Source organism: Blautia sp. MB18-30 (assembly GCF_023669475.1).
GTDB lineage: Bacteria > Bacillota > Clostridia > Lachnospirales > Lachnospiraceae > Blautia_A > Blautia_A fusiformis.
In genome coordinates, this window is sequence record NZ_JAMOYY010000007.1 from 1 (window position 1) to 57,671 (window position 57,671).

At 46.7% G+C, this 57,671-nt stretch carries 51 protein-coding genes and 1 pseudogene (1 of these 52 running past the window's edge); 7 read left to right on the forward strand and 45 right to left on the reverse strand.

Features of this window, described 5'->3' with window-relative positions:
* The 5 genes and pseudogenes from NCY57_RS04690 to pcrA form a co-directional block, all read right to left on the reverse strand.
* Positions 1-96 (reverse strand): transposase (locus NCY57_RS04690; protein WP_250789533.1); only part of this gene is annotated, 96 nt, incomplete at its 3' end.
* Between the two features lie 128 nt (positions 97-224).
* A pseudogene (locus NCY57_RS04695) lies at positions 225-686 on the reverse strand (virulence RhuM family protein); the annotation flags it as partial.
* Between the two features lie 87 nt (positions 687-773).
* On the reverse strand, positions 774-2,267 hold the full coding sequence (gene rlmD / locus NCY57_RS04700) for a 23S rRNA (uracil(1939)-C(5))-methyltransferase RlmD (protein WP_173739723.1): 1,494 nt from the start codon (positions 2,265-2,267) through the stop codon (positions 774-776).
* Between the two features lie 210 nt (positions 2,268-2,477).
* On the reverse strand, positions 2,478-2,708 hold the full coding sequence (locus tag NCY57_RS04705) for a hypothetical protein (RefSeq protein WP_015526073.1): 231 nt from the start codon (positions 2,706-2,708) through the stop codon (positions 2,478-2,480).
* 233 nt (positions 2,709-2,941) lie between these two features.
* The gene (gene pcrA / locus NCY57_RS04710) at positions 2,942-5,185 is read right to left on the reverse strand and encodes a DNA helicase PcrA (protein WP_173739761.1); all 2,244 of its coding nucleotides are present in this window, start codon (positions 5,183-5,185) and stop codon (positions 2,942-2,944) included.
* A 145-nt stretch (positions 5,186-5,330) separates the two neighbouring features.
* On the opposite strand from pcrA, the gene NCY57_RS04715 reads away from it, so the two are divergent.
* Positions 5,331-5,951, forward strand: a complete 621-nt coding sequence (locus NCY57_RS04715) for a DUF1836 domain-containing protein (protein ID WP_021651658.1) — start codon at positions 5,331-5,333, stop codon at positions 5,949-5,951.
* Between the two features lie 129 nt (positions 5,952-6,080).
* Here the strand turns inward: NCY57_RS04715 and NCY57_RS04720 are convergent, their stop codons facing one another.
* On the reverse strand, positions 6,081-6,398 hold the full coding sequence (locus NCY57_RS04720; RefSeq protein WP_015526079.1) for a YerC/YecD family TrpR-related protein: 318 nt from the start codon (positions 6,396-6,398) through the stop codon (positions 6,081-6,083).
* A 239-nt stretch (positions 6,399-6,637) separates the two neighbouring features.
* Between NCY57_RS04720 and NCY57_RS04725 the strand changes: the two genes are divergently transcribed.
* The 3 genes from NCY57_RS04725 to NCY57_RS04735 are packed head-to-tail and all read left to right on the forward strand — an operon-like array spanning position 6,638 to position 8,795.
* Complete coding sequence (locus NCY57_RS04725; RefSeq protein ID WP_021651657.1) at positions 6,638-7,327, forward strand: YesL family protein; 690 nt, start codon at positions 6,638-6,640, stop codon at positions 7,325-7,327.
* On the forward strand, positions 7,327-8,268 hold the full coding sequence (locus tag NCY57_RS04730; RefSeq protein WP_178818053.1) for a TIGR01212 family radical SAM protein: 942 nt from the start codon (positions 7,327-7,329) through the stop codon (positions 8,266-8,268). The genes NCY57_RS04725 and NCY57_RS04730 overlap by 1 nt, the downstream gene beginning before the upstream one ends.
* A gap of 14 nt (positions 8,269-8,282) precedes the next feature.
* On the forward strand, positions 8,283-8,795 hold the full coding sequence (locus tag NCY57_RS04735; RefSeq protein WP_021651655.1) for a DUF4364 family protein: 513 nt from the start codon (positions 8,283-8,285) through the stop codon (positions 8,793-8,795).
* Between the two features lie 28 nt (positions 8,796-8,823).
* On the opposite strand, the gene NCY57_RS04740 is transcribed toward NCY57_RS04735, so the two are convergent.
* From NCY57_RS04740 to infC, 11 genes are all read right to left on the reverse strand, one after another.
* A complete protein-coding gene (locus tag NCY57_RS04740) occupies positions 8,824-10,146 on the reverse strand; it encodes a replication-associated recombination protein A (protein ID WP_118752759.1) in 1,323 nt (440 codons plus the stop codon).
* 182 nt (positions 10,147-10,328) lie between these two features.
* Positions 10,329-11,093 carry a polysaccharide deacetylase family protein gene (locus tag NCY57_RS04745; protein ID WP_250789523.1) on the reverse strand — a complete coding sequence of 255 codons (765 nt, stop codon included), beginning with the start codon at positions 11,091-11,093 and terminating at the stop codon, positions 10,329-10,331.
* 102 nt (positions 11,094-11,195) lie between these two features.
* The gene (locus NCY57_RS04750) at positions 11,196-11,816 is read right to left on the reverse strand and encodes a cytidylate kinase-like family protein (protein ID WP_110102931.1); all 621 of its coding nucleotides are present in this window, start codon (positions 11,814-11,816) and stop codon (positions 11,196-11,198) included.
* 10 nt (positions 11,817-11,826) lie between these two features.
* On the reverse strand, positions 11,827-12,537 hold the full coding sequence (locus NCY57_RS04755) for an ABC transporter ATP-binding protein (RefSeq protein WP_015526086.1): 711 nt from the start codon (positions 12,535-12,537) through the stop codon (positions 11,827-11,829).
* 14 nt (positions 12,538-12,551) lie between these two features.
* Positions 12,552-13,310 carry an ABC transporter ATP-binding protein gene (locus NCY57_RS04760; RefSeq protein ID WP_147603281.1) on the reverse strand — a complete coding sequence of 253 codons (759 nt, stop codon included), beginning with the start codon at positions 13,308-13,310 and terminating at the stop codon, positions 12,552-12,554.
* A gap of 2 nt (positions 13,311-13,312) precedes the next feature.
* Positions 13,313-14,386, reverse strand: coding sequence for a branched-chain amino acid ABC transporter permease (locus tag NCY57_RS04765; protein WP_022426434.1), 1,074 nt, complete (start codon positions 14,384-14,386; stop codon positions 13,313-13,315).
* A 10-nt stretch (positions 14,387-14,396) separates the two neighbouring features.
* Complete coding sequence (locus tag NCY57_RS04770; RefSeq protein WP_015526088.1) at positions 14,397-15,281, reverse strand: branched-chain amino acid ABC transporter permease; 885 nt, start codon at positions 15,279-15,281, stop codon at positions 14,397-14,399.
* 96 nt (positions 15,282-15,377) lie between these two features.
* Positions 15,378-16,538, reverse strand: coding sequence for an ABC transporter substrate-binding protein (locus NCY57_RS04775; RefSeq protein ID WP_021651647.1), 1,161 nt, complete (start codon positions 16,536-16,538; stop codon positions 15,378-15,380).
* 236 nt (positions 16,539-16,774) lie between these two features.
* On the reverse strand, positions 16,775-17,131 hold the full coding sequence (gene rplT / locus NCY57_RS04780) for a 50S ribosomal protein L20 (RefSeq protein ID WP_015526090.1): 357 nt from the start codon (positions 17,129-17,131) through the stop codon (positions 16,775-16,777).
* 33 nt (positions 17,132-17,164) lie between these two features.
* Positions 17,165-17,362, reverse strand: coding sequence for a 50S ribosomal protein L35 (rpmI, locus tag NCY57_RS04785; RefSeq protein ID WP_021651646.1), 198 nt, complete (start codon positions 17,360-17,362; stop codon positions 17,165-17,167).
* A gap of 83 nt (positions 17,363-17,445) precedes the next feature.
* Complete coding sequence (gene infC / locus NCY57_RS04790; protein ID WP_015526092.1) at positions 17,446-17,940, reverse strand: translation initiation factor IF-3; 495 nt, start codon at positions 17,938-17,940, stop codon at positions 17,446-17,448.
* Positions 17,941-18,380: 440 nt separating this feature from the next.
* Between infC and NCY57_RS04795 the strand changes: the two genes are divergently transcribed.
* Positions 18,381-18,704 carry a DUF1540 domain-containing protein gene (locus NCY57_RS04795; RefSeq protein ID WP_015526093.1) on the forward strand — a complete coding sequence of 108 codons (324 nt, stop codon included), beginning with the start codon at positions 18,381-18,383 and terminating at the stop codon, positions 18,702-18,704.
* 123 nt (positions 18,705-18,827) lie between these two features.
* Here NCY57_RS04795 and ftsZ read toward each other — a convergent pair whose 3' ends face one another.
* From ftsZ to NCY57_RS04855, 12 genes are all read right to left on the reverse strand, one after another.
* Entirely contained in the window at positions 18,828-19,979 is a 1,152-nt protein-coding gene (gene ftsZ, locus NCY57_RS04800) for a cell division protein FtsZ (protein ID WP_015526094.1), read from the reverse strand.
* Positions 19,980-20,230: 251 nt separating this feature from the next.
* The gene (locus tag NCY57_RS04805) at positions 20,231-21,514 is read right to left on the reverse strand and encodes a cell division protein FtsQ/DivIB (protein ID WP_173722502.1); all 1,284 of its coding nucleotides are present in this window, start codon (positions 21,512-21,514) and stop codon (positions 20,231-20,233) included.
* A complete protein-coding gene (murA, locus tag NCY57_RS04810; protein WP_250789524.1) occupies positions 21,511-22,791 on the reverse strand; it encodes a UDP-N-acetylglucosamine 1-carboxyvinyltransferase in 1,281 nt (426 codons plus the stop codon). Before murA ends, NCY57_RS04805 begins: the two co-directional genes overlap by 4 nt.
* 27 nt (positions 22,792-22,818) lie before the next feature.
* Positions 22,819-23,919, reverse strand: coding sequence for an FtsW/RodA/SpoVE family cell cycle protein (locus tag NCY57_RS04815; protein WP_015526098.1), 1,101 nt, complete (start codon positions 23,917-23,919; stop codon positions 22,819-22,821).
* Positions 23,920-23,973: 54 nt separating this feature from the next.
* Complete coding sequence (murD, locus tag NCY57_RS04820; protein ID WP_173739726.1) at positions 23,974-25,329, reverse strand: UDP-N-acetylmuramoyl-L-alanine--D-glutamate ligase; 1,356 nt, start codon at positions 25,327-25,329, stop codon at positions 23,974-23,976.
* Positions 25,330-25,343: 14 nt separating this feature from the next.
* Complete coding sequence (gene mraY / locus NCY57_RS04825) at positions 25,344-26,300, reverse strand: phospho-N-acetylmuramoyl-pentapeptide-transferase (protein WP_015526100.1); 957 nt, start codon at positions 26,298-26,300, stop codon at positions 25,344-25,346.
* Between the two features lie 63 nt (positions 26,301-26,363).
* Positions 26,364-28,130, reverse strand: coding sequence for a peptidoglycan D,D-transpeptidase FtsI family protein (locus NCY57_RS04830; protein ID WP_173739727.1), 1,767 nt, complete (start codon positions 28,128-28,130; stop codon positions 26,364-26,366).
* 67 nt (positions 28,131-28,197) lie between these two features.
* Positions 28,198-30,267: a peptidoglycan D,D-transpeptidase FtsI family protein gene (locus NCY57_RS04835; protein ID WP_227588587.1), complete on the reverse strand. Its 2,070-nt coding sequence runs from the start codon at positions 30,265-30,267 to the stop codon at positions 28,198-28,200.
* Between the two features lie 30 nt (positions 30,268-30,297).
* A complete protein-coding gene (locus NCY57_RS04840; protein WP_015526105.1) occupies positions 30,298-30,867 on the reverse strand; it encodes a hypothetical protein in 570 nt (189 codons plus the stop codon).
* 22 nt (positions 30,868-30,889) lie between these two features.
* The gene (rsmH, locus tag NCY57_RS04845) at positions 30,890-31,825 is read right to left on the reverse strand and encodes a 16S rRNA (cytosine(1402)-N(4))-methyltransferase RsmH (RefSeq protein ID WP_015526106.1); all 936 of its coding nucleotides are present in this window, start codon (positions 31,823-31,825) and stop codon (positions 30,890-30,892) included.
* A gap of 35 nt (positions 31,826-31,860) precedes the next feature.
* A complete protein-coding gene (gene mraZ, locus NCY57_RS04850; protein ID WP_021651636.1) occupies positions 31,861-32,292 on the reverse strand; it encodes a division/cell wall cluster transcriptional repressor MraZ in 432 nt (143 codons plus the stop codon).
* Positions 32,293-32,595: 303 nt separating this feature from the next.
* A complete protein-coding gene (locus NCY57_RS04855; RefSeq protein ID WP_173739728.1) occupies positions 32,596-35,640 on the reverse strand; it encodes a glycoside hydrolase family 2 TIM barrel-domain containing protein in 3,045 nt (1,014 codons plus the stop codon).
* A gap of 139 nt (positions 35,641-35,779) precedes the next feature.
* Between NCY57_RS04855 and NCY57_RS04860 the strand changes: the two genes are divergently transcribed.
* The gene (locus NCY57_RS04860; protein WP_015526109.1) at positions 35,780-36,586 is read left to right on the forward strand and encodes a helix-turn-helix domain-containing protein; all 807 of its coding nucleotides are present in this window, start codon (positions 35,780-35,782) and stop codon (positions 36,584-36,586) included.
* Between the two features lie 189 nt (positions 36,587-36,775).
* Here NCY57_RS04860 and lgt read toward each other — a convergent pair whose 3' ends face one another.
* The 15 genes from lgt to NCY57_RS04935 form a co-directional block, all read right to left on the reverse strand.
* Positions 36,776-37,894 carry a prolipoprotein diacylglyceryl transferase gene (lgt, locus tag NCY57_RS04865; RefSeq protein ID WP_173739729.1) on the reverse strand — a complete coding sequence of 373 codons (1,119 nt, stop codon included), beginning with the start codon at positions 37,892-37,894 and terminating at the stop codon, positions 36,776-36,778.
* Between the two features lie 56 nt (positions 37,895-37,950).
* Positions 37,951-39,048: a redox-regulated ATPase YchF gene (gene ychF, locus NCY57_RS04870; protein ID WP_173739730.1), complete on the reverse strand. Its 1,098-nt coding sequence runs from the start codon at positions 39,046-39,048 to the stop codon at positions 37,951-37,953.
* 145 nt (positions 39,049-39,193) lie between these two features.
* Positions 39,194-39,868: a thiamine diphosphokinase gene (locus tag NCY57_RS04875; protein WP_021651620.1), complete on the reverse strand. Its 675-nt coding sequence runs from the start codon at positions 39,866-39,868 to the stop codon at positions 39,194-39,196.
* Positions 39,869-39,870: 2 nt separating this feature from the next.
* A complete protein-coding gene (rpe, locus tag NCY57_RS04880) occupies positions 39,871-40,545 on the reverse strand; it encodes a ribulose-phosphate 3-epimerase (protein WP_015526113.1) in 675 nt (224 codons plus the stop codon).
* 3 nt (positions 40,546-40,548) lie between these two features.
* A complete protein-coding gene (rsgA, locus tag NCY57_RS04885; RefSeq protein ID WP_173733433.1) occupies positions 40,549-41,427 on the reverse strand; it encodes a ribosome small subunit-dependent GTPase A in 879 nt (292 codons plus the stop codon).
* A gap of 2 nt (positions 41,428-41,429) precedes the next feature.
* Positions 41,430-43,655, reverse strand: coding sequence for a Stk1 family PASTA domain-containing Ser/Thr kinase (pknB, locus tag NCY57_RS04890; RefSeq protein WP_173739731.1), 2,226 nt, complete (start codon positions 43,653-43,655; stop codon positions 41,430-41,432).
* Positions 43,649-44,395 carry a Stp1/IreP family PP2C-type Ser/Thr phosphatase gene (locus tag NCY57_RS04895; protein ID WP_021651617.1) on the reverse strand — a complete coding sequence of 249 codons (747 nt, stop codon included), beginning with the start codon at positions 44,393-44,395 and terminating at the stop codon, positions 43,649-43,651. The genes pknB and NCY57_RS04895 overlap by 7 nt, the downstream gene beginning before the upstream one ends.
* Position 44,396: 1 nt before the next feature.
* Positions 44,397-45,437: a 23S rRNA (adenine(2503)-C(2))-methyltransferase RlmN gene (rlmN, locus tag NCY57_RS04900; RefSeq protein ID WP_015526117.1), complete on the reverse strand. Its 1,041-nt coding sequence runs from the start codon at positions 45,435-45,437 to the stop codon at positions 44,397-44,399.
* A 6-nt stretch (positions 45,438-45,443) separates the two neighbouring features.
* Positions 45,444-46,796, reverse strand: coding sequence for a 16S rRNA (cytosine(967)-C(5))-methyltransferase RsmB (rsmB, locus tag NCY57_RS04905; protein ID WP_044961572.1), 1,353 nt, complete (start codon positions 46,794-46,796; stop codon positions 45,444-45,446).
* Entirely contained in the window at positions 46,792-47,499 is a 708-nt protein-coding gene (locus tag NCY57_RS04910; protein ID WP_015526118.1) for a zinc metallopeptidase, read from the reverse strand. The genes rsmB and NCY57_RS04910 overlap by 5 nt, the downstream gene beginning before the upstream one ends.
* 6 nt (positions 47,500-47,505) lie before the next feature.
* Positions 47,506-48,450, reverse strand: a complete 945-nt coding sequence (fmt, locus tag NCY57_RS04915) for a methionyl-tRNA formyltransferase (RefSeq protein ID WP_178687457.1) — start codon at positions 48,448-48,450, stop codon at positions 47,506-47,508.
* Between the two features lie 12 nt (positions 48,451-48,462).
* Positions 48,463-48,936, reverse strand: coding sequence for a peptide deformylase (gene def / locus NCY57_RS04920; RefSeq protein WP_021651614.1), 474 nt, complete (start codon positions 48,934-48,936; stop codon positions 48,463-48,465).
* A gap of 12 nt (positions 48,937-48,948) precedes the next feature.
* Positions 48,949-51,168 carry a replication restart helicase PriA gene (gene priA, locus NCY57_RS04925; protein ID WP_250789525.1) on the reverse strand — a complete coding sequence of 740 codons (2,220 nt, stop codon included), beginning with the start codon at positions 51,166-51,168 and terminating at the stop codon, positions 48,949-48,951.
* A gap of 4 nt (positions 51,169-51,172) precedes the next feature.
* Positions 51,173-52,639 carry a UDP-N-acetylmuramoyl-L-alanyl-D-glutamate--2,6-diaminopimelate ligase gene (locus NCY57_RS04930; RefSeq protein WP_022426879.1) on the reverse strand — a complete coding sequence of 489 codons (1,467 nt, stop codon included), beginning with the start codon at positions 52,637-52,639 and terminating at the stop codon, positions 51,173-51,175.
* Between the two features lie 187 nt (positions 52,640-52,826).
* Positions 52,827-54,803 carry a hypothetical protein gene (locus tag NCY57_RS04935; protein ID WP_250789526.1) on the reverse strand — a complete coding sequence of 659 codons (1,977 nt, stop codon included), beginning with the start codon at positions 54,801-54,803 and terminating at the stop codon, positions 52,827-52,829.
* A gap of 565 nt (positions 54,804-55,368) precedes the next feature.
* Here NCY57_RS04935 and arcC point away from each other — a divergent pair.
* Complete coding sequence (gene arcC / locus NCY57_RS04940) at positions 55,369-56,301, forward strand: carbamate kinase (protein ID WP_015526125.1); 933 nt, start codon at positions 55,369-55,371, stop codon at positions 56,299-56,301.
* A 158-nt stretch (positions 56,302-56,459) separates the two neighbouring features.
* On the opposite strand, the gene nrdD is transcribed toward arcC, so the two are convergent.
* Positions 56,460-57,671, reverse strand: partial view of an anaerobic ribonucleoside-triphosphate reductase gene (gene nrdD, locus NCY57_RS04945; RefSeq protein ID WP_250789527.1) — the 3' portion only. It continues 924 nt past the right edge of the window; 1,212 of the gene's 2,136 nt are visible here — the last part of the coding sequence; the start codon falls outside the window, past its right edge; it ends in the stop codon at positions 56,460-56,462.

A 57,671-nucleotide genomic window follows, 5' to 3' on the forward strand; every position in this document is an offset into this window, starting at 1 on the left:
GTTAATTAATACTTTTCGTCTATACTTTGGACACCATACTACATGGTATTTACAGGAATAGACGACATTGTTGTTTGATTTATATGTTGTGTTCATATTTGTATTATACTATGGTTTATTAGTTAATACAATTACTATTTTGTCCATCTTCAATTACTTGCATAAATTCGATGGACGCGTCTTATATCCCCATAGCGGAAGCAAGGAGTTTTACGACGCATTGGATAAAACACTTTCTCGGATGCACGAATATCACGGATTCTCTCCAACAATTCCTTGAAATATCCACCGCCACCTAGATTTTTCAAACGATCATCATCTAAAGCAAAACCTTTTCTCATGTATTCTTTTAAAATCCCAGTTGCCCAAATTCTGAACTGTGTTCCCTGTTTTGATTTTACACGATAGCCAACAGAAATAATAACATCAAGATTGTAATAGTCTACATTGTAAACTTTTCCATCAGAAGCAGTTGTTGCAAATTTTGCAACAACTGAATCCCGCTGTAATTCACCTTCTATAAATATATTTTTAATATGTCTGGAAATGATTGATTTATCTCTCTGAAACAATTCTGCCATCTGATCAATGGACAACCAGACGGTATCACCATCAAAAGTAGTTTCAACTTTCGTCAGACCATCCTCTGTCGTATAAATAATCATATCTGCTTTTTCTTTGTCCATAAATTAATTTTCCTCCAAAATCAGATACATTATCAATGTGAACAATTTAAAAAATAGAAATTCAACACAGCCACTATGACAAAATCATTATTCTGCATCTTTACCATTTATAATACGGTAGTAATCATCCATATCCACGCTGAGTTTTACCGTAGTATCTGGTTTTCGGTTGCTCAAGAGGCACACGGTCTCAACATGAACGCCCTGGCAGAACTGATCCACTGCACAGGCGTGGGTCATCTCATATCCTGCCTCATAAAATGCCGGGAGGTCTCTCACAAGACTTGTAACCTTGCAGGAAATGTATACGATCTGGTCTACACCGTAAGCCAGGATCTTTGGAAGGGCTTTGGGGTGAACGCCATCTCTGGGAGGATCAAGGATGATCATATCCGGTTTCTCCGGCACCTCGTCCAGAACCTTCAGCACGTCTCCGGCAATAAAACGACAGTTATTGATGCCGTTAAGTGCAGCGTTTTCTCTGGCGGCTTTTACCGCGTCTTCCACGATCTCCACGCCGATCACCTCGCTGGCAACGGACGCCGCAAGCTGGGCAATGGTGCCGGTTCCGCTGTAAAGGTCAAACACCACCTTGTCTCTGGTATCTCCTACATATTCCCGCACCTTGGAATACAGGATCTCTGCAGCCAGGGAATTTGGCTGGAAAAAGGAAAAGGTGCTGATCTTAAATTTCAGTCCAAGAAGTTCTTCATAGAAATAATCCTTTCCATAAAGGATCTTCGTCTCGTCGCTCTGTACCACGTCGGATAAAGAATCATTTAAAATGTGCATGATCCCCACGATCTTCCCTTCCAGCGGAAGTGCAAGAAGCTGTTCTTTCAGAGGCTCCAGATCATATTCTTCCTGGGTGGTGGTTACCACATGGACCAGGATCTCACCACTTGTGACGCCTCTTCGAAGAAGAAGATGTCGAAGATACCCCACATGCTGCAGCTTTTTATAGAAGCTGGCATTACGCTCCAGGAAAAACTCCCGCACACAGACCAGGATCTTCGTCATATCCGGATGGACCAGCTTACAATCATCCGTATTCAGGATATCGTAAGTGCTTCCCTTCTTGTGAAGTCCAAGGGACAGCGGCCCATCCTTATACTCATCCCCAAAGGAAAACTCCATCTTATTGCGGTACCCGAACTCAATAGGACTGCCGTAGATCCCATCCCAGTGATATAAACGATCTGCAGCCTCAGCTTCTTCTGTCCCATCACCGTTCTTCCCGATCTTAGCCAGGCTCTCTCTTACTGCCCCATCCAGAAGTTCCCTCACCTGATGTTCCTTCATATCCTTCTGTGCCTCATAGCTCATGGTCTGGTACATGCAGCCGCCACATGCCGGAAACTCCTGACAGGCAGGTTCTCTTGTCTCCAGCGGAGATTTCTCCAGGACCTCCAGAAGACGTCCTTCCGCCCGGCCGGAACGTTTCTTATTGATCATAAACCGGACTTTCTGTCCCGGAATTCCGTTTTTTACAATTACTTTCTGGTCATCGACCCAAACAAAACCCTTGTTTGGAAATTCCACTTTTTCTATAATACCTTCGTAAATTTCACCTTTTTTCATAAATCCTCTTTCTGTTTTATAACCAGCAGACAATAGTTCGAACATTCAGGATCCTCTTTACTGTCTGCTCATGAACGCCAGCGTTTCACGGTCCGTCTTCAAAAATCAAGCCCCGGTATCGCGCCGGGGCTTCAATTATCCGCTTCTCATATTCATACATAACAGACAGCCATTCTGATCTGTTCAAAACAGCCTCTGCAGTGAAAGTTCTTACTCTTCCTCATCCTCGAAATAATCATCGAAGTCATCATCAAAATCTTCTTCAAAATCTTCCAGGTAATCCGGAGCGAAGAAACGATATACTGCAAATGCGATTCCTGCAACAGCTGCAACTGCGCCGATGATCGCCAGTACCCAAAGGACTGTGTTCTTATCTTTCTCTTCTTCTTTTTTCTTCAGTGTTGCAAGCAGTTCTTCAAGCTTTGTTGTATTTAAATTCATAACACTGCACCATCCTTTCTTTCTGTTCGGCTGTACTGTCTGACAGTAAACCGGCAGCACAGCAAAAATATTCTATCACTGTACCGACCTTTCCTAAGTGTTCTTATTATACCACCATATGTCTGATTTTACCATAACTTACGCAAATTTTAACAGGAACATTCCGGAATAATGTTATTTGCAGCTGCTTCGAAATATTTTCACAAAATATATGCAAAACGGCCATTTCATTTTCAGATCTTCTTCAGTTTGGCAAAACCTGCGAACATTTTTTTCACACCGACTTTGTCAAAATCTACCGTTACCTCGTAATCCCGGCCGCCTTCTACAATATTCTTCACGATACCAACTCCGAATTTCACATGGCGCACGGTATCACCGACTCCGTAATCCAGCTTCGCTGCCTTGGTAACGGTGAAATCCTTCTTCTGAAGGCTTGTTTTTGCCTGGAAATTCATTTTCATCTGGGCATAGGCGCTTTTCGGAGATACGATATCATCTACCCTGGGCTTTTTCTCCTGAATGGTATGTCCAAGATCTACCAGCTCCCGTGGAACCTCCCTTACAAAACGTGACACGCGGTTATACTGAGTCTCCCCACGGATCATCCGCTGTTTTGCACAGGTTAAGGTCAGTTCCTTCATGGCACGGGTGATCCCCACATAACAGAGCCTTCTCTCCTCCTCGATATCCGACGGATCACCGGACCAGATGGAAGCATACCCCGGAAAAACACCGTCCTCCATTCCCACGATAAATACATTTGGGAATTCCAGTCCCTTGGCACTGTGAAGGGTCATCAGCAGCACATAATCCTGATCCGGATCAACAGAATCGATATCTGCCACCAGTGCGATCTCCTCCAGAAATGCAGAAAGTGTTGCCGGCTGTCCGGCCTCCTCCATGGCTTCCTGGAAGGATTCTGTCTTGGAGATCAGCTCATCGATATTTTCGATCCTCGCCTGGGCCTCCTCCGTTTTCTCTGCCTCCAGTTCCTTCACATAACCGGTAAGCTCAATGACCTCTTCCAGGGTTTCACGGACTGTATAGGCCTCTGCCTTACTTTTCAGTCCCTGGATAAAGGATACAAAATCATTGATCTTTCCTGCTGCCCTGCCAATGGACGGTACTTCCTCCACCACGCGGAGCGCATCGTAAAAGCTCAGGTTCATCATATCCGCATAGTCCTGGACACGGCCGATGCTGGTGAGTCCGATCCCTCTTTTTGGCACATTTAAGATCCTGCGCACAGCCAGATCATCACTGGCATTGTCAATGGTCTTCAGATAGCTTAACAGATCCTTGATCTCTTTGCGGGCATAAAAATTCACACCGCCGACAATCTTATAAGGAACATTTGCCAGGAGAAATTTCTCCTCAAAGAGACGGGACTGGGCATTGGTCCGATAAAGTACTGCACAGTCCTTGTACTGGAATTTCCCGTTGCGGCGCCCCTGAATGATCTCTCCTGCAACATACTCCGCTTCCTCAAATCCGTTGTTGAACTGACGGAAATGTACTTTATCTCCCTCTTCGTTCTCTGTCCAGAGGCGTTTTTCCTTACGCTCTGTGTTGTTGACGATCACCTCATTGGCTGCATTGAGGATGTTCTGGGTAGAACGGTAATTCTGTTCCAGGCGCACCACCTTAGCCTCAGGAAAAACCTTCTCAAATCCTAAGATATTCCCGATATTTGCTCCACGAAAACGATAGATGGACTGATCATCATCACCAACCACACAGAGATTCTTGTATTTCTCAGCAAGAAGACTTACAAATTTAAACTGGGCAGTATTGGTATCCTGATACTCATCCACCATAATACATTTGAAACGTTCCTGATAATAGTCCAGGATATCCGGATTATGCTGAAAAAGCTCCACCGTCTTCACGATCAGGTCATCAAAATCCAGCGCATTGTTTCCCCGGAGGATAGACTGATATTCCTTATACATACCGGCAATCTTCCGTGCATCCGGATCGCCGCCTGCATTCAGCTCCATCTCTTCCGGTGTGATCAGTTCATCCTTGGCATGGGAAATCTCAGCAAGAACGCCTCGTTCCTTGTAGATCTTGGTATTGATATCAAACTTCCGGAAGATTTCCTTCATGACTGTTTTCTGGTCGTCGGCATCATAAATGGTAAAATTACTGCCAAAGCCCAGCACCTCAATATGTCTGCGCAGGATCCTCACGCAGGCGGAATGGAAGGTGGAGACCCATACGCTCTCCGCACCCATTCCCGCAATTTTATTCACACGTTCCCGCATCTCACTGGCGGCCTTGTTGGTAAAGGTGATCGCCAGGATATTCCATGGGTTTACACCCTTTTCTTCCATTAAATAGGCGATCCTGTGGGTCAGCACTCTTGTTTTTCCGGAACCGGCTCCTGCGAGGATCAGAAGTGGTCCCTCTGTATGTACGGCAGCTTCCCGCTGCATAGGATTCAATGTGTCCAAAGCATCATGTATACTCATTTTGATCTCCATTTCTTTTTCCATATGAACAGTATCTTTATATACTATCATGACTTTACTTTCCGGTAAACCCACCTCTCTGAAAAAAAGTTTCTTTACAAGTAGTATTTAAAACTATATAATAGGGAGCAGAGGTGATAATGCGATGACAGAAAACGAAAAAGAAATGATGAACAGCATTTTTGCAAAAATTGCTGAGCTTGATTATATAAAACCCGATGAAATTCCCAATATTGCTCTTTACATGGATCAGGTCACAACCTTTATGGAAGATAATCTCGCTTCCACCAAGCGTCATGATGATGACAAGATCCTGACCAAGACCATGATCAACAATTACGCAAAGAACAAGCTCCTTCCCCCGCCGGAAAAAAAGCGGTATTCCCGGGAGCATCTGCTGATGCTGATCTTTATCTACTATTTTAAGAATATCCTCTCCATCAGTGATATCCAGACCCTTCTGGGACCGATCACCGAGAAATACTTCAAGTCCGTTACAGAAAAGGACATGACTTACATCTACCAGGAAGTTTTCAGTATGGAGCAGTCACAGATCCGTTACCTGGAAAAGGATCTTATGCGCCGTTTCAAAAGTGCCGGAGAAATTTTTGAGGACGCCGACCCGGAGGATAAGGAATTCCTTCACCAGTTTTCCTTTATCTGTCTTCTTAGCTTCGACGTATACATGAAAAAAATGATCATCGAAAACATGATCGACCACATGAATTCCTCAAAAGATACGGATTCCTCAAAAAAAGACAAATAATATCCGGAGCTCACATCCGGTCATAAACGTGCGTCGCCGGGCGCACCGAAAAAAAGAGACAGACGCACGATCGCCTGTCTCTTTTTCGTTACAGCATTATCCGTTATCATCACGGTATGGACGTAAGCCTTATTCTGCTTCGCCGCCCTGCTCCCCGTTATCCTTCTTCATACGTGCAAATACCATCTCATAACCATCATTTCCATAGTTCAGGGAACGGTTCACACGGCTGATCGTAGCTGTGGAAGCTCCTGTTTTCTCGGAAATATCAAGGTATGTACGCTTATCAGTAAGCATCTTGGCTACCTCGAAGCGCTGAGATAAAGAAAGCAGCTCATTGATGGTGCACACATCCTCAAAAAATGTATAACACTCTTCCTTGTCCTTCAGGCACAGGATCGCTTCAAAAAGATGATCCACAGCCTCCGTCCTGATTTTTTTGCTCATTGTTACGCTCCTTTAAAATACATAAATTTCGTCTAATACAATACTGATATTTTAACACTCTAAATCGTGATAAGCAAGCCTTTTAGGGAAATTTAATAAACTATTTCTCTTTTTTGTCTTTCTATGGCGGACACATGATTTTCCCATTTCCACTGCCCCGGAAAACATTTGGGATTTGCTTTTTCTGCTGTGATTGGGTATACTTAAAATAATATCCAAAAGAAAAGGAGACTTATCAAATGAATCGTTTTTTCAACATGGACAACAAATTCTTCGTGTTCATGGGACGCGTAGCAGACCTGCTTCTTCTGAATTTTCTGTGCATCCTCTGCTGCATTCCGGTTGTCACCGCAGGCGCCTCCATAACAGCTCTCTACTATGTCACACTGAAGATGGCAAGAGACGAAGAATCTTATATTGCCCGCAGCTTTTTCCGCTCATTCAAACAGAACTTCAAACAGGCGACCATCATCAATATCATCATGCTCCTCACCGCTGCTGTTCTGTTTATCGATCTTCGGATCGCCAGAGCCGGAAGCGGAGCTATGTACAAAGGACTTTTCAGTCTGTTCATTGCATTTGCACTGATCTATGCGATGATCCTTCTGTACATTTATCCGATCCTTTCCAAATTTTTTAATTCCGTCAAGAATACCTTTGTAAATGCATTCCTGATGTCCGTCCGCCATCTTCCGCTGACACTTTTGATGCTTGTGATCTCTGCGTCTCCACTCCTACTGATGTGGCTTTTTGCTTATGTGAGCTACGCACAGTTTACATCCATCCTGATCATGCTTTTTATTCTGATGGGATTTTCCACGCTGGCCTACTGGAAATCAAAGATCTTTGTAAAGATCTTCGATAACTATATACCGAAAGATGAAAACGAAGAAAACGGCGAAGAGAAAAACGAACCGAAAGAGGCATAATGAAGCGCTGGAACGACAAGCCTTATCACTCTCTGGACTATATGCTCCGGGAACGGTACGGCGAAAAGGTCTACCGGGTTGCATTAAACGGCGGCATGTCCTGTCCCAACCGTGACGGCACCCTGGGCAAAAAAGGCTGCATCTTCTGCAGCCAGGGCGGAAGCGGAGATTTTGCAGCAAACGCCGCTCTTTCCATTACAGAGCAGATCAACACACAGATCAAAAGTCTCTCTTCCAAACGCCCGATCCATAAATATATCGCCTATTTTCAGGCATATACAAACACATACGCTCCTGTGGAACACCTGCGTAAGATCTTCACAGAAGCCATCTCCCATCCGGATATCGTGGCACTGTCCATTGGTACCAGACCAGACTGTCTGGGAGATGATGTACTGGAGCTTCTTTATTCCCTGAACCAGATCAAACCGGTGTGGGTGGAGCTGGGACTCCAGACTATCCATGAAGATACCGCCAGATATATACGGCGCGGCTATCCACTGTCCTGTTTTGATACCGCAGTAAAAAATCTCCGCGCAGGCGGCATCGAAGTGATCGTCCACACCATCCTGGGGCTTCCCGGCGAAAGCCGGAAGGATATCCTGGAAACAATGGCTTATCTGAACGCCATGGATATCCAGGGGATCAAGCTGCAGCTTCTTCATGTACTGCGTGGTACAGATCTTGCCGCTGATCATGAATCCGGTCTTTTCCGCACTTATGAACGGGACGAGTATCTGAACCTTGTCATTGACTGTCTGGAACATCTCAGACCGGATATCGTGATCCACCGGGTCACCGGCGACGGACCGAAGGATCTGCTGATCGCACCTTTATGGGCCAGCCGCAAACGAGAAGTTTTAAACCTTCTTCATCACCGGATGAAAGAAAGAGCAAGTTTTCAGGGAAAAGCTCTCGAAGCCTTTTCCCGCAGCCAGTAAAAAGGAGGATTCTTATGGCATCACCTTTTACAACCTATAAGCTTATTATTTTATATATGCTGCAGAATTCCGATGGGGATCTCACAAATTCCCAGATCACCGATTTTATCCTGGACCGGAAATACACCAATTATTTTCAGCTCCAGCAGGCAGTTTCCGAACTTGTGGAGGCAGATCTGGTGGAAATGTCTTCACAGTCCAACCGCAGTTACTATCGACTGACCTCCGAGGGAAAAAACACTCTGAAATATTTTTCCAAAGAACTTTCGTCTGACATCAAGAAAGAAGTGGAAGAATATCTCAATTCCCTCCACCGCAAGATTGAAGAACATCTCCTGACTCCTGCAGATTACTATCCCACCAAAGAGGGTAGCTACTCGGTACGTCTGCGGATCATCGAAAGCGGCGTCAGCATCGTTGATCTCAGCATCAATGTGCCAAATCTTGCTGCTGCACAGTCTGTATGTGAAAGCTGGCCTTATAAATACCAGAATGTTTATGACAAAATAATGGAGGAGCTTCTCTGAGAGGCTCCTCCGTTTTACTTATATTCATTTATTTCGCTTCTTCGTGGATCTTCTTCATATGCTCTTTCAGTTTCTTTTCATATCCCATATCACTGAGCTCGTAAAAATGTTCCCCCTGGATCTCTGATGGCAGATACTGCTGGTTTACATAATGGTTCGGATAATCATGGGCATATTTATATCCGATACCATGACCCAGACTTTCGTGGCCACCATAATGGGCATCCTGCAGATGCACCGGAACGGTTGTCTTCTTCGCCTTCACGCAGCGCATGGCTTCCTGTATGGCATTTACTGCAGAATTGCTCTTGGGTGCACAGGCCATGTATGTAACTGCCTGGGAAAGAATGATCTGGGACTCCGGCATTCCCACACGTTCCACTGCCTGTGCTGCTGCCGTTGCCACGCAGAGGGCCTGGGGATCTGCGTTTCCGATATCTTCGGAAGCAAGGATCATGATCCTTCTTGCGATAAATTTCACATCTTCTCCTGCATAGAGCATTTTTGCCAGATAATAGACTGCCGCATCCGGGTCGGAGCCTCGCATGCTCTTGATAAAGGCAGAAATGATATCATAATGATTGTCCCCGTTCTTATCGTAGCGCACCACCCGCTTCTGGATACACTCAGAAGCCACCTCAAGGGTCAGATGGATCTTACCGTCTGTATCACGAGGTGTGGTGAGGATTCCTAGTTCTATGGCGTTTAAGGCGCTTCTGGCGTCTCCTCCTGCCATATCTGCCAGAAATTCCAAAGCATCCTCCTCGATCACCGCCCCATAGCTTCCCATTCCACGTTCCGGATCGTTAACCGCACGCAGGATCAGTTCCTTTATCTCCGGTATCTCCAGGGACTTCAATTCAAAGATGATCGATCTTGAAAGAAGCGCTCCGTTTACCTCAAAATATGGATTCTCTGTTGTGGCCCCGATAAGAATGATGGTTCCGTCCTCCACAAAGGGAAGAAGGTAATCCTGCTGGCCTTTGTTGAAACGATGGATCTCATCGATGAACAGAATGGTCTTTTTTCCATACATGCCGAGATCGTCCTGTGCCTGCTTTACAACTGCTTCCATATCTTTCTTCCCTGCTACGGTTGCATTGATCTGGGTAAAGCTGGCGCTTGTGGTATTGGCGATGACTTTTGCCAGGGTGGTCTTTCCGGTTCCCGGAGGGCCGTAAAAGATAACAGATGTCAGCTTATCCGCCTTTATGGCACGATACAGCAATTTATCTTTTCCTACGATGTGCTGCTGTCCCACCACCTCATCCAGCGTTCGCGGACGCAGCCTGGATGCAAGAGGTGACTCCTGATCCAGCGTTTTTGACTTTGCGTATTCAAATAAATCCATGGCTTTCACTCCTGTATTTTCTGTAAAAAGCGGATATTCACGATCCGTATTCTTTTCATAGATCTGTATCCGGCAACGATCGTTTCATTTGTTTCCGGCATACGGACAGATTCCTTATTTTTATAATTTTACCTGTTTGCACATAAAAAAGCAATCGTTTCTGCCTTTTCGGCAAATCACAGTTACATCACCAGCAGCTGATCTGCAGTTACCAGGTCATATCCTTCTTCCGTAAGCATATCCGCAATCTCCAGGGCCGCTTCCACGGAGGTAGAAAAGCTGTCATGCATCAGGATAATGGAGCCATCCTTCACTTGTCTTTTTACGATATTTTCCACAGAACGGACATTTTTTGATTTCCAGTCCAGGGTATCCACATCCCAAAATACCGGCAGCATGGTCACACAGAGCTCCAGATCCTTCGGCCAGGCACCGTAGGGCGGGCGAAGATACATGGGATACTCTCCGGTGATCTCGTAGATCTCATTATTCGTCTTTATGATCTGCTGACAGGCCTGATCACCAGGAAGCTTATCAAGCTGCACGTGATCATACGTGTGATTACCGATGAGATGACCGTCTCTCTGCATCTGCATTACGATCTCCTCATTTCCCCGGATATTTTTTCCCATAAGAAAAAATGTGGCATGGATTCCACGCTTCCGCAGGCCATCCAGAAGCAGAGGTGTATATGTTGCATGCGGTCCATCATCAAAGGTAAGAGCCACACGTGGACGATCCTCTTTTTCGCTTCTGTCAGAAGCTGTCTCAGTCACCGGTTCTGCTGCTTTTTGTCCGTACTGCGCCGCCACCAGCCGGAGCATCCCCTCACCGGCGATCATTCTGGTCACCCACATCCGAAATGCACTGTCTGAGATTTTTCCATATCCGCTGAGCAGGATCAATACCATTGCCACTACACAGAAATATTTTTTTCGCTTATCCATATTTCCCGCCGGATCAAATATACTTTTCCACAATATATGAAAAAATCCCCGGGAAAAGACTTTTGGCTTTTCTTTCCCGGGGAATATTCTCTGATATATGTCTTATTTTTTCAGGATCTCAAGTGCACTCTCGATCTCCTCCACGCATTTCTCATAACCAAGGGTACCGTTATCCAGGCACAGATTATATTTCGTCATGTCTGCCCAGTCAACACCCATGAAACGTTTGCAGAAATCTTCTTTGCGTTTGTCATCCTTATGCATAAATTTCTCAATATCCTTTGTAGTTCCGCTGAGTTTCTTACTTGCCTCACGGATACGGAAATCCCAGTCTCCGTAAACAAACACACGAAGAACATTGGAATAATCCTTCAGGATCATATTTGCACAACGTCCGATGATCACACAGGACTCTGTTTCTGCCAGCTGCCGGATCACCTTTGCCTGATAATTAAACAGGTTCTCATCGGATGTAAAATCCTTGCTCTGAGGCGGGATCAGCTCACCCTTGTAGATTCCGGACTTTGCAAAAAATCTCTGCTTTGTGCTGACATTTTCATCTGCCCTTCCAAAAAGCTGCTCATGAATGCCACTCTCCTCGGATGCCATACGGATGATATCCTTATCATAGTAAGAAATCCCTAATTTCTTTGCAAGCTCCTCTCCGATGGTACGTCCACCGCTTCCATACTGTCTTGCAATGGTAATTACGAAATTATCCATGTCTTTCCCCCTACTCTCCAAGATATGCCTTCTGAACGGCCTCGTCATTCAGAAGATCCTCTGCCTTTCCATCCATAGTAATGCTTCCTGTTTCCAGAACGTACGCTCTGTCCGCAATGGAAAGAGCCTTCTTCGCATTCTGCTCAACCAGAAGCACTGTAGTTCCGCTCTCACTTACCTCGCGGATAATGTCAAAAATCTCATTTACAAAAATCGGCGACAGACCCATGGACGGCTCATCCATCAAAATGATCCTTGGTCTGCTCATCAGTGCACGTCCCATGGCAAGCATCTGCTGCTCACCACCGGAAAGTGTTCCGGCACGCTGTCCTTTACGTTCTTCCAGACGCGGAAATCTCTTGTATACACCAGCAAGGCTCTCTGCGATCTCTGCCTTGTCTTTTCTTGTGTAAGCTCCAAGAAGAAGATTCTCATAAACGGACATATCCGCAAATACTCGTCTTCCTTCCGGAACGTGTGCCATTCCCATTTCTACGATCTTATGGGCTGGTGTTCTTGTGAGGTCTTTTCCCTCAAACACAATGCTTCCGGACTTCGGAGAAAGAATTCCGGTAAGTGTCTGAAGTGTGGTTGTCTTTCCGGCACCGTTGGCACCGATCAGCGCAATAACCTCTCCCTGATTTACATGAAAAGAAATTCCCTTCAGGGCCTGGATCACACCATAGTAGACCTGGAGGTCCTTTACTTCCAACATTGCCATTGTCTCGTTCCTCCTTATTCTCCCAGATATGCAGTGATAACCGTCGGGTCTTTCAGCACTGCAGATGTCTCACCCTGGATCAGTACCTGACCGAAGTTCAGAACTGTAAGTTCCTCACAGATACCGCCCACCAGTTTCATGTCGTGCTCGATCAGAAGAACAGTCATATCAAAATGCTCCCGCACAAAACGGATAGTATCCATCAGCTCCTGTGTCTCATTCGGGTTCATACCAGCCGCCGGCTCATCCAGGAGAAGAAGCTTCGGCTCTGTGGCAAGAGCTCTGGCGATCTCCAGCTTACGCTGTTTACCATAAGGCAGGTTACCTGCCAGAGTGTCTGCTTCCTTATCCAGATCAAACACCCTCAGTATCTCCATGGCACGTTCGTTCATCTCTTTTTCTACCTTGTAATACTTCGGCAGCCTTAAGATTCCGGTCAGTGTGGAGTATGGATGGTGATTGTGAAGTCCTACTTTTACATTGTCAAGAACCGGCATATCCTTGAAAAGACGGATATTCTGAAAAGTTCTTGCGATTCCGGCTTTGTTGATCTCGATGGTGCTTTTTCCGGTGATGTCCTGGCCGTCCAGTCTAATGATTCCTTCTGTTGGTTTGTATACACCTGTGAGAAGGTTGAATACCGTTGTCTTACCGGCACCGTTGGGTCCGATCAGTCCATAGAGCTGTCCTTTTTCAATGGTCATGTTAAAGCCGTCAACAGCACGAAGACCGCCGAACTGGATAGACAGGTTATTTACTTCCAGCATTGCCATGATCAGGCCACCTCCTTTTTCGCTTTTTTGCCTTTGAATTTTTCTACCATGCGTGCTCTCCAGTCTCTTGCTGCAGGTGCCCAGTTAAAGAGCATCATGATGATCAGCACGATTGCGTAGATCAGCATACGGTAGTTTGCGAATCCACGGAGAAGCTCAGGCAGTGCATAGAGGATAATTGTTGCAATGATAGATCCTCTGATATTTCCGATTCCTCCAAGTACTACATACACAAGTACCAGAATGGACATATTGTAATCGAATACAGAAACCTTAAGAAGAGAAAGGTTATGTGCATACAGCACACCTGCAACTCCTGCAAGGGCTGCAGAAATGGTAAATGCCAGCAGCTTATATCTGGTGATATTGATTCCTACAGACTCCGCTGCAATACGGTTGTCCCTGGTTGACATAATAGCACGTCCGCTTCTGGAGTTTACAAGGTTCTGTACAATAAACAATGTGAGAAGAAGCAGGATCACGCCGATCAGGAAAAAGTAATTCTTGATATCTTTATAAAGAGTTGCTGTTCCCGAAATACCAAGGGCACCTTTGAGAATCTGCTTTCCGCCGGCTTCCAGATGAAGACCGGCTGCACTTGTTGCAACGTGAAGTCCTTTGTCATCCACGCCAATGTAAAGTACATTGATCAGGTTCTTGATGATCTCACCAAAAGCCAGTGTAACAATAGCCAGGTAGTCACCGCGGAGACGAAGTACCGGAATACCGATGATCACACCGAACAGTGCTGCAACTGCCGCACCTACAAGGATTGCAAGGATAAAGCGAGGAACCTGCGGAATGGAGTCTGCAGCAACCTGTGAAAACAGGGCACTGGAAAAAGCTCCCACGCACATGAAGCCCGCATGTCCAAGGCTCAGCTCACCGGAAAAACCGACTACCAGGTTCAGGGAAACTGATGCAATGGTATAAACACAAAGGGGAACAAGAAGTCCCATAAGAAGTCTGGAAAGATTTCCAGTTGAGGAAAGTGCCTGTACGATCACAAAAAGCACAATGACAATTCCATAGTTGATCATGTTATTTTTTGTTGTTTTGTTTTTCATATTCTTCATATCGGCCACCTTACACTTTCTCCTGGATGTTCTTGCCGAACAGTCCGGTAGGTTTTACAAGAAGCACGACGATCAGGACTGCAAATACGATCGCATCTGCAACCTGGGAAGAAATATAAGCTTTTCCGAAGATCTCGATGATTCCCAGAAGGATGCCGCCGACCATAGCTCCCGGAATCGAACCGATTCCACCGAATACAGCAGCTACGAAAGCTTTGATACCAGGCATGGCTCCTGTGTACGGAGTCAGTGTCGGATAAGTCTGACAGAGCAGAAGGCCTGCGATCGCTGCAAGTCCGGAACCGATGGCAAATGTGAGGGAAATTGTCGCATTGACGTTAACTCCCATCAGCTGTGCCGCATCTCTGTCCTCGGAAACCGCCTGCATGGCACGGCCAGGTTTTGTCTTTTTTACAAAGAGGGAAAGTCCCACCATGATGATGATACATGCAAGGATGGTTACGATGGTGATTCCCTTGATGGTAAGCTCACCGTCAAACAGTGTGATGGACGGAACTTTGATAACAGCTACGAAACTCTTGGCATCTGCGCCGAAGATCAGAAGTGCCAGGTTCTGAAGCAGATAACTGACACCGATAGCCGTGATAAGAACGGCCAGGTTTGAGGAAGCTTTTCTAAGTGGACTGTAAGCTACCTTCTCAATGACAACACCAAGCAGTGTACAGATCACAACGGAAAGGATCACAGCAAGGATCGGTGACATGCCGCCTCTTGTGATACAGGTAAGGATGATATAAGCTCCCACCATGATAACATCTCCGTGTGCGAAGTTCAGCATCTTGGCAATACCATAAACCATGGTATATCCAAGTGCGATGATCGCATAGATACTGCCAAGACTGATGCCGTCTTTTAAATAAGATATAAAACTCATAACGCACCTCTTTTAATTGTTTATTGATAAGGGAAAAAGGGGACGGTTCCCACTAAAGGTGACCGTCCCCTGACCCCTAACGTTAACAGAAATTCCTTATTTCATCTCTACATAAGCACCGTCTTTGATCTCGAATGCTTTCGGCTCTTTATCACACTCGCCATCCTCGGTCCATTTTGCTTTTCCGGTAAGTCCGTCAAGCTCGATGTTTGCCATGGATGCGCTCATTGCTGCACTGATGTCTGCATTTTCCATATCTGGTGTAATCTTTGCATCGTCAGCTGCAAGCTGCATTGCGTAAAGTACATCATATGTATCTGCCGCAAACTGGTTCGGGATCTCACCGTTGTGAGCATCGCCGTATGCTTTTACGAAGTTCTGGCTCTTCTCATCTGTAGCTGTTGCGGAGAATGGTGTCAGAAGCATAACACCCTCTGCAAGGGATTTATCGAAGTTCTCTACATTGAGGATACCATCCATGCCATCTACACCAAAGAATTTAATGTCAAGTCCTGCCTCAGATGCCTGCTGAAGGATCAGCGCATTGTCGGAATAGTAGTTCGGAAGGAAAAGAAGCTCAGCGCCGCTCTTCTTGATCTTTGCAAGCTGTACAGAATAGTCTGTGTTGCTGTCTGTTGTGTAAGCCTCATCTGCAACTACTTCAAGTCCGTCATCAGCAGCTGCTGCAACGAATGCGTCATGTACACCGGAGTTGTAGTCAGCAGCGGAATCATAAAGTACTGCTACTTTCGTTGCAAGTTTGTGCTCGGAAATGTACTGAGCAGATTTGGTTCCCTGTGCCGGGTCTGTGAAGCACATACGGAACTCGTTTGTTCCTGCTGTGATACAGTCAAGTGCTGTTGCGGATGGTGTGAAGAGGAATGTATCCTCAGCTGCCTCAGCTCCTACTGCGATACAGGAACCGGATGTTACAGTTCCACAGAGCATCTGCATTCCTTTATCGATCAGGTCATTGTATGCGTTAACAGCCTTCTCAGGATCTCCCTGGTCATCACCTGCGTCAAGAATCTCTACTTTATATCCGTTGAATCCACCGTTCTCGTTGATCTCATCTGCAGCGATCTTTGCTGCGTTGTATACGTTGGTACCGTACTGTGCGTAATCACCTGTCATCGGTCCGATCACACCGATCTTAAATGTCTCATCCTCTGCCGCAAAAACGGATGCAGGCATCATCATAGCTGCTGTCATCGCTGCTGCTGATGCAACGCCGATTACTTTCTTCCAATTCTTCATAATAATCTCTCCTCCTGCGCTTTGTCGCGTTACTAATGTTTAATGGTAAAATTATAGCATCGCATATTTTTTATTTCAAGGGCAAATTTAGTTATCTGTTGTTTTTCGTCTGATTGCACAACACGGACACTTGTCCGCTGTACAGCTTGTGTCGTTTTTCGGCAAATTGTCTGAATTTTTTTACAAAAAAATCCAGGGAAAAATTCCCTGGACTCCTTCGTCTCTTAATACTTTACTTATGCGATTGCTTTCTTAGCGATCTCAGCAAGAGCTGTGAAGCCTGCTGCATCGTTAACAGCCATCTCTGCAAGCATCTTTCTGTTGATGTCGATGTTTGCAACCTTAAGGCCGTGCATCATTTTGCTGTAGGAAAGTCCGTTCATTCTTGCTGCTGCGTTGATACGAGCAATCCAGAGCTGTCTGAACTGACGTTTCTTCTGTTTTCTTCCTGCATAGGAGCTTGTAAGAGCTCTCATTACAGACTGTTTTGCTACTCTATACTGTTTGGAACGGGCTCCTCTGTAGCCTTTTGCCAGTTTTAATGTACGGTTATGTCTTTTCTTTGCGTTTAATCCGCCTTTAATTCTTGCCATTTCTTAATTCTCCTCCTGTTCGTCTTCTCTATCTTATAAATATGGTAATACTTTCTTCATGCTCTTTACATTAGTAGAATCAACAACAGTAGATTTTCTCAGATTTCTCTTTCTCTTCTGAGATTTCTTTGTAAGGATATGGCTCTTGTAGGCTTTATTTCTTACTAATTTTCCTGTACCTGTTTTTTTAAAGCGCTTTGCTGCTGCTCTGCAAGTTTTAATTTTTGGCATTATGAATTCCTCCTTGATTTGGTACTTCTAAATTTTATATAGCATCCCGTTCTGCCCGGCTGTTGCCGTGAAGACTGAGATATCTACCGTTTCTCAGTCAGAAACATAGTCATGCTTCTGCCTTCTACCTTCGGAGCCTTCTCTACAGTCGCTATATCGGACAGAAGATCTGCGAAGTCATCAAGCACATGCCTACTGCTGGACATATGTGCCATCTCTCTTCCGCGGAAACGAAGTGTAACCTTAACTCTGTCGCCCTTGCTAAGGAACTTTCTTGCTGCATTTACCTTCGTCTTCAAATCATTCGTATCAATGTTCGGGGAAAGACGCACTTCTTTGACATCGATGGTTTTCTGCTTTTTTCTGGCCTCTTTTTCTTTTCTTGCAAGCTCGTAACGGTATTTACCGTAATCGATGATCTTGCATACCGGCGGTTTCGCCTGTGGGGCAATCTTTACAAGGTCAAGTCCTGCCTCCTGCGCTTTCGCCATCGCTTCTCTGGCGGACACGATTCCAAGCTGAGCTCCGTCCGGACCAATCAAGCGTACCTCTCTGTCTCTGATCTGTTCGTTAATCATTAAACCGCTAATTGTTGTACACCTCCATGAACATGATAGAATTATTTTTTTCTTTCTCATTAATGTAGCTTAAGCCGCACAAAAAAAGCGCAGACAGATGTCCACACTTCAAATAATTACACCTGCGCACTGATGGTTGGTCCGTTCGCAGTACTGTGCAATATTGACCTGAGTCGCTTATCTTCAGCGCTGAGGTGAGAGTGAACTCTGCTTTCTTTTCGCTACGTACTTTAAGAGGATACCATGGTGTCTGCTATTTGTCAACTGTTTTTTATATTATTATGTATTTATTTTTTGAGTATAAATTTTTCTTCTTCCGGACATACTATGCAACATCGGAATCTGTCAAGCCTTACCGCAGTGCTGACGATCAGAAAGGATGCGCATTCCGGCAGGCTGACGGTTTCCGGTAAAATCATAATTATCAGGAGGACACTTTTATGACAAGTCTTAAATGCTCCGCACACAACTGCTGCTATAACAAAAATTCTCTCTGCTCCAGGGGATCCATCAGTGTCGAAGGTGCAGATGCTCGTTATGCGGACGACACCGCCTGTGAAAGCTTCCGTGACCAGGAAGAGTGTGCTGTAAAAAATTCCGCAGATCCCTGCTGTGGGTGTGAGACCATTAACATCGACTGCAAAGCACACAACTGCACCTACAATGAGCACTGCAAATGCACCGCAGCTTCCATCAATGTATCCGGTGACAATGCACATCGCTGCTGTGATACAAAATGTGATACTTTCAGCTGCGAATGCTGATATCCTGAACAGAAATCCTGTTTCCATACAGAGCTGACATTTCTGTTTCTTTTGATCAGAAAGTCAAAAAGATCCGGCAGCGTTCCAGATGGAGTCTCTGCCGGATCTTATCATCTTCATTTATTATCTGTTCTTAAGAAAATCCGGGATCTGGATGTCCTTTTTCTGAACAGTGCTTGTAGGAGCCTTTGTTCCAAACTGTGTGGAATTCATAGTCGGCAGGCTGAAGCTTGGCATGTTAAGGTTCATACCGCCTGGCTGTGACTGGCTTGTTTTTTTGGTGTTTCCGAATACAGAATTGGAAGCTCTGTTTCCAAATGGTGTGTTCTGAAGGTTATTGTCTGTAAGACCTGTAGCAATAACTGTAATTCTCGCATAATCTGCAACAGAATCATCATACATAGCACCAAAGATGATGTTTGCATCCTCACCTGTAAGCTCCTGTACATAGCTTGCAGCATCGTTGGCATCCATAAGAGAAATATCTCCGGAAATGTTGATGATCACATGAGTAGCGCCCTTGATGGTTGTCTCAAGAAGCGGAGAAGATACCGCCTGCTGTACAGCTTCCATAGCCTTGTCATCACCTCTTGCCTCACCGATACCGATATGAGCGATTCCCTTGTCTGTCATGACTGTCTGCACATCTGCAAAGTCAAGGTTGATCAGAGCCGGCAGATTGATCAGGTCTGTAATACCCTGTACTGCCTGCTGAAGAACCTCATCAGCCTTACGCAGTGCTTCCGGCATGGTTGTTCTTCTGTCAACGATTTCAAGTAATTTGTCATTTGGGATGACAATCAATGTGTCAACTGCTTTCTTCAGATTTTCGATTCCCGCAAGTGCATTGTTCATACGGGTCTTTGCTTCAAAACGGAAAGGCTTGGTAACAACACCGACAGTCAGGATACCCATCTCTTTTGCCGCACCGGCGATCACAGGAGCAGCTCCGGTTCCGGTTCCGCCTCCCATACCACAGGTAACGAAAACCATGTCCGCTCCCTCGATGATCTTCTTAACTTCCTCAATGCTCTCCTCAGCTGCCTTCTGTCCAACCTCCGGCTGTGCACCGGCGCCGAGACCTTTCGTAATTTTCTCACCAATCTGAAGTACAGTCGGAGCTTTACACAGTGTCAGAGCCTGTTTATCGGTATTAACACCTACAAACTCAACTCCGCCAATGGCCTCTTCCACCATTCTGTTTACCGCATTATTACCTGCGCCGCCTACTCCAATTACAATAATTTTCGCAGAAGACTCAGCCTCATTCGTCATTATCTCTAACAATGTACTTCCTCCTTTATTTCTACCTGATATCCGATTCAGTGTAATAATCTATTCCAAGCTACATATACACATAGTTATATCATATATTTTTTTCGGTAATTAATCAACCATTAATTTTGTTTTTTTATACTTTTTTCACTAAATTTCGGCACTGTTTCTATTAACCGAAACATTTACAAAACAATCTCTGGCAAAATGTCCAAATACTGGTACTATATATTAAGAAAGCTTTTTTATCTTTACTCATAATCGGACTCATCACTGTAATCGCTGTACGAATTTTCATCATAATCCTCAGCTCCTTCTTCCTGATCACTGCTGTAATCAGCCTCTTCCTCGGTGCTGTCCGTACTGCTGTCTGAAGAGTCTTCTTCATTTTCTGTATCTCCGGTATCCGTACTCTGAGCATCTGGATCTTCGGAGTCTGTTCCGTCTCCGGAGCTTTCTGCCGAAGCCTGATAATCCTCCAGAGTGCCTACGTAATTGCCATCACGGTCATATTCACTGACTCCGTCATAGCCTCCGTCTTCCCGGTAACCGCCCTTCCAGTTTCCTTTTTCTGCCATGGTTTCTTCTGTGGGGGCTTCGCCTACATAGGTCATGTTGGCATCGTACTCACCACTGCCTGTGTAATCTCCCTCTTCATCATAGCCACCTACCCAGTTTTCCTGCGCATACTCCAGATCCGTCTGCGGTTTCGGTCCTACATAGTTGCCATTTTCGTCGTATTCGCCTTCTCCGGTGTAATTTCCTTCCTCATCATAGCCTCCGGTCCAGTTTTCTGCGGAAGTCTGGCTCTCATCCTGTTCCTGCTCCAGGGTAATGTTCTTGGAATTATCATTTACATTTTCTGCATGGAGAATTCCTTTTTTTTCGGAAATCATCGGAAGGATAGCCAGAACTCTGGTCATTTTGTCTTCCAGATATTCATCCTTTCCAAGTTTAACTGTGATATCCCCGTAAACAAGACTGATCTGTCCGTCGTCTTCAAATTCAATGTGATCCGGAACCTTATCATTTTTTGCAAAAATAGTAGAAAGAGCAACTGCCGTGTTCATCACCGTTTCATCCTTGATGGGGAGTTTCTCGTTCTGGATCACTTTTTTGACTTTGATCCCGTCAAAAAACGGAATTTTTTCGTTACGTTCCGTGGATCCTTCCACAAAAATACCGTTTCTGTCAAAATAAATATAACTGTCCAGATAAGGGATACAGCCAACGATATCCTTCTCCTTCACACTGACACAGATGGTGTGCCGGTTCAGCCTTGTTACGGTATAGCCTTCTATAAAGGGAACATCCTTTGTGTTCTGCTTAGTATAAAGAAGCGGTGCAAGAACAGAATTGGATGCCAGCGGCCCCCTAAGCACCATCTTCCTGATCTGTTTTTCAGAATAATGGTTGCTGCCCATCACCTGCACTTCATCTACCTGATAATACGTAAAAAAGAAAATAATTCCTGCCAGCAGCAGGACAAGAAGTCCGCCAACTGCTTTCAGTGGCTTTTTTTTTGATGTTTTCATAAAGTTCCTCTGTCCTTTATCAGCAGACCGCCCAGTGCGGTCAGATCCTCACAGATATGTTCATAGCCTCTTTCTATGAAACAACAGCCCCGGATCCTGGCAATCCCCTGCGCGGCAAGTGCTGCGATCACAAGTGCCGCACCTCCGCGAAGTTCCTCTGCTTCCACAGTACAACCGTTCAGGGGCTGCCCTCCGTATATCACGGCAACTCCATCCCGGATCTGGATCTGTGCTCCCATTTTACAGAGCCATGAAGCTGTTTTATATCTGTCTTCAAAAATCTTCTCGCGGATCCTGCTCACTCCCGGGATCGTGGCCAGTACCGCCATCGCAGGAGACTGCAGGTCTGTAGGAAATCCCGGATAAACTTCTGTTTCCAGAAGCTCCAGGGGAAAACCTGTATTTTTTCCGTTGACTATTAGTTTACCACCTACCCTGCGGCATTGTCCACCCATTTTCCGATATACGTCCAGGATTCCATCCATTTCCTCCAGAGGCGGATTTTCCAGGATGATCTCTCCTCTGGTTGCCGCCGCTGCCATGAGATAGGTTCCGGCGACAATACGGTCTGGTGGAATGCAGCCATCGCCAGCTTCAAGCTTCTCCACCCCTTCAATACAGATACAGCCATTTTCACGAATCCGGATCTTTGCACCCATTCCGGTAAGATAATGGCAAAGCCAATAAATTTCCGGTTCACAGGCGCAGCCGTTAAGGACTGTTTTCCCCTCTGCAAGGACCGCTGCCAGAATGCCCTGTTCTGTAGCGCCTACACTTCTTTTTTGAAAAAACATCTCTGCACCTCGGAGTTTTCCACAGGATGCCCGGATCGTCCCGCCGTTTTCCACCACAGCTGCACCAAGGCGGCGCAAAACCTGGATATGAAGATCCACCGGCCGCTTCCCGATCACACAGCCGCCGGGATATCCTGTCTGTGCCTTTTTGCTCCGCCCCAGCATTGCTCCCATTAAGATCACGGAAGAACGCATTTTTCCGGAATAATACTCCGGTATCATGGTGCCGTCCGCATGGCTGCAGTCCAGATAAAGATCTTGACCTTCCCACCAGGTTTCTGCCCCCAGATATTTCAGGATCTTTTCCATCAAATACACATCACTGATTCTCGGGCATCCCCGCAGTACACTGGTCCCGGTGCTTAAAAGTGCTGCTGCCATAACCGGAAGTGCCGCATTTTTTGACCCCTGGATCCGGACGCTTCCATGCAGCGGTCTGCCTCCGGTCACGATGATCTCATCGATCTCATTCAAGTATTCCACTCCTAAAAGGGCCTCTTACTTGTTATTCTATGTGATCCTTCCATGTCTGTGACTGCTGACACTTAAGGCCAGCCCCATTTCCCCCAGAAGAAAAACAACAGAAGTTCCGCCATAGCTTACAAAGGGCAGAGTGATCCCGGTGTTGGGAATCGTATTCGTTACTACTGCAACATTCAGGACTACCTGGATCGCCATATGTGCCATGATCCCGGCGCACAGCAGCGTTCCCTGCAGATCCCGGCAGTTTAATGCCAGAATACAAAGCCTCCAGATCAGAATACCAAACAGAAAAAGTGTCAGAAAGGCTCCCAGTATCCCCGTTTCCTCACACACAATAGAAAATATCATATCATTCTGGGCTTCCGGGACAAATCCCAGCTTCTGCAGACTGTTTCCGAACCCCTTGCCGAAGATTCCTCCGCTTCCGATCGCATACAGGCCCTGTATAGTCTGAAATCCTTTTTCATATTTTTCCGGATCCCGCCAGATTGCCAGGCGTTCCAGACGATAACTCTCCGCGGCAAGAAAAACCGCAATAAATCCTATCCCCGCACCTCCAAGCGCGAGAAACTGCAGATACCTGGGATTGGCCACAAAGATCAGCAGCACACCGATCCCCAGAATGATCACCGCTGTGCTTAAGTTATTGGAGCCCACCAGACCTGCTACCGGAAGCAAAGTCATCATAGTCCTGCAGATAAACCAGAATCCGGTTGTTTTGCTTTTTGTATTGCTGATCTGCCACACCAGAAACAATATCACTGCCACCTTGGAAAACTCCGACGGCTGAAAGGAAAGCGGCCCCAGGTTCAACCACCTCTTCGATCCATTGATCTCCTGTCCGAAAAGCAGGACTGCAGCAGACAGAAAAAGCGAAAAAATATAGGCAGCCGGCGCCAGCTTTACAGACAGCCGGTAATCTACCCGTGATGCCAGATACATAACAAGCAGCCCCAGTGCCGTGGCAAAGAGCTGCTTCTTAAAATAATAGGCAGAGTCGTGGAAACGTACTCTGCCATTATATTCACTTGCCGAAAAAAGCGCCCCGAGTCCCAATACCACCAGAATCAGAACCAGTACCCAGAGAACGGTATCTGTCTTTCCGGTCTGTTTCTGTCCTGCCTTCATGCATGGCCTCCACAGTGGTCTTTATTTCAGCTTATGTATGTATTTTTCGGATTATTACAGTGCTTTCACGTATTCCTTGAACATGTCACCGCGCTGCTCATAATTATCAAACTGTCCCCAGCTCGCACATGCCGGTGAAAGCAGAACTGCATCTCCGGGATTGGCTTTTTCCGCACAGACCCGGACAGCTTCCTTCAGATCCTCGCAGAGGATGATATCTGTAAATCCAAGACGTTCTGCTGCTGCTTTGATCTTCTCTTTCGTCTGACCGATGAGAACAAGATAACGGACTTTTCCGTCGAAGGATTCTATCCACTCATCATAGCTGGATTCCTTGTCATAGCCACCGCCGATCAGAAGAGTCGGACGGTTCATTGCCTGAATCCCCTTGATGGCCGCATCCGGATTGGTTCCCTTGGAATCGTTGTAATATGCAACACCGTTTTTCTCTGTCACATACTCGATCCTGTGTGGAACTGCCACAAACTCACAGACACTCTTGCGGATACTCTCCACAGAAACACCCGCATAATATGCCATGGCGGCTGCTGCCATTACATTCTCGTGATTATGACGTCCCAGGATCTTAAGCTCTTCGGTTTTTACGATCGGGATCTCTTCTTTTTCTGTTTTGAGCATGATCTGATCTCCGTCCAGATAGATTCCCTGATCCAGTTTGCGAAGACTTGAGAAATATACCACCTTCGGAACGATATTTTCACCGAATTTACGAAGGACTTCATCCTCGTAATTCAGAACACATACATCTTCCGGTCCCTGATTTTTGGTGATCAGCTCTTTTACACGGATGTATTCCTCCATGGTATGATGACGGTTCAGATGGTCCTCTGTGATGTTGAGGATCGCACTTACCTTCGGGCGGAACTGGTCAATAGTCTCCAGCTGAAAGCTGCTGATCTCCGCAACAGTTACGGAATCCTCCCTCATCTCCAATGATTTAGATGTATATGCAGTTCCGATATTTCCTACAACAAATACAGATTCACGGGCATCTCCCATGATCTTTCCGAGAAGTGCTGTTGTTGTTGTCTTACCGTTGGTTCCTGTGATCGCAAGAACCTCTCCCTTGCCTGTACGATAGGCAAGCTCCACCTCGCTCCATACCGGAAGGCCCTTTTCATAGAAGCTCTTTACCAGCGGCAGGTCTGTGGGAACTCCCGGACTTAGCACTACAAGATCAAGACTGTCCAGCGCTCTCTCCGGAAAATCTCCGGCCCAGATCTCCGGGGTGTATTTTCCGTTTGTTTTATGTAATACTGCCTCTTTATCAAGATCTGCGTTTCCGTCATAGATCACCGGCTGTGCTCCTGCACTTCCAAGCAGATCAGCTGCTCCAATGCCGCTTTTTCCGGCTCCGAAAACGAGAACTTTTTTTCCTTTTAAATCCATTTTTCTGTTCCTCCTTATAATGCCAGGAGAGCGATCAGGCACATAATAGCAGTTACAACAGAGAACACTGCAACAACTCGTGTCTCGGACCACCCACAAAGCTCAAAATGATGGTGGATAGGCGCCATCTTGAAGATTCTTTTTCCGTGTGTTGCCTTGAAATAGGATACCTGGAGCATAACAGACAATACCTCCACAAGGTAGATCAGTCCGACCAGGATGATAAACAGCGGCATCTGCATGGCATAAGCCACACCAGCCACAAAGCCACCCAATGCCAGAGAACCGGTGTCTCCCATAAATACCTTGGCAGGATATACATTAAACAGAAGAAATCCCATCAGACTGCCCACAACTGCACAGGTGATCGGTTCCACACCACTGTTCATTCCAAGGGAAACCACCGTAAAGAATACTGCCACGATCAGGGTAACACTGGAAGCCAGTCCGTCAAGTCCATCCGTAAAATTGACTCCGTTTACTGTACCGATCACCGCAAAGAACAGTACCGGAACCGCAAACCATCCCAGGTTCAGATAATGTCCGCTCCAAAACGGGATCTTCATAGTCAGGGATACGTTGGAATAATTTACAAGATAAAAAGCAAATACAGCTGTCACAACGATCTGCAGTGCCATTTTCTGCCATGGCAGAAGTCCGTCAGAACGCTTCAGAACTACCTTCAGATAATCATCCAGAAATCCGATCAGTCCAAATCCCAGTGTCAGGAAAAGTACCGGGATGATCATCGGATAATCTCTGATATAAAACAGTGATGTTACAGTTGTTGCAATGAGAAAGATCACTCCACCCATAGTAGGGGTACCGTTCTTTTTCAGGTGGGACTGCACACCCAGCTCTCTCTCTGTCTGTCCCATTTTAAGTCTTCTTAGAAAAGGGATAACAATCGGTCCTAATACAAGGCTGATCGCAAATGAGATCAGCACAGGGATCACAACATGAAACTCCATCCTCACACCTCTAATTCTTTCGTTTTTTTATACTTCTTCAACAGTATAAGGCTTTTATCCTCATTAATCAACCCCATCTGCCCGGTTTTCCCCGGATGGAGTTTCCGTAACTGTCCTCTCGATCCCAAGATAGGGAAGTACATTTTCAAAAATACTGCGTACCACCGGTGCGGCAATAATCCCACCATAATACATACCCTGAGGTACATAGATGATACAAAGAGCCAGGACCTTCGGATCCTCTGCCGGGGCAAACCCCAGGAATGAAGAAATATATCTGCCGGAGCCTCTGGGCAGTGTCTGAGAGGTAGCTGTTTTTCCCCCAATGGAAAACCCCTGGATCCCGGCATTTTTTCCGGAGCCTTCTGAAACTACAGTTTCCAGGATTGTACGTACTGTACGGGAAGTCTCACCGGACACGATCCCTCTTTCCACCGGATATTCCAGTGTCCGCACCTTTGTTCCGTCCGCACTTTCCACGCTGATCCCAAAATGAGGTGTGATCCGGTTTCCGCCATTGATGATCCCACTGACGGTTGTTGCAAGCTGGATCGGTGTGATCTGAAACGACTGGCCAAAGGATACCGTGGCAAGCTCCACCTCTCCCATATTTTTGGGGTTATGCATGATCGTTCCTGCCTCTCCCGGAAGATCTATCCCTGTTTTTTTCAAAAGTCCGAACTGTTTAAAATATTTGTAATAACGGTCTGCTCCAAGCCGCAGGCCCACCTCAATAAATACCGGGTTGCAGGAGTTCTGGGCACCTTCTACAAAACTCTGCGCACCATGTCCTGTTCTCTTTGCACAGTGGATCCGCCGGTCCTCCACCACCTTATAGCCCGGACAGAAAAAGCGATCCTCTGTTGACACCACTCCTTCCTCCAGCCCTGCTGCCATAGTGATGATCTTAAAAGTCGAGCCAGGTTCATAGGTATCATTCAGGCAGGGGTTTCTCCACATCCGGTTCAGAAGATCCTGCTTCTTTTCTCCCTCTGCTGCTGTTTCTTCTGTATTCAGAGTAAACGGATCGTTCAGATCAAATTCAGGCACATTGACACAGGCATAGATTTCTCCGTTCTGAGGGTTCATAAGCAGTATGGAAACTCTCTCCGCCTGTTTTTCTTCCATGACTTTACCTGCTGCCTGCTGCACATATTCCTGGATATTAACATCCAGACTGGTACGCAGAGTATTTCCTGGCACCGGTTCCTTCCTCCGTTCTCCGGTTCCGTCGATCTCCACACCACGTGCATCCGTAACTGTGAGGATCTTTCCAGGCTCTCCTTTCAGGATCTCATCGTATTTCACTTCAAGACCAATGATCCCCTGATTATCACCTCCGGTAAATCCCAGTACTTTTGAAGCGAGAGATCCATAAGGATAATATCTCCGATAATCCTCATCTATCTTCACTCCCTCAAGGTCATATTCCCGGATCCTGTCTCCAATGCTTTTTTCCACGTTTGTCTGTATTCTTTCAATAGAAGAAATTTTTTCAACTTTTTTTCGGATTTCCTCTTCTTTTACAGACAATGCTCCGGACAGTACACGGATCACTTTTTCAGGATCTTTGATCTGGCTGTGTATCACCGATACTGTGCAGACTGTCCGGTTATCTGCCAGAATATTTCCCCTGATGTCCAGGATCTTTCCCCTGGCCGCTTTTATGTCACGTTCCCGCTCATGAAGATCCTCCGCCTTTTTTGAATAATATTCTGCCCGGACGTTCATAAGATACCAGAGTCTTCCCACAAGTCCCAGAAGAAGCATTATGCAGATCAGAAAAACCACCCATATTTTTTTCCTGTGATAAACCATGGTCCGGATCATAAAAAAATCCCTCTCAGAGGTCGTCACTGTAATATATGACGTTCCTCTGAGAGGGTATTCTTTTTATCTATTCCAGACCGGCCTCCTCGTTGGTAAGACCCTCGCTCTGCATATCGTTATTATCTTCGGTATCACTGTCCTCCGACTCATCTTCCGGCGGACTTGGTACATTCTCATCGGAAATTGCCTCCTTCTGCCCGTCCGCGCCGGTTCCTGTTGCAGAATCGCTGATTCCCTTAAAAAGTTCCCACAGCTCTGTAGTCGGAACTTCTCCATCCTCTGCCTCATCCGGCTGTACATTCAGATACGGAAGTGCTTCGGAAAGGATTCCCTGTGCAATGTACTGTGCGTACGTACTGCTTGCCTGATCATCTACCTTCGGCTCATCCACAACTACATAGATCACAAGCGCCGGATCATCTACCGGTGCAAATCCGATAAAAGATACCAGATACTTACCATTGCCTCGCGGAAGCTTCTCGGCAGTACCGGTTTTACCACCGGAGCTGTAGCCCTGCACCTTGGAGGTACGGCTGGTACCATGGTCTACGCTGGCAGCCATGTAAGAGCGGATATCTGCAGATATCTTCTCGGAAATCGTCTGCTTCATCAGTGTCGGAGAGATCGTTTTTACGATTCCGCCGCTGCTGTCCTTGATCTTCGTCACCAGATGAGGCTGATAGTAGTATCCTCCATTGATCACAGAACACATTGCATTGATCTCCTGTATCATGGTCAATGTATAGCCCTGTCCGAAAGCAGAGCATGCAAGCTCCGTTTCTCCCATGGTATCGCTGGTATGGATCACACCGCTTCCCTCATTGGGAAGATCGATACCGGTTCTTGTTCCGAAATTGAAAACGCTCTGTGTCTTAAGAAAATTATCTTTTCCCATCTTTGCTGCGATCTGCATCATACCATCGTTACAGGAATTGGCAATGACATCGGAAAGAGCTTCTGTCCCGTGAGCATCCGGCCATACCGCACATTTGATAAAAGTAGTCGCACCTTCCGCTCCAAAAGACTGTCCGCCGTCACAGACAAAATTATCGCTCTCGGAAATCGCTCCCATTTCAAGTGCGGAGCCCATAACGATAGGCTTTACAACCGATCCCGGCTCGTAGGCATCTGTCACGCAGAAATTACTCCACATTCCGTTCAGCGCTTCCACGGTTTCCTCATCGTTCATGGCAGCGATCTCACTCTGGGAATACACATTTGAAAGATCTCTCGGGTTATTCAGGTCATAACGGTCACCGCCGTCCATTGCCAGGATCTCTCCTGTTTTCGGATCCTCGATGATCACGCCTACATTTTTGGCTCCCATCTTTTCTTCAAAGGTATTTACGTATTTTTCCACGATCTGCTGAAGTCCCAGATCCAGCGAGGTCTCAATGCTTTTGCCATCCGTCGGTTCGATGATCGTCTGTTCTACGTCGGAATTGTTGTTGATGTATCCGTACTGTCTTCCATCCACGCCGGTAAGTGTCGCATTGTAATATCCTTCCAGTCCGGCATCCGCCACATCTCTGGAAAGTGTAAATCCAACGGTATCACAGGCAGTCTCATTAAACGGATAAGATCTGAGATAATCTTCCTCAAACCATACACCTGTGATCCTGGAACGTTCTTTCAGCTGCGTGGCAGTCAGTTCACTGTCGTCTCCCGGATCTTCGTATTTTTCGAAGGCTTTTTTGTCGTCCATGGAGATCTGTTTCTTTACGATCTGATACTGACTTTTTTTTGTACTGCTGTCGGTGAGAAGCTTCCGCATCTCATCTTCATCCAATCCCAGGACTTCCACAAGAGCCTTTATGGTAGGCTCCACGGAATCCTGATCCTTATTGACCTCCAGACAGTCAAGGACCACATTATAGACCTTGTTGCTGGTTGCCAGGATATTCCCGTTCCGGTCATAGATATCGCCTCTTTTTGCCGGAAGTGTCTGATTTTCATATTTCTGCTGAGCCTGACTCAGCACCTGCTTTCGATATTTGCTTCCGCTGGTGGCATTGATATAGGTAATTCTTGCCACCAAACCGACTAAAGCCAGCAACACTAAGGAAAATAGTACTGCCAGCTTTTTCTTCATACTGTAATTTATTTTTTTTACCGGCCTGCGCCTTCTTGTACTCAATCGATCACCTGCTTAAAAACTGTACTTCTGTTACTTGTGTGTGTCCACATCCTGATACTGTCTCACATAACTGTTTCCTTCCGTGGTATAGGTCTGTATCTGATCCTCCGAAGGATATTTCATTCCAAGCTCGCCGATAGCTTTTTTCTTGATCTCGCTGATATCCACTGCAGAAGTGACCTGACTGTAATATGCATCGTTATCTTCTTTCAGCTGTGCAAGCTCAGATTCCAGATTTGCAACATTTTTCATACTCGCCGTGATTTCGGATTTTACCTGAAGATAATTGATACAGGTAAAAAGTACCGCGATGGAAACTGCCGTAAGAAACAGAACGAACCCCTTGTTCATGGCCATTGCCTTTTCCCGGTTCCGCTGTGCCTGTCTGCTTACCACCTGTTTTGCCGGTGTCACAGGTACTGCGGATTTCTGTTTTCTTTTCTGAGCCAGCCGTCGCCTTTCCTGTATCTCGGGCAGATCAGTCCTCTGAGGAACTTCCTGCAGCCGTTTTACCGCATTTCCCTGAACATACATTTCTCTGCTGTTCCTGACGGTATTTCGATTTCTTCTGGCTGTAGTCCCTCTTCCTGTCTTCGCCATTTGCCTACCTTCCATCTCTCAACTACATTTTCCGTTCAAAAATACGAAGCTTCGCACTTTTGGACCTCGGATTCTCTTCCATTTCCTCTTTTCCCGGTAAGATCGGTTTCCTTGTGATCACCTTACCCTTGGATTTCTTTCCGCATACGCAGACCGGAAAATCCGGCGGGCAGGTACAAGGATTTTCATTTTTTCGGAAAATGGTCTTAACGATCCTGTCTTCCAGAGAATGGAATGTAATGATACAGATCCTTCCTCCGTCATCCAGGAGATCGATCATGCCGTCCAGGGAATCCCGAAGCACGTCAAGCTCCCGGTTGAGCTCAATACGTATTGCCTGAAAAGTCCTCTTGGCTGGATGTCCTCCTGTAGCCTGTATTTTCATGGGGATCGCACCCCGTATGATCTCTGTCAGTTCTCCGGTTGTCCGGATCGGTGCCTGCTCTCTGGCAGCCACAATGTGTTTCGCTATATTTTTGGCAAATTTATCTTCGCCGTAATCGCGGATAATCCGATACAGCTCCCGTTCCTCATAACCGTTGACTATATCACCGGCTGTACGGCTCTGTCTTCTGTCCATTCGCATGTCCAGAGGAGAATCGTACCGATAGGAAAAACCTCTCTCTTCATTATCCAGCTGATAAGATGACACTCCCAAATCCAGCAGGATCCCGTCCACCTTCTCAATGCCACGGGATCTCAGCTCATCTGCCATGTAACAATAATTGCTGCGAATGATTGTCACCTGATTAAAGGCTGACAGCCGTTCACTCGCAGCAATTATCGCATCCTGGTCTTGATCTATGCCAATAAATCTCCCCTTGGCAGAAAGTTTCTTACACACCTCTGTGGCGTGTCCCGCTCCTCCTAAAGTGCCATCCACATAGATTCCATCCGGCTTTACCCTTAAGCCGTCAATGGTCTCATTGAGTAATACAGATTTATGCTTAAATTCCATATCCGTCTCCTGTGGGATTTCTACCTGCGTTATGCTCAAATGACGATTCCTATGTTCTGCATGCTTTCCGCAATGCTGTCCATATCATCATAATTGCAGTTCTCGCTCCACTTCTCTTTGCTCCAAACCTCGATCCGGTTCAGATTACCCGTAAGCACCACATCCTTATCCAGACCAGCGAACTGGCGCAGCGTCTGCGGCACCAGGATTCTTCCCTGCTTATCCAGCTGACATGTTGTAGCTCCGGCTACAAAGAAACGTGAAAAGGTTCTTGCGTCTTTATTTGTAAGTGGTAATGCTCGGAGTTTCTCTTCAAAAGCAACCCATTCATCCATCGGATAAATAGAAAGGCAACCATCCAACCCTCTTGTCAGTACGAACTCTTCCCCTAAGAGTTCCCTGAACCTGGAAGGGATGATCAGACGCCCCTTCGCGTCGATCGTATGATTATACTCGCCCATGAACATGAAACCCACCTACTCTCGTGAAACACGATTCTCCCCTTCGTGCTTCCAGGGTGCAAATGGTGTGTTCTGCCACTCATCCCCATTCGCTACCACTATTCACCACTTTCTACCACTTATGTAATCATTCTAAACTATTTACCATGAAAAAACAAGTGCATATCCAAGTTTTTTTTCATTTCATGAAATATCCACAGGTTTTTTTTCAACCTGTTTATTTTCTGTGCATTATTATGAAATGAAAAAGCTTCCGGACAGTCGCCGGAAGCTTTTTTCTGACTTTATGTTCTGTTATTTTATGACATTTTAAAGGCCTTTGAACGCAAAGGAAAATTTCATCTTTCCATTGGTATCCAGAAGGTATTCCGGATGGGTGCGGGCACCCCAGCTGTCATCTCCACCAACACCCATCTGCGCCTTTGCGGCACGGACAACGGTATAATGGATTGCCGGAAGCTCATAGGGATGCATGGCATTTTCCATTTCATGAGGAGTATATGGAAGTGCCGAGAACATCATCGGGCCGTTTTCTTTATCCATCTCAAAGAGCATTCCTCTACCCTTTCTGTCTGTGATCTTTGCCCAGCGTACTTCCTCTTTGTTTCCGCATTCCTGCGGCACAAGATAGCGTGCCATATTGTCTGTCACGAGATTCTCATAAATGCCGAGCTTTGCACCATGCTTCCGGTCTGCATAAGTCTCTGCCGGTCCCAGGCCGTACCACTGAACATGATCATAATCCGCATTGAATTTAAAGAGTACTCCGAACTCCGGCATATCGCCCAGCTCTTTTACAGGATCATAGGTCAGCGTTGTCTTTACTCTTCCATCTCCGGTTACCTCATAGGCAAGACGGCATTCACTGGCAGGCGTAGTTGGCAGGATGTAGGTAAAAGCAACCTCCACGCTGTTTTCGTGAACCGTTGTCTCCGGAGCATTGGCCGGACCATACATGCCTTTTCGGTAATCCTTATGACTTGCGTACATGCTGGCGATCTTCCACTGTGCATAGCGCATCTGCATCAGACTTCCGCAATCATTATCTGTAGGTGCTCTCCAGAAGTTGGGCTTCGGAATCGCTTCGATCATTTCTCTTCCTGCATATTTATACGAAACCAGACCACCATTGAGAACGGAGAACAGCACTTCGAAATTTTCCCCACGGACACCGATGTTATGAAGGCTTCTCACAAGCTCCACGCCACACGCAGGAGCTTTCGGTGATCCTTCCACCTGATAAACATACTGGCCGAAAGCAACCTCATGTCCTGCCTCTGCCCAAAGTGTTTTTTCTCTGAGAAGGAAGGCTACGGTTACCGTATATTCGCCCGGACGCTGCTGTTTTCCAAATGGAAGTCTGTAGGTCTGTTGGCTTAAAGGCTCCACCGCTGTATCCAGTGTCTCTGTGCGGAGAACATGACCGTTCTTTGTAAGAGTCACTTCACATCGGAATGTGTCCGTATTTACAAAAAGATTTTTATTGATGATCTTAACAGAATCCTCACTTACCTGCGCAGTGATATTCTGGTAGTTGAATTTTACCTCCTGCATCTTTGGTGAAGCATCTCTGTCTCCGCCGTATGCGATACCGTTTCCACTGAAATTATAATCTGTAGGACGTTCACCGAAGTCTCCGCCGTATGCCTGGAATTCTTTACCGTAACGGTCTTTTTTGTAAATAGACTGATCAATGTAATCCCAGATAAAGCCACCCTGATATTTCGGTTCTGTATCTGTAAGATCTGTATATTTATGCATTGCACCGCAGGAATTTCCCATTGCATGGGTATACTCACAGCAAATAAACGGCTTGCTGTCATCCTTTGCAAGGAACTCCCGGATTGCTTTTACGGAAGGATACATCTGGCTTTCCATGTCACTGGTGGCATTGTAGCTGCGGTCATGGAAAACCCCCTCATAATGTACCAGTCTTGTAGGATCATTCTTGTGGTAGAACTCAGACATCTCAAAGATATCTTTTCCACCAAAGGATTCATTTCCACAGGACCAGATCAGGATCGCCGGGTGGTTCTTGTCACGCTGATACATGGAATTTACACGGTCCAGCATCATGCCCAGCCATTCCGGTTTGTTGTGCGGAACGATATCCGTGTGATCTCCGGTAAATTCTGCTATATCCCAGGTTCCGTGAGATTCCAGATTGTTTTCTGCGATCATGTAAATACCATATTCATCACAGAGACGGTAGATCGGAGATGCATCCGGATAATGACAGGTACGGATCGCATTGATGTTGTTCTGTTTCATGGTCACGATGTCTTTGAGCAGTTCCTCCCGGGACACATGTCTTCCTGTGACAGAGCTGAACTCATGGCGGTTCACACCCTTGAATACGATACGTTTTCCGTTAAGGGTCATGATACCATCCTTCATTTCAAAACGGCGGAAACCGACTTTCTCCGGGATAATCTCCTGGAGCTTTCCGCTTTCATCACTGATCTCCAGCTCCAGATCATAGAGATTCGGCTCTTCTGCACTCCAGAGAAGGGGATCCTGAATCTCCCAGGTACAGGTATCCTCTCCGTTCAGAGATCTTTCCTCCTGCAAAAGGATCTCTCCCTTTCTGGAAAGTGTAAGCTTCATTTTTCCTTTTCCCCAGGTACTGGTCACGATCTCAAGCTCGGCTTTTTTGAGAGTTTCATCCGGAATGGCACGGATCCTGAGATCATATACATGGACATCCGGTACCGTAAACAGATAAACATCTCTGTAAATTCCGGAAAAACGGTAAAAATCCTGATCCTCGCACCAGCTGCTGGCTGTCCATTTAAACACCTGTGCCGCCAGCTTGTTCTCGCCGTCCTTCAGATATTCCGTAAGCTCGAATTCTGACGGAGTAAAAGAATCTTCACTGTATCCCACAAATTTTCCATTGAGCCACAGAGCCAGTCCGCTCTCTGCTCCCTGGAATGAAACAAATACTCTTTTTCCTTTCATGCTCTCCGGCACATGGAAATATTTCACATAACTTGCCACCGGGTTAAAACGTTCCGGGATCTGTCCCGGATGAAGTTCTTCATGGCCTTCCCACGGATACTGGACATTGGCATACTGCGGTGCATCATATCCTTCCATCTGGATATGTGCCGGCACATAAATATCCTCCCAGTCCTTGCAGGAATATGCTTCTTCCTCAAAGCCGGTAATGGCAGATGCATAATTCCGTGCATAATGGAACTTCCAGAGACCATTCAGGCTGTGACGGAAAGAAGTTTTCCCATCTTCTCTCTCTTCTTCACAGCGATAATATGTATGATCTGAGTGGGCGTCCATTCTTCCGTCGCTGAAATACCGGGGATCTTTTAACAGAGAATGATCAAATTTTTTCATTTTTTCCTCCTGCCCGGCAGATTCTGTTTTTCTGCCGGATCCTTCGTTTTTTATGCTATGATCATTATAGTATAATCCACCGGATTATGGTATAATATGTTTCGCCAAAATATATAACATTTAGAAACAGGTGAATATCATGTCGATCTATTTCAGAAACACTCCGGTCAGTGCTCCCTTCATGTTTGAGTCTCTTGGGAACCACTGGAATCAGGTTAATATCTTCCGTCCGGACGGATATCCGTATTATCATTACCTCCAGACTGAAAAGGGTACCGGACGCATTGAAGTCCGTGGAAAATTTTATACTCTCGGAGCCAACGAGGGCATCCTCATCGCCCCCGGTGTCCCTCATTCCTATCACAGGGAGTCTACTTCCTGGACCACGATGTTTGCCACCTTCACAGGAACATTGGCAGGCAGCATTCCTTCCATGACAGACAACCAGGAAGTGATCCTTATCGAAAAGGAACAAGGAGCCAGTATCCGGAAAATGATTTCTTCTACCTTGCGTAAATATCATCAGCCCACACCGGATATGAAATCTCTTTCTTCCGACTGCTATAATTTTCTTATGAATTTTACAGACTGTGCAGCTTCTCCGAAGATACAGGATAATCCTCTCTACCAGAGATATGTGATTCCGGTAATAAAAGAAATCGAAACCGGTTATCAGCAGGATATCACTGCAGCGCAGCTGAGCCGGAGCGTTTTTGTCTCTCCGCAGTATCTTTCCCGTCTGTTCCGCCGTTTTATGGGCTGCTCGGTTTACGAGTACGTTACCATGTACCGCATCAGCCGCGCACGTGAGCTTCTGCTTTCCAGACCGGATATGAAGATCCAGGATGTTGCCGGCGCTTCCGGATTTTCCGATGCCAGCCACTTTATCGCCATGTTCCGTAAAGTCACAGGCACAACTCCTCTGGATTTCCGAAAGATGTACTGATATATTCCTACTGCACAGCACAAAAACTGCCCTGCCGGAAACGTCGTAGAAGACGTTTTCCTGCAGGGCAGTTTTCTGCTGCTCTTATCAGCCAAATGCCGGTATCCTATATTCTGATCCATCAGACAAAAGCATCTGTATCCTATATCTGTTTGCTCTCAGTTTCCGTAATATAATTCCAGAATACGGTCAACTCTTTGGCTGGCCTCCAGATTCTTCAGAAGATCGCTCCTGCTCCTGATCTGGCTGTCCAGCTTCTTCCGTTCCTCCTGCAGTTGCCGCAAAAGTGACGCTTTCCGAAGAGCTTCCTCTTTCTTCTGTATCTCGTTCTGATCCATTTTTTTCTCCCTGTACAGTCTCTGTTTCCAGATTCTCTGCTACATTTTCCCGTTGCTGTTCCGCTTCTTTCTCTGCCTGCTGATCTTTCTCGATCCTTCTCATCCGTACTTTTGCCCGCTTTCTGGACATCACGCGTTTCACTGCAACTACCACGGTGCAAAGAACAAAAAGTATTACCGAGATTACCAGTGAAACATCCACGCCGGTTCCCGGAAACAGTATTTTATCTGTGCGGAACCACTGGATCACTGCTCTTCCAAGACCATAGCCTGCCAGATATCTCAGAAAGATCTCTCCCTGAAATACTTTTTTGCGAAGCAGCATCATAAGCACCAAAAGCACAAGCAGACACCAGAGACTTTCATAGAAAAACAAGGGCTGTACCAAAATCCAGGTACCACCGTCCACGGTTTGAAGCTTTTCACGCATAGCCGTGGTGACCTCTCCTGCCCGTACCGCAGTCAACGGCAGCTGCATGGAAAAAATGTTGTCTGCATATTCCCCGAAAGATTCTCTGTTAAAAAAGCTCCCCCACTTTCCTATTATCTGCCCGATCAGAAGTCCCATGCAGGCAAGATCTGCCATCTGCCAGAAGGATTTCTTTCGGATCCTGCAGTAGACCGCACCACCCAGCACACCGCCCAGAAGTCCGCCATAAAACATAAGTCCTCCGGACCGTATATTCAGAAGCTGTCCCGGATCATTTTTATAAAGGCTCCAGGAAAAAGCCGCATAAAGCAGCCTTGCCCCTGCCACACCGGAAAGCAGCGTTATGATGGCCAGATCCAGATATGCATCCGGATCTTCATGATTTCTTCTGGCTTCCAGTACCACAAAAAAGATTCCCAGAAGCATTCCTATCGCGATCAGGACGCCATAGATCGTGATCTCAAAGCCAAAAATCTCAAAGGATCTCGGCACATGATCCAAAACCAGATTTAATCCGGGAAACCGAATTGACATATCCATAAAATCACCTGTTATAATTTTTCAGCTTACAGCCGGTATTTCACAGACGTTGGTGATCACACGTTAAATCTGAATAAGATCACATCTCCGTCCTGTACAACGTACTCTTTTCCTTCCATACGTACAAGGCCCTTCTCTCTGGCACCTGCATAGGAACCGCAATCCAGAAGATCCTGATAATTCACAACCTCTGCTTTGATAAATCCACGTTCAAAGTCTGTGTGGATCTTACCTGCTGCCTGCGGTGCCTTGGTTCCGATCTTGATAGTCCATGCTCTTGTCTCATCCTCTCCTGCTGTCAGGAAACTCATAAGTCCAAGAAGGTGATAGCTTGCGCGCACCAGCTTCTCCAGGCCGGATTCTGTCAGTCCCAGATCCTCAAGGAACATCTTTCTCTCATCCTCATCCAGCTCGGAGATCTCCTCCTCGATCTGCGCACAGATCACAAATACCTCGCTGTTCTGTTTGGCAGCGTATTCACGTACTACCTGTACATACTGATTGTTCGCCCCATCATCTGCGATATCATCCTCTGCAACGTTAGCCGCATAGATCACCGGTTTTGCAGTAAGAAGATTATAGGTTGCAAGCCATGCATCCTCATCTTCGTTCTCTGTTTCCAGAGTAATGGCAAGCTGTCCCTCTTCCAGATGCGCCTTTACTTTTTCAAGGAATGCAAGCTCTTTGGCAGCTTCCTTATCCATACGTGCAGTCTTGGTAACCTTGGCAATTCTTCTCTCGAGGATCTCAAGATCAGAGAAAACAAGCTCCAGATTAATAGTCTCGATATCGCGGAGCGGATCAATGCTTCCATCTACATGAACAACATTGGAATCCTCAAAGCAGCGTACCACGTGAACGATAGCATCTACCTCACGGATATTTGCAAGGAACTGGTTTCCAAGTCCCTCTCCCTTAGATGCGCCTTTTACAAGACCTGCAATATCGACGAATTCGATCACTGCCGGTGTTACTTTTTTTGATTTATAAAAATCTCCGAGAAGATTCAGTCTCTCATCCGGAACGGTTACAACCCCCACATTGGGGTCGATAGTACAGAACGGATAGTTTGCGGATTCTGCTCCGGCTTTTGTCAGTGAATTGAATAATGTACTTTTTCCTACGTTAGGAAGTCCTACGATACCTAATTTCATCTCTCTATATACATCCTTTCGATATATTTATTTACAGTATTTTTCAGATACTCTTTAAACAGGCCTTTCCGTTTTTCAGGCCATTCCTGTCCCATATTACCATACACAGCCTGAAATCGCAACTGTGAGGCATTTGTTGTTACTGTCAGTCCCTGGACATGATCATCAGAAGCTGCCCGCTTTCATACAGGATCTCTGCGGTTTCTTCCGAAATCTCATTGCTGACGGTCAGGCCACTGTCTTCTACTGTCAGATGATATCCGTTCAGCGGATACTTAAATCCCCTCAGAGTGAGGCCTGTCACATCACCTCCCACAGTAAAGAATGAAACATATTTTCCAAACTGCTCCTCTCTGTGCAGTATAGTTCCGCTTTCTGCAAGTGTGATATAATTCCACTGATCTGCGATCGCAATACGAACGCCCTGTTCCTTACCCATAGAAAGCAGTCCCAGATTCGCCAGCACATGATCCAGCCTTGTGCCGGTAGCTCCCAGGATCAGGATATCCTTTGCACCCTTGCGGATCATCTGGTTTACCGCAGACTGTGTATCCGAATCATCCTTCTCCGGCTTCAGCCTGATGATCTCCGGTCCCTTCAGGCTTTCCATATATTTTTGGCCTTCTTCGGAAAGACTGTCAAAATCCCCAATTGCAAGATCCGGAATAAATTCCCGGTTTTTCATAAACCATTCCATCCCCTTATCTGCAGCAACAAGAGTGATTTTCTCTCCTCGGCTTTCTTCTATTCTTTTTTTTAAAAAATCGAGGGCAAAACCATTCTGGATATTGCCCCCGCTGATTATTATTGTATCGATCATTTTCAGTCCAGCTCTTTTTTGATATTGTGGATTTTTTCTGTAATGTGTCTTACATTGGCTGCCACATCGCCCTTAAATACCCAGGAACCTGCGACCATGAGGTTTGCACCGGCACGCATAACCGTCTCCAGTGTATCATCATTGATACCACCATCTACCTGGATATCAACATCCAGCTCTTCTTCATCAATAAGCTCACGAAGCTCCTGGATCTTCTCCGTGCATTCGTCCATGTATTTCTGTCCGCCAAATCCTGGCTGAACAGTCATTATCAGCACCATATCCACATCTTCAAGAAGATGGCTGATGTCATTTACCGGTGTGGATGGCTTGATCGAAACTGCCGCCTTTACCCCTGCTGCCCTGATCTGCTCCAGTGTACGCTCCAGATCCTCACATGCCTCCGCATGTACAGTAATGGAATCTGCTCCGCATTCTACAAAATCGCGGATATATCTTTCCGGTTCTGTTACCATCAAATGTACGTCGAAAAACATGTTGGATTCTTTCCGGATCGATTTGATCACCGGCATTCCAAAAGAAATGCTGGGAACAAAATCTCCATCCATAACATCAATATGCAGATATTCAACGCCTTCCTTTTCCAGAATTTTGATCTGTTCTCCCAGTCTGTTAAAATCTGCTGATAAGATCGATGGGCACAATCGGTATTCCATGACTCAGTATCTCCTTTTCTCTTTTAATTCCTGGTGCAGCTCCAGATAATCTTCATATCGGAGTCTGCTGATCTCATTGTTCTCAAGGGCTTCCTTAACAGCGCAGCCCGGTTCATGTATGTGACGGCACCCCTGAAAGCGGCACTGTCCTTCATATCTTCGGAACTCCGGAAAGTAATCCTTCAGTTCCTGCTCCTCCATATTTTCAATATATAAGGAGGAAAATCCCGGCGTATCCACAAGGAATGTATCCTGTGCCACCGGTATGATCTGTGCATGGCGCGTGGTATGTTTTCCCCGTTTCAGCTTACGGCTGATCTCACCGGTTTCCATCTCCACTTCTTCCTGAAGGGAATTTGTAAGAGAAGATTTTCCCACGCCGGATGGGCCGGCTACCACAGTTGTCCTGCCCTGAAGCACTTCTTCGATCTCGTCGAGTCCTTCTCCCTTCAGGGCACTTGACAGGATCACCTGATAGCCGCAGCTCTGGTATGTTTCATAGAGAAATTCCAGTTCTTCCGTTGTTGCCAGATCTTTTTTGTTAAAACAGATGACTACCGGAACACCTTCCCTCTCCATCATAATGAGGAAACGATCCAGAAGCATGAAGTTCGGCTTCGGATTATCCATGGCAAAGATCACCAGTGCCTGATCTACATTGGCCACAGCCGGACGGATCAGAGAATTCTTACGCTTGTGGATCTCCGTCACACTTCCCTCCAGTTCCTTTTCATCCAGAACTGCAATCTCCACATTGTCACCTACCAGAGGCTTGAATTTATCCTTACGGAAAATTCCCTTGGCTCTGCATTCATATGTATTACCGTCTTCTGCATATACGTAGTAGAATCCGGCAATACCTTTGATTATCTTTCCCTGCATGATCACTCAGCTTTCTTGAATGTAACCGTGTAGGTTCCAAGCTGCTGATAATCCCCGTCTACCTCTTCATAGAGATAGATGGTTCCTGAGGTAACGCCCTCAGCACCTGAGATATCAAGCTGATACGGGAAGCTGATATTCTGTCCATCAATGATGGTGGATGCCTTAGGCTCACCGTTTACGTCCTGGATCAGTTCCAGACGGATCGCGCCTCCATTGTAGCCGGACGGGGTATCCAGTGTCTGTGTACATTTCCAGCCTGTGTTTGCATTGACATCTGCTGTAGATGTAGTTGTGGATACTGTGCTGTCCGCAGATGCTGTGCTGTCTGTAGATGCTGTACTGTCTGTAGATGCTGTACTATCTGCAGATGCTGCGCTGTCTGTGGATGGAGCCTTGTCACCGGAGCTGATGGTAATGCTGATCGGCTGATCCGGGTCTGCTGCCGCATAGGCTTCCGGATCCTGTGCGATAACTGTACCTGCAGCTTCTGTACTCTGCTGTTCTGTTATCTGGATATCAATAAATTTACCTAAAGTAGTAAGCGCATCATCCTTGGTCATTCCTACAACACTCGGAACCTCAGCATTATCGCCATAATCAACCCCTCGGCTGACTGTCAGTGTCACAGAAGAGCCTGCCTGCACAGAAGTACCTGCTGCCGGCTCGACATTGTAAACATATCCCGGATCTACCAGTGCATATCCGTTGTCATCTGTGTCGCTGTATTCTTTCTGGACATTTACCTGAAGTCCAAGATCTTCCAGAGTCTGCTGTGCATCGATTCCTGTGCGTCCATCCAGATCCGGGATCGTAACCTGTGCTGTTCCGGTGCTTACCCAGTATTTCACAGTTGTATTGGCTTCAACCTGTGTTCCCGCAGCTGTCTCCTGACGGGAGATCCTGCCTTTTTCCTGATCGGATGCCTCCTCACCGGCCATCTGGACACCCAGATGTGCATCGTTTGCAAGTGTTTTAGCCTCTTCCTCTGTCTTGCCTACAAGATCAGGAACGGTTGCCAGACCGTCAGCTGCTGATTCCTGCTTTGCTTCTGCCTTGCTGCTGTCTGCAGCTCCGCTGCTGCCGGTTCCAAACAGTCCTGCGGCACGTCCAAGCACTACCACAAGAACGATCAGAAGGACTGCACCTCCGATCAGTGCCGCAATCGTCAGGCCTCTTCCGGAACCATGATGCTTCTTTTTCTTTCCGGATCTATGCTCGGATCTCGGTCTGTATTCTTCCTCTGCATCATCGTAATCGTTATCGTCGTATTTTTCTTCCTCAAGTGCGGTGATCTCCGGTTTTGTGATCTGCTTCGGTGTATGTTTGATCTCACCAAGCTCTTCTTCTGAGATCACAACCGTCTTGGCATCGTTGTCAACTGTAGTAAGCCTTACAAAATCACCCTGGGGATCGATCAGAGAATGCTTCAGGTCTGCGATCACATCCTCCATACGGCTGTAACGACGATCTACACTTTTCTGTGTACATTTCAGAATGATCTGCTCCAGACTGTACGGAAGGTCCGGTGTATAAACACTTGGCGGGACCATCTCTTCCTGCAGATGCTTGATAGCGATCGCCACAGTGGTATCTCCGTCAAAAGGAACTCTTCCTGTGACCATCTCATACAGTGTGATTCCAAGAGAATAGATATCGCTCTTCTCATCGCTGTATCCGCCTCTCACCTGCTCAGGTGAACTGTAATGTACAGATCCCATTACATTGGAGCTGATCGTATTGGAAGATGCAGCTCTGGCAATTCCAAAGTCTGTCACCTTTACTTTACCATCTGTGGAAATAATGATATTCTGAGGTTTCACATCTCTGTGAACGATACCATGGCTGTGTGCCGCCTCCAGACCCATAGAAACCTGGATTGCGATACTTGTAGCCTCTTTAATGGAAAGCTTTCCCTTCTTGGAGATGTATTCCTTCAGAGTGATACCCTCGATCAGTTCCATAACAATGTAATAAACACCGCCGTCATCTCCTACGTCAAATACATTGACGATATTCGGATGTGTAAGACCAGCTGCCGCCTGGGCCTCACTTCTGAATTTCTTTATAAACGTGGTGTCTTCCCGAAACTCCGGTTTCAGGACCTTCACGGCAACAAAACGGTTCAGCTTATGGTCCATAGCCTTATAGACATCTGCCATTCCGCCAGTTCCGATTTTTCCTACGATCTCATAGCGCTCGGCTATGATCATTCCCGTCTTCAACATGCTTCCACCTCATTCGTGAATGGCTCTACCAGTACGACTGCAATATTATCCTTACCACCATTCTGATTTGCTTCCCGAAGGAGCGCACTGCCCTTCTGATCAATATCTGCTTCCGGATCGGATATGATCTCCTGGATCTTCTCATCTTCAACCATATTGCTGAGACCGTCTGAACACATCAGGATCGTACATCCTTTTTCAAGTTTCAGATCAAAGAAATCCACATCCACCGTTTTCTCCGCGCCAAGTGCCCTTGTAATGATGTTCTTATCTGGATGATTCCGTGCTTCCGCTTCGCTGATCTCGCCCATTCTCACCATTTCCTGTACCAGGGAATGATCTCTGGTGACCTGGCGGATTCCGTCCTGGATCACATATAAACGGCTGTCACCCACATTGGCTACATAGGCATACTGATCTACAATAGTCGCCACCACCATAGTGGTTCCCATGCCCCGGAGGTTTTCGTCTTCCTGCGCACGGTTTCTGATCTCCGTGTTCGCAGCTTCGATCGCATGACGAATAACCTTCACAGGATTGTAATCCGCATCTTCACGGATTTCATCCACAAGGATCCGTACTGCATGTGAGGATGCATAGTCACCGGCGTTATGTCCGCCCATTCCGTCCGCGACTGTGAAAAGATTAGGCAGATTTCCAACCGGACCTTCAGATGCAAACACGTAATCCTGATTCATCTTCCGCTTCTGCCCTACATCAGTAGCTGAGTATATCCTCATGTCACTTCTCGCTTTCTGTTTTTTCCATGTAACTTTTTCTTAGCTGTCCACAGGCACCGTCGATATCGCTGCCCATTTCCCTTCTAATAGTAACATTAATTCCGTATTTTTCAAGTTTTATTTTGAAATTCTCCACAGCCTGTCGAGTAGACCTCACATAGGAGCGTTCCTTGATGGGATTGACCGGAATCAGATTTACATGGCAATTGATGCCTTTTATACGGCCTGCCAGCTGTCTCGCATCTTCTTCACTGTCGTTGACGCCAGCTACAAGACTGTACTCAAAGGTGATCCTTCGGCCTGTTTTGTCAAAATAATTTCTGCAGGCATCCAGAACCTCATCCATGGAATACTTATTCGCGATCGGCATCAGTTCCTGTCGTTTTTCATCATTTGGAGCATGAAGGGAAAGTGCCAGAGTGATCTGAAGCTTTTCTTCAGCCAGATCATACATCTTCGGCACGATCCCACAGGTAGAAACCGTCACATTTCTCTGACTGATCCCAAGACCGTTTTCGTCGGTAAGGATCCGGACAAAACGGACAAGATTGTCATAATTATCCATCGGCTCACCGGTTCCCATCACAACTACATTGGCCACACGTTCGCCGGTATCTGCCTGGATACGGTAAATCTGATCCAGCATCTCGGACGGTTTCAGGCATCTGGTCAGTCCTCCGATGGTAGATGCACAGAATCTGCATCCCATACGGCAGCCCACCTGAGAAGAAATGCACACAGAATTTCCGTGGTGATACCGCATGAGAACACTCTCGATCACATTTCCATCTTCCAGCTGGAACAGATATTTTCTGGTTCCGTCAATTTTTGAGATCCTTACATCTGCCTGGGTCAGTGCTGTGATCGGATAAGCCGAAAGCTTTTCCCTGAGGCTTTTGGAAAGATTTGTCATTTCATCCCAGGAGGTAACCAGCTGCTGGTGGAGCCATGCATAGATCTGTTTCGCCCGGAAAGGCTTTTCACCGATCTTTGTCATGAATTCCTTCAATTCCTCCATGGTCATGGATTTTACATCTGTCATTTTCTGTTATTTCCTTCTGAATCTGGCAATAAAGAATCCATCTGTCTTATGTATTCCCGGCAGAAGCTGCAGATAGCCAAGCTTCGTGGATTTACAGTGCAGTTCCTCCGGAATATACGGATCCAGGCTTTCCAGCCGGTACGGATAATTCTTTAAAAACCATAATACATTTTCTTCGTTTTCTTCCCGGGCAATGGTACATGTGCTGAAGATCAGCGTTCCATCCGGTTTCACATACTTTGCAGCCTTATCCAGGATCATTCTCTGGAGCATTACGATCTCTTCCTGTTTCTGCGGAGTTGCCCGGTATTTGATTTCCGGTTTCTTGCCGATAACTCCATAACCGGAGCACGGTACATCCGCGATCACAATATCCGCAGCCTGTTCGGAATCCGGATCATATACCGTTGCATCCTGAACTCTGGCTTCCACATTGATCACTCCGGTCCTGTGGATGTTTTCTTTGATAAGATCTGCCTTATACTGACTTACATCTCTGGCATCCACATTTCCGTAATCCCCCATTTTGTCTGCCGCATGGATGCTTTTTCCACCTGGTGCAGCGCACATGTCGATGATATGGTCACCTTTTTTCGGACTTGCAGCTTCCGCTACAAGCATAGAGCTTACATCCTGCACCAGGATCTTTCCCTGAAGGAAGGTCTCAAGTGTCAAAATATGATTGTAATCGGAAATCTTCAGTGCATAGGGAAGATAAGGAGCCTGTTCTACTGTCACTCCCTGAGACTTCAAACTGGTGACGATCTCTCTCAGAGACGCCTTATGAGTACGGCACCGTACTGTGATCGGTCTTTCTGTCAGAAAATCCTCCAGGATCTTCTCCGTAGTCTTCACTCCGTAGGCTGCTTTCCATTTTTCTACCAGATATTCCGGCATGGAATATTTCACAGAAAGATAACGGACTTCGTTTTCTTCCCTGGAAGGAAGCTCCAGATCACCGATCTCTCTTGCGATCGTACGGAGCACCCCGTTGACAAAGGGCTTTAGATTATAAAAGCCTTTTCGCTGTGCCAGCTTTACCGCTTCATTGCATACTGCACTGTCCGGAACACTGTCCATAAATTTCAGCTGATATACCGCACTTCTCAGGATCTCACGGATCTGCGGTTTCATCTTGTTTACAGAAACCTTGGAAAAAGAATCGATGACATAATCAATATAGATCCTGTATTCCAGGGTTCCCTCACATACTCTTGTAATAAAGCTACGTTCCTGTTTCGGAAGAAACTGATATTTGGAAAGCGCATTCCGGATCGCAATATGGCTGTGCTCACCCTCCTCCTCGATCTGTAACAGGATCTCAAGGATCAGTTCTCTGGTATTTACTCCGCTGCTAATCACGATCTCTACCTCCTGCAAGGATAATCAGTCTCAGAAGCTGCAGAATAGATGCCGCCAGAGCTGCTACATAGGTAAGCGCTGCCGCTGTAAGTACTTTTCTTGCACCCTTTTTTTCATCTGCACCTAAGATACCTGTACTTTCCAGCATTTTAAGCGCTCTGGAAGACGCATTGATCTCAACCGGAAGTGTCACCAGCTGAAACAGTACTGCCAGTGAAAACAAAACAATTCCCAGAGTTACCAGCGGATCAATGGAAAAGATCAGTCCTGCGATAAACAACGGCCACGAAAGCTGGGAACCAATATTTGCGGCAGGTACAATGGCTGAACGGATATTCAGTGGTGCATAATTGATCGCATCCTGGATCGCATGGCCACATTCATGTGCTGCCACCCCCACAGCCGCCAGAGAATTTCTTCCATAAATATCTTCTGAAAGGGAAACCGTTTTCGTTCTCGGATCATAGTGATCCGTAAGACTTCCGCGGATCGGAACCACCTGTACGTCTGTGATCCCAGCCGCTCTCAGGATCCTCTGTGCAGCTTCCGCACCGGTGATACCTGAATGACTCCGGACCTTTTTATAGACTGCAAAGGTACTGCGCAGCTTCGCGGATGCCGCAAGAGAAAGAAGCATTCCGATCACGAGCAAAAGAATCGTGGGGTCCATTCCCCATCCGTAATAACCATATCCGTACATAACTCATCACTCCCTGGAATCTCTGAACATGTCTCCTGGTTTCAACTGATATCCCCGAAGGAACGCATCCGCTTCCATGCGTTTTTTGCCTTCCAGCTGCACTTCATGGAGCACGAGTACCTTCTGGCCGCATGCTACCTGGATTCCTCCTTTGTCAGCGGCTATCACAGTTCCCGGTGCTTCCTGTGCCTGTTTTTCCAGAACAGAGCTCTTCCAGACCTTCAATGTTTTTCCATTGATAAAGGTAAAAGCGCTTGGCCATGGATCAAGGCCTCTTACCAGACGCTCCAGTTCTTCCGCATTTTTGCTGAAATCCAGAAGCCCCATTTTTTTGGAGATCATGGCAGCATATGGTGTTGGACTCTCCTCCGGCTGTTTCTCGCGGGTTGCAGTTCCGTCAAAAATGGACGGTAAAGTCTGTACCAGAAGCTCTGCACCTGCCTGTGCGAGCTTATCAAACAAGCTTCCACCTGTCTCATCTTTGACAAGCGGAACCACGATCCTAGAAATCATATCACCGGTATCCAGACCGGTTCCCATCTGCATAATGGTAACACCGGATTCTTTTTCACCGTCGATCACCGCCTGCTGGATCGGTGCAGCTCCACGATATTTAGGAAGCAGAGACGCATGGATATTGATACATCCGAATCTCGGCATATCCAGGATGCTCTTTGGAATGATCTGCCCGAATGCCGCAACAATGATGATGTCCGGTGCAAGATTTTTCAGTTCTTCCACAAATTCAGGATCTCTTACCTTCACCGGCTGCAGTACCGGGATCCCGTGTTTCAGTGCTTCTTCTTTTACAGGAGTAGGCATCATAGTTTTGCCTCTGCCCTTCGGTTTGTCCGGCTGTGTGATCACAGCCTCCACTTCATATCCGTTCTCTGCCAGTGCTACAAGAGGCGCCACCGCAAAGTCCGGAGTTCCCATATAAATAATCTTCATAGTATCCCGCCTTTAGTCTTCTTCATCATAAGTTACCTTGTGAAGTTCTCCCTCCACAAGTTCTGTATACATTTTTCCATCCAGATGGTCAATCTCATGACAGAATGCTCTTGCCAGAAGGCCCTCTCCCTCGTAGATCTGTTCGTTCATATTTACATCAAGTGCTTTTACCTTCACATAGTTCGGACGTGTTACCTGTCCTGCCATTCCCGGAACGCTCAGGCATCCCTCGTCACCGGTCTGCTCGCCGCTTGTCTCAAGGATCTCCGGATTGATCAGCACGATCGGGCCCTCACCTACATCGATGACAACGATACGTTTCAGGATTCCTACCTGTGGTGCAGCGAGGCCAACACCCATTGCATCATACATGGTATCCAGCATATCTGTGATCAGTTCCCCGATCCTCGGTGTCATTTTGTCTACTGTCCGGGATTTTTTTGTCAGTACAGAATCCCCCTGTACACGGATTGTTCTAAGTGCCATTTTTCTTCTCCTTTAATTCATATCAAATTGAATGTATATTTTCCGGAATCCGGAATTTATCTCTATATATTTCTCCAGCTTCTCTCTGACTGCTGTGAGAAAGCAGATATCCCTGTGCTTCAGATGGATCACCTGACGATAAACATCCTTTACCTTACCTACCGATGCAGCTGCAGGTCCGATCATGTGAAGCTCTTCCTTCGGACTTACCCTGCGGATAAAAACTTCTATATAATACATGGCATTTTTCAGAAGTTCTTCATCCTGGCAGGCGCCAAAAACAGTCATCATATGGGCTGCCGGCGGATAGTCCAGAAGCATCCGATACCCCATTTCTTCTTTATAAAATTTCTTATAATCCTGAACAGCTGCAGCCTGGATACTGTAATGCTCCGGCTGATATGTCTGGATCACCGCCTGCCCCGGCCGATTCCCTCTGCCGGAACGTCCAACTGCCTGAGTCAGAAGCTGGAATGTACGCTCCCCGCAGTGATAGTCATCCATATTCAGCGAAAGATCTGCTGCGATCACTCCTACCAGAGTCACATTCGGAAAATCATGTCCCTTGACGATCATCTGGGTTCCCACCAGAATATCTGCCTCATGCTTTGCAAAAGAAGCCAGGATCTTCTCATAGCTGTCCTTGGTCCTTGTGGTATCAAAATCCATTCGAAGTACCCTAGCTTTCGGGAATTCTTTTTCAATGACCTTCTCGATCTGCTGGGTTCCTGCCTTAAATCCACCAATGTGCGGTGAACCACAGGACGGACAGATTTCCGGTTTCACAGTCTCATAGCCGCAATAATGACAGATCAGACGATTGCCATTGTGTTCACTTAGAGATACATCACAGTGGGGACATTTCATAACATGACCGCAGGCTCTGCAGGAAACAAAGCCCGCATATCCTCTCCGGTTCAGAAACAGCATGGCCTGTTCTCCTCTTTCAAGGACCTGCTCCAGATCCCTCTTCAGCTCCAGACTCAGTACCGAGCGGTTTCCTTTCTTTAATTCTTCCCGAAGATCCACGATTGATACCTGTGGAAGAGGCCTTTCCTCATAACGTGCGTTTAACTTTACCAGAAGATATTCTCCGTCACAGGCATGACTGTAGGCTTCCAATGACGGAGTGGCTGATCCCATGACCACACGGGCATGTTCCATTCGTGCCCTCTCAATGGCAGTCTCACGTGCATGGTACCTTGGCGTATTCTCACTTTTGTAGGTGGGTTCATGCTCTTCGTCGATAACGATCAGTCCCAGATCTGAAAACGGTGTGAACAGTGCGGATCTGGGTCCTACCATCACCTGGATCTCACCACGTTTTGCTCTTTTGAACTGATCATAACGTTCTCCCTGGGAAAGTCTGGAGTTCAGAACCGAAACCTTATCTCCGAACATGGCATAAAAGCGCCTGACTGTCTGATAAGTAAGCGCGATCTCAGGGATCAGCACGATCGCCTGTTTTCCCTCCTCCAGTACCTTCTGGATCAGGCGCATATAAACCTGGGTCTTTCCGCTTCCGGTCACTCCGAAAAGAAGTGCAGGCCTTGGGTCCGGCTCCTGCCATTCCCGAAAGATCTGCTCTGCCGCCAAAAGCTGTTCCTGGTTCAGACTCAGCTCCATGTTCTCCTTCACCAGGCCGAACCCATCGGGAATACGATACATTTCCTGACTTTCAATAGTTATCAGACCTTTTTTCTCAAAAAAATCAAGAACGGAAATGCCGGCTCCAAGCTCTTTGGAGGCATAGGTATAATCCAGGCTCCCGGCCTCCAGGATTGCCCGAAGGAACCGCTCACGTGCTTTAAAGCGGCTGCCTTCCAGCTTGCCAAGAAGTGCCTGCCCCTCTTCCTTTTTCCCTGTAAAAAGGATCAGTCTTTTCTCTTTTGCACGGACCTTGTCTTTTACAGGCAGAACTGTTTTCAGTGCCTGGATCATGGTGGAGCCATAGGTCTCCTTCATCCAGGCCGCAAGTGCGATCAGCCGGGATTCTGTTGTCTCACTGTCTGTGGACACTCCCCAGATCTCCTTGAGCTTTGACGCATCATATTTTGCCGTTCCGGAGATCCCGGTCACATAGCCTTTCCGAAGGGTATTTCCCTTTCCGAAGGGCACTGTGACCACAACTCCGGGTTTTATTGCCTGCACCAGCTCCTCAGGTACACGATACTGAAAATCCCGGTCCAGCTTTTCATGAGAAATGTCAATGATCACATCTGCATAGATCATCCATTTACGCTTTCTGATCTTCTTCCAGGATCTCCCGGATCAGTACACGCTCATCCATGGGATATTTCTTACCCTTGATCTCCTGATAATCCTCATGGCCCTTTCCGGCAAGGACGATGATATCTCCCGGCTCACCATGATGGATCGCGTAGGCGATCGCCTCTTTACGATCCGGGATCTCTACATATTTTCCATCTGTTTTTGCCATTCCGATCTTAATATCATCGATGATGGCCTGTGGATCCTCATCTCGCGGATTATCTGAAGTAATGATGGTCAGATCTGCCATCTTTCCTGAAACCTCACCCATTTCATAACGGCGCAGCTTGGAACGGTTTCCGCCACAGCCAAACAGGCATACCAGTCTGTGCGGATCATATTCCTTCAGTGTTCCGAGAAGGCTCTCCAGCGCCATGGCATTATGTGCGTAATCGATCATCAGTGTGAATTCGTCAGATACCTTGATCATCTCAATACGGCCTTTGACCCTGGCCACCTTCAGAGCTTTGATGATATTCTCCTCGGATACCTTAAAATGGCGGCAGATGGCAATGGCAGTCAGAGAATTGTAAATGCTGAACTTACCTGGAATATCGATCTCCACAGGAAAATCCATAAGTCCCTTAACATGATAGGAAATTCCCAGATAGCCCTTTCTTCCAACGAGTCTGGCGCCCTCTGCACGGAGATCTGCTTTTTCGGAAAATCCATAGGTTTCAAGTTTACAGGTGTGGCCTTCGATAATGCGGTCAAAGTGTTCATCGTCACGATTTACGATACCAACCTTACACTGTCTGAGAAGCATGGATTTGCAGTGCAGATAATCATCAAAGTCCTTGTGCTCATTCGGTCCGATATGATCTGGTTCAATATTTGTGAAAATTCCAAAATCAAACACAAATCCCTGGGTTCTGTGAAGCATCAGTCCCTGTGAGGAAACCTCCATAACGACCGCATCGCAGCCTGCTTCTACCATATCATGAAAATATTTCTGTACCATATAGGATTCCGGTGTCGTGTTGGCTGCCGGGATATGCTTCTCCCCGATAACAGCCTCGATGGTTCCGATCAGACCAACCTTATATCCGGCATTCTCAAGGATTGATTTCACCATATAGGTTGTAGTTGTTTTTCCTTTGGTTCCGGTGATACCGATGGTTTTGAGCTTTTCTGCCGGATGTCCGAACCATGCTGCTGAAATAAAGGCCATGGCGTAACGGGTATCCTCTACCTGGATCACTGTCACATCCTCCGGTGCCTCCACCGCTTCTTCCACGATGAGTGTCTTCGCACCCTTTGCCACAACATCAGGTATAAATTTATGTCCATCCACGACCGCACCTCTGATGCAGATAAAAAGGCTCCCTTCTTCTACTTTGCGGGAATCATATACAACAGAAGAAACCTCCTGCTCTGTACTTCCCTGAAGGCATTTGTATTCAAGATGTTCCAATAAGGATAAAAGATTCATTTTTCTCCTCCATCTTCCCTTTTTCCGGTCTGACGGGCAGCACACCGGAGGCGGGAAATATACTGTTCTTATTTTCTGTACATACCATATAGAATAGCACACCTCCCCCCTGTTTTCAACGTTTCTTTGAGGTACGGCCGCCTTGTAAAATATCAGCTTGTTACTGTTCACTCCGTTCTCAGTAACATCAGCTTTTTCCATAAATATCCGCATATTTTTTCCGAAGCCAGATGCCGCCCAGCACAGTCACCAAAGCTGTCACTGCCAGAAGCGTCCACAAATCCCTCCTGGTATCATCTCCGGTCTTCGGATGTGTGGACGCAGTTCTTGCCATCTGTATCTGACCGGAAGCCGGACCCTGGTCATCTCCCTGCAAAGGCAGCCCTTCTTCCGGCGTAATAGCCACCTCTCCTTTTACCATGACAGAAGCGGAGGCCTCCATCAATCGCTCTCCGGTTTCCTTGCTTGTGACCGTCACCTGGTTAAAAAGCTTCTGATCCGCTGTTTTTCCCGGGATCTTCACCACAGCCTGAAGAGAAACTGCCTCTCCCGGCGGGATCTGTTGGATCATTGCCTTTGTACGGCTGCTGTTGAGCGTTACACCTTCCTGCTCCAGAAACTGTGCATGGATCCCTGCTGCCTGAAAGCGCTCCGTTCCCACAACCGAATGAAGCGTTTTTTCACCGGTATTCACGATACAGATCTGATAGGTCACAGTCTCACCCGGTGCAGCGGTTTCTTTGTCTGCAGTTTTCTTTACAGAAAGATCCGCCTTCAGTGCCTCCAGACCATTTATAGTGGAAGCGTTCTTCCGGATCACCTCCTCCACTCTGTCCTTCACCCTGGCCTCTGCTTCCACCTGGTGCTCCAGATCTTTTTCCTGTTCATCCAGAAGCGGCGCCTGTACATAAAAGCTCCTGCTCTCTCCGGCTTTTAATTCTGCAAATTCCGCCACAGCCCCTTCTGTTAGAAGGCCTTCTGCATCTTCCCACAGATGCCGGATCTTAGGGCATGAAAGGCTGCTGGTCAGACGGATATCTGCAAGATCCAGCTTTCCGGTATTGGCTATCTCTACCTGATAACGGATGGTCTGCCCTGCTTTCATTTTTTTATTCTGTGCAATTACCGACAATTCCATATCAGCCTCAGCAGCCTCCACGTCCAGCATAGGCGAGATTCCCTCTGCGATCACCAGCTCTTCCCCGTTTTCTTCTGTCATGAGAAAGGTTCCCGCACCGGTACAGTCCTTCTGAAGCGGTTCCTCCTGAGTCACAGGATAACTGCTTTTCTCTGCCGGAAAACGGTATTCCTGCCGCAGGATCAGCGGGATACGGAAAAAGATCTCATCCTGCCCGTTCTGCTCCACGTTCAGCACGCTTTCCAGCTTTGTGATCTCTGTATCTTCACCGCTCTGGCTCCTTACAGAAATCTGCTGTGCAGCCATATTTTTCGGGACAGAATCCGTTTCCGGAACAAAATACTCCGAAATATACGTGACCAGCGTCAGCTTTTGCGTCTCCTCAAACTCACCTTCCTCTTCATTCCCTACATTTTCCCCTCCGGTCGACGTTCCTTCCGGTGTGAGCGGACCCGTTTTCTCCTGCTCTTCATCCTCCGGCTGTACTGTTTCCCCGGATGCCAGCTGCTCCACGTGCTCATATCCTTCCTCCATTTCTATTCCGATTCCTTCCACAACCTTATCCACCGGCAATTCCTGTTCTGCCTTCTCTTCCTGCTGCAAGTCATCCTCCGGCAGCTCCGGCTCTGGCTCCTTTTCCTGCTGCCAATCATCCTCCGGCAGCTCCTGCTCTTCTTCCTGCTGCAAGTCATTCTCTGGCAGCTCCTGTTCTATCTCTTCTTCCTGCTCCACCGATGGATCTTCAATCTTCTGAAGTTCATCGTCCCACTTCTCATTTTTCTTCTTATCCTCCGAAAACCTTCTCCCGGACAGCCATTCATTCAGGCCACGAATCCGGATCCCAAGCTCCGCCTGTCCGGATTCTATGTCTTTCCAGAACACACTCTGATCGATAAACGGTGCCTGTCCCGGCAAAAAATCTGCTCCCAGAGTCAGCTTCGGTTCTATTGTTCCCCCCAGCATGGCTCCTGCCAGCACTGTCACAATTCCGGCTTTCTTCATCTGTTTCCATATTCTGTTTTTCATGGCTTTTCCTCATTTCTGCCTGATCTGGCATTTCTTATACACATGTTTTTTTTACAGAAACTTACTTTTCCACAGACAAAGGCATCCCTCCCCGGCAAATGGTGCATGATCAATGTTTTTTTCGATAAAATAAAATGGATTTCTGCATCGAAACGATGCGTGAACAGATCCCGCAGAATGCAGGATCAAGACTTTTTCAATGTATCACATTTTCAGACCATGCGCAACCGGATATAAAAATTATAAAGTTTGTTTAAACTTTCTTTATAAATTTTCCATTTCTTTTAGATTAACGACATATTTTAAACATATTTTCTCTATATAATAGGTGTTGGATAGATGAAAAACCACTCTCTATCTCCCCCCTCAAAAAATAGTAGGAAGCAAACCGTCTGACTGGATCAGGCGGTTTTTCCTGTCTCGGAAAACACTCGATTTTCTATTGCATTTCCCACATAGGTCTTTTATAATAAAATATAATACTCGTGCATCGTTTTCGATGTACTCGTTACTGAATACAGTAACTGATTTCATTCCAATTTTTAAGAGAAACGAGGTATTTCCTATGAGCGAAAAAACCGTAGTAGTTGCATTAGGCCACCGGGCACTTGGCACCACACTTCCAGAGCAAAAAACAGCTACAAAACTCGCAGCGAAGGTAATCGCAGATCTGGTAGAGGAGGGAACCCGCGTAGTGATCTCCCACAGCAACGGTCCGCAGGTAGGGATGATCCACACCGCAATGAATGAATTCGGTAAGGCACATCCTGATTATACATTTGCACCAATGTCCGTATGTTCCGCCATGAGCCAGGGTTATATCGGCTATGACCTTCAGAACGCCATCCGTGCTGAGCTTATCTCCAGAGGGATCTACAAACCGGTCAGCACAGTTCTGACACAGGTTGTCATCGATCCATACGATGAAGCATTTGCAGAGCCGGAGAAGATCATTGGACGTGTTCTTAACGCAGAAGAGGCCGAGGCTGAAGAAGAAAAAGGAAACTTTGTCACAAAGGTGGGCGAGGGCCAGTACAGACGTATCCTTGCAGCACCGAAGCCACAGAAGATCGTAGAGATTGAAACCGTAAAGGTCCTCTCTGCAGCAGAGCAGATCGTCATTGCCGCAGGCGGTGGCGGAATCCCGGTTCTTGAGCAGGGAACTCAGCTGAATGGTGCCAGCGCCATCATCGAGAAAGACCTGGCAGCAGGACTTCTTGCAGAAGAACTGAACGCTGACACTCTGATGATCCTTACAAGCGTCGAGAAAGTAAGCCTTGACCACAATACGGATCACGAATCTTATCTGGATACTATTTCCACAGAAGATGCCAAGAAATATATTGCCGGCAAACAGTTTGCGGCAGGCTCCATGCTTCCTAAGATCGAAGCAGGTGTTTCCTTCGTGGAGAAGGGAACCGGACGCCGTACCATCATCACAGACATGGCCCATGCAAAAGACGGCTACCGTGAGAAGACCGGAACTATCATTAAATGATCATTTTACGGACTCAGAATACAAAGTGAACTATAAAACTTCACTTTACATAAAAATATCCCGCAGACGGCTGCTGGTCTTACCGGCAGCTCTGCGGGATATTTTTATATTATCTGGCTGTCCGATCACTGTTCCACAGTTGATCGGACAGCTAGCATTTACATAGATTTTCGCTCAGCGATCTCAGCCATCTTCGCCTCATTCAGGCGGGTATCTCCATGGACACGGCTGTAGGAAAGATATCCGTTCATACGGTCGATCTTGGTCAGGTTTCTGGAACCGCAGACAGGGCATACATCCATCTCCAGTTCCTCATGACCACAATCGTCACAGTATGCAAGAGAAAGGTTCACTCCTTCATAATATCCCAGATCCATGGCTCTGCGGATCAGTGTACGGATAGCTTCCTTATTGTAGCCGATCGGATAACGTACATACTGAATCTTACCGCCATTGCAGAGCTCCCAGAAACGTCCCTCCAGATCCTGTTTCTCGATCGGAGTCACATCCTCTGTTACATGGCAGTGGAAGCTGTTGCTCACATATGGTCTGTCAGAAACGCCCTCAATGATTCCATACATCTTACGGAACTGCTCTACCTGCAGGCCACAAAGACTCTCTGCCGGTGTTCCGTAGATCGCATAAAGATAACCATCTTCCTTCTTGTACTGATTTACCTTGTCATTGATATATTTCAGGACCTCCAGAGCAAACGCCCCATCCTCGGCAATGGATTTGCCATTGTAAAGTTCCTGAAGCTCATTTAACGCTGTGATACCGAAGGAAGCTGTCATAGGCTTCAGGATCTTGCCAATCTTTTCATTCGGTTTCAGATGTCCGCCGTAGAAACCGCCTTCACAGTATGCAAGCGGGTTGGTGGATGCACGCATCTGTCCCAGATATTCGTAAGTGCGAATGTGCAGGTTACGGATCATTTCCAGATAGAAATCCAGAACCTCATAGAAATCTCTGCTCTCCGCTCTGGCCTTTGCAAGGATCATCGGAAGATGAAGGCTTACCGCACCAATGTTAAAACGTCCCACAAAAACAGGCGTATCATTCTCATCCGCCGGCTCCATACCGCCACGCTCATACCACGGACTTAAGAAAGCACGGCATCCCATCGGGCTGATGACCTTCTTGTATTTCCTGTACATACTGGAAATATAGCCTGCGCCGGACATAGACAGCCAGTCCGGATACATGGTTTTGGAGGAACACTCCACACCAGCCTCAAAAATATCCTCACAGCACTTTCCGGGACCATGGATCTCTTTGTCATAAAGGAATACGATCTTCGGGAAAAGTACCGGTTTCTTGTGTCCGGCCTTACCCTGTCCTCCCTGATGGACCTCAAGAAGGGAAACCGT

Bases quoted from the DNA above. Each gene is read 5' to 3' on its own strand.
- rlmD (WP_173739723.1), bottom strand. From the start codon at position 2,267: ATGAAAAAAGGTGAAATTTACGAAGGTATTATAGAAAAAGTGGAATTT.
- NCY57_RS04705 (WP_015526073.1), bottom strand. From the start codon at position 2,708: ATGAATTTAAATACAACAAAGCTTGAAGAACTGCTTGCAACACTGAAG.
- pcrA (WP_173739761.1), bottom strand. From the start codon at position 5,185: ATGAGTATACATGATGCTTTGGACACATTGAATCCTATGCAGCGGGAA.
- NCY57_RS04715 (WP_021651658.1), top strand. From the start codon at position 5,331: ATGACAGAAAACGAAAAAGAAATGATGAACAGCATTTTTGCAAAAATT.
- NCY57_RS04720 (WP_015526079.1), bottom strand. From the start codon at position 6,398: ATGAGCAAAAAAATCAGGACGGAGGCTGTGGATCATCTTTTTGAAGCG.
- NCY57_RS04725 (WP_021651657.1), top strand. From the start codon at position 6,638: ATGAATCGTTTTTTCAACATGGACAACAAATTCTTCGTGTTCATGGGA.
- NCY57_RS04730 (WP_178818053.1), top strand. From the start codon at position 7,327: ATGAAGCGCTGGAACGACAAGCCTTATCACTCTCTGGACTATATGCTC.
- NCY57_RS04735 (WP_021651655.1), top strand. From the start codon at position 8,283: ATGGCATCACCTTTTACAACCTATAAGCTTATTATTTTATATATGCTG.
- NCY57_RS04740 (WP_118752759.1), bottom strand. From the start codon at position 10,146: ATGGATTTATTTGAATACGCAAAGTCAAAAACGCTGGATCAGGAGTCA.
- NCY57_RS04745 (WP_250789523.1), bottom strand. From the start codon at position 11,093: ATGGATAAGCGAAAAAAATATTTCTGTGTAGTGGCAATGGTATTGATC.
- NCY57_RS04750 (WP_110102931.1), bottom strand. From the start codon at position 11,816: ATGGATAATTTCGTAATTACCATTGCAAGACAGTATGGAAGCGGTGGA.
- NCY57_RS04755 (WP_015526086.1), bottom strand. From the start codon at position 12,537: ATGGCAATGTTGGAAGTAAAGGACCTCCAGGTCTACTATGGTGTGATC.
- NCY57_RS04760 (WP_147603281.1), bottom strand. From the start codon at position 13,310: ATGGCAATGCTGGAAGTAAATAACCTGTCTATCCAGTTCGGCGGTCTT.
- NCY57_RS04765 (WP_022426434.1), bottom strand. From the start codon at position 14,386: ATGAAGAATATGAAAAACAAAACAACAAAAAATAACATGATCAACTAT.
- NCY57_RS04770 (WP_015526088.1), bottom strand. From the start codon at position 15,281: ATGAGTTTTATATCTTATTTAAAAGACGGCATCAGTCTTGGCAGTATC.
- NCY57_RS04775 (WP_021651647.1), bottom strand. From the start codon at position 16,538: ATGAAGAATTGGAAGAAAGTAATCGGCGTTGCATCAGCAGCAGCGATG.
- rplT (WP_015526090.1), bottom strand. From the start codon at position 17,131: ATGGCAAGAATTAAAGGCGGATTAAACGCAAAGAAAAGACATAACCGT.
- rpmI (WP_021651646.1), bottom strand. From the start codon at position 17,362: ATGCCAAAAATTAAAACTTGCAGAGCAGCAGCAAAGCGCTTTAAAAAA.
- infC (WP_015526092.1), bottom strand. From the start codon at position 17,940: ATGATTAACGAACAGATCAGAGACAGAGAGGTACGCTTGATTGGTCCG.
- NCY57_RS04795 (WP_015526093.1), top strand. From the start codon at position 18,381: ATGACAAGTCTTAAATGCTCCGCACACAACTGCTGCTATAACAAAAAT.
- ftsZ (WP_015526094.1), bottom strand. From the start codon at position 19,979: ATGACGAATGAGGCTGAGTCTTCTGCGAAAATTATTGTAATTGGAGTA.
- NCY57_RS04805 (WP_173722502.1), bottom strand. From the start codon at position 21,514: ATGAAAACATCAAAAAAAAAGCCACTGAAAGCAGTTGGCGGACTTCTT.
- NCY57_RS04815 (WP_015526098.1), bottom strand. From the start codon at position 23,919: ATGAAGGCAGGACAGAAACAGACCGGAAAGACAGATACCGTTCTCTGG.
- murD (WP_173739726.1), bottom strand. From the start codon at position 25,329: ATGGATTTAAAAGGAAAAAAAGTTCTCGTTTTCGGAGCCGGAAAAAGC.
- mraY (WP_015526100.1), bottom strand. From the start codon at position 26,300: ATGGAGTTTCATGTTGTGATCCCTGTGCTGATCTCATTTGCGATCAGC.
- NCY57_RS04830 (WP_173739727.1), bottom strand. From the start codon at position 28,130: ATGATCCGGACCATGGTTTATCACAGGAAAAAAATATGGGTGGTTTTT.
- NCY57_RS04840 (WP_015526105.1), bottom strand. From the start codon at position 30,867: ATGGCGAAGACAGGAAGAGGGACTACAGCCAGAAGAAATCGAAATACC.
- rsmH (WP_015526106.1), bottom strand. From the start codon at position 31,825: ATGGAATTTAAGCATAAATCTGTATTACTCAATGAGACCATTGACGGC.
- mraZ (WP_021651636.1), bottom strand. From the start codon at position 32,292: ATGTTCATGGGCGAGTATAATCATACGATCGACGCGAAGGGGCGTCTG.
- NCY57_RS04855 (WP_173739728.1), bottom strand. From the start codon at position 35,640: ATGAAAAAATTTGATCATTCTCTGTTAAAAGATCCCCGGTATTTCAGC.
- NCY57_RS04860 (WP_015526109.1), top strand. From the start codon at position 35,780: ATGTCGATCTATTTCAGAAACACTCCGGTCAGTGCTCCCTTCATGTTT.
- lgt (WP_173739729.1), bottom strand. From the start codon at position 37,894: ATGGATATGTCAATTCGGTTTCCCGGATTAAATCTGGTTTTGGATCAT.
- ychF (WP_173739730.1), bottom strand. From the start codon at position 39,048: ATGAAATTAGGTATCGTAGGACTTCCTAACGTAGGAAAAAGTACATTA.
- NCY57_RS04875 (WP_021651620.1), bottom strand. From the start codon at position 39,868: ATGATCGATACAATAATAATCAGCGGGGGCAATATCCAGAATGGTTTT.
- rpe (WP_015526113.1), bottom strand. From the start codon at position 40,545: ATGGAATACCGATTGTGCCCATCGATCTTATCAGCAGATTTTAACAGA.
- rsgA (WP_173733433.1), bottom strand. From the start codon at position 41,427: ATGCAGGGAAAGATAATCAAAGGTATTGCCGGATTCTACTACGTATAT.
- pknB (WP_173739731.1), bottom strand. From the start codon at position 43,655: ATGTTGAAGACGGGAATGATCATAGCCGAGCGCTATGAGATCGTAGGA.
- NCY57_RS04895 (WP_021651617.1), bottom strand. From the start codon at position 44,395: ATGAGGATATACTCAGCTACTGATGTAGGGCAGAAGCGGAAGATGAAT.
- rlmN (WP_015526117.1), bottom strand. From the start codon at position 45,437: ATGACAGATGTAAAATCCATGACCATGGAGGAATTGAAGGAATTCATG.
- NCY57_RS04910 (WP_015526118.1), bottom strand. From the start codon at position 47,499: ATGTACGGATATGGTTATTACGGATGGGGAATGGACCCCACGATTCTT.
- fmt (WP_178687457.1), bottom strand. From the start codon at position 48,450: ATGAAGATTATTTATATGGGAACTCCGGACTTTGCGGTGGCGCCTCTT.
- def (WP_021651614.1), bottom strand. From the start codon at position 48,936: ATGGCACTTAGAACAATCCGTGTACAGGGGGATTCTGTACTGACAAAA.
- priA (WP_250789525.1), bottom strand. From the start codon at position 51,168: ATGATCTATGCAGATGTGATCATTGACATTTCTCATGAAAAGCTGGAC.
- NCY57_RS04930 (WP_022426879.1), bottom strand. From the start codon at position 52,639: ATGAATCTTTTATCCTTATTGGAACATCTTGAATACAAATGCCTTCAG.
- NCY57_RS04935 (WP_250789526.1), bottom strand. From the start codon at position 54,803: ATGAAAAACAGAATATGGAAACAGATGAAGAAAGCCGGAATTGTGACA.
- arcC (WP_015526125.1), top strand. From the start codon at position 55,369: ATGAGCGAAAAAACCGTAGTAGTTGCATTAGGCCACCGGGCACTTGGC.